This is a genomic window from Marivita geojedonensis, from assembly GCF_002115805.1.
Classification (GTDB): domain Bacteria; phylum Pseudomonadota; class Alphaproteobacteria; order Rhodobacterales; family Rhodobacteraceae; genus Marivita; species Marivita geojedonensis.
The window spans coordinates 1-54,299 of the sequence record NZ_JFKC01000026.1 but is presented as its reverse complement, the minus strand read 5'-3'; the positions used below and the strand labels follow the sequence as shown (position 1 = coordinate 54,299).

Annotated in this window: 59 protein-coding genes and 1 tRNA gene; 21 read left to right on the top strand and 39 right to left on the bottom strand. The window is 60.6% G+C overall.

Annotated features, from left to right (window positions below; translation table 11 throughout):
* A partial coding sequence (locus tag MGEO_RS21775; RefSeq protein ID WP_233139997.1) for a hypothetical protein occupies positions 1-193 on the top strand: 193 nt, incomplete at its 5' end.
* Between the two features lie 168 nt (positions 194-361).
* On the opposite strand, the gene MGEO_RS18310 is transcribed toward MGEO_RS21775, so the two are convergent.
* The 7 genes from MGEO_RS18310 to MGEO_RS18280 form a co-directional block, all read right to left on the bottom strand.
* Positions 362-436 (bottom strand) — tRNA-Gln (locus MGEO_RS18310).
* A gap of 64 nt (positions 437-500) precedes the next feature.
* On the bottom strand, positions 501-1,868 hold the full coding sequence (locus MGEO_RS18305) for a mechanosensitive ion channel family protein (protein ID WP_085641079.1): 1,368 nt from the start codon (positions 1,866-1,868) through the stop codon (positions 501-503).
* A gap of 70 nt (positions 1,869-1,938) precedes the next feature.
* Entirely contained in the window at positions 1,939-2,925 is a 987-nt protein-coding gene (locus MGEO_RS18300; RefSeq protein ID WP_085641077.1) for a GGDEF domain-containing protein, read from the bottom strand.
* A complete protein-coding gene (locus MGEO_RS18295; protein ID WP_085641075.1) occupies positions 2,922-3,521 on the bottom strand; it encodes a heme NO-binding domain-containing protein in 600 nt (199 codons plus the stop codon). Before MGEO_RS18295 ends, MGEO_RS18300 begins: the two co-directional genes overlap by 4 nt.
* Positions 3,522-3,589: 68 nt before the next feature.
* Positions 3,590-5,149: a trimethylamine methyltransferase family protein gene (locus MGEO_RS18290; RefSeq protein ID WP_085641073.1), complete on the bottom strand. Its 1,560-nt coding sequence runs from the start codon at positions 5,147-5,149 to the stop codon at positions 3,590-3,592.
* A 100-nt stretch (positions 5,150-5,249) separates the two neighbouring features.
* Positions 5,250-5,951, bottom strand: a complete 702-nt coding sequence (locus MGEO_RS18285; protein WP_085641071.1) for an HAD family hydrolase — start codon at positions 5,949-5,951, stop codon at positions 5,250-5,252.
* Positions 5,948-6,232 carry a DUF3572 domain-containing protein gene (locus MGEO_RS18280; protein ID WP_085641069.1) on the bottom strand — a complete coding sequence of 95 codons (285 nt, stop codon included), beginning with the start codon at positions 6,230-6,232 and terminating at the stop codon, positions 5,948-5,950. Before MGEO_RS18280 ends, MGEO_RS18285 begins: the two co-directional genes overlap by 4 nt.
* Before the next feature lie 90 nt (positions 6,233-6,322).
* Between MGEO_RS18280 and MGEO_RS18275 the strand changes: the two genes are divergently transcribed.
* Positions 6,323-7,717, top strand: a complete 1,395-nt coding sequence (locus MGEO_RS18275) for a GGDEF domain-containing response regulator (protein WP_085641067.1) — start codon at positions 6,323-6,325, stop codon at positions 7,715-7,717.
* A gap of 3 nt (positions 7,718-7,720) precedes the next feature.
* Here MGEO_RS18275 and MGEO_RS18270 read toward each other — a convergent pair whose 3' ends face one another.
* The 4 genes from MGEO_RS18270 to MGEO_RS18255 form a co-directional block, all read right to left on the bottom strand.
* A complete protein-coding gene (locus MGEO_RS18270) occupies positions 7,721-8,203 on the bottom strand; it encodes a periplasmic heavy metal sensor (protein WP_158091049.1) in 483 nt (160 codons plus the stop codon).
* Between the two features lies 1 nt (position 8,204).
* A complete protein-coding gene (locus MGEO_RS18265; protein WP_085641063.1) occupies positions 8,205-8,546 on the bottom strand; it encodes a hypothetical protein in 342 nt (113 codons plus the stop codon).
* The gene (locus MGEO_RS18260) at positions 8,521-9,120 is read right to left on the bottom strand and encodes a sigma-70 family RNA polymerase sigma factor (protein WP_085641061.1); all 600 of its coding nucleotides are present in this window, start codon (positions 9,118-9,120) and stop codon (positions 8,521-8,523) included. The genes MGEO_RS18265 and MGEO_RS18260 overlap by 26 nt, the downstream gene beginning before the upstream one ends.
* Before the next feature lie 84 nt (positions 9,121-9,204).
* A complete protein-coding gene (locus MGEO_RS18255; RefSeq protein WP_085641059.1) occupies positions 9,205-9,687 on the bottom strand; it encodes an EF-hand domain-containing protein in 483 nt (160 codons plus the stop codon).
* A gap of 235 nt (positions 9,688-9,922) precedes the next feature.
* On the opposite strand from MGEO_RS18255, the gene MGEO_RS18250 reads away from it, so the two are divergent.
* A complete protein-coding gene (locus MGEO_RS18250; protein WP_085641057.1) occupies positions 9,923-10,318 on the top strand; it encodes a DUF983 domain-containing protein in 396 nt (131 codons plus the stop codon).
* A gap of 28 nt (positions 10,319-10,346) precedes the next feature.
* Positions 10,347-11,054, top strand: a complete 708-nt coding sequence (locus MGEO_RS18245; protein WP_085641055.1) for an NUDIX hydrolase — start codon at positions 10,347-10,349, stop codon at positions 11,052-11,054.
* A 3-nt stretch (positions 11,055-11,057) separates the two neighbouring features.
* Here the strand turns inward: MGEO_RS18245 and MGEO_RS18240 are convergent, their stop codons facing one another.
* Both MGEO_RS18240 and MGEO_RS18235 read right to left on the bottom strand, forming a co-directional pair.
* Positions 11,058-11,960, bottom strand: coding sequence for a DMT family transporter (locus MGEO_RS18240; RefSeq protein ID WP_085641053.1), 903 nt, complete (start codon positions 11,958-11,960; stop codon positions 11,058-11,060).
* A gap of 19 nt (positions 11,961-11,979) precedes the next feature.
* Positions 11,980-12,954 carry a fatty acid desaturase gene (locus MGEO_RS18235; RefSeq protein ID WP_233139995.1) on the bottom strand — a complete coding sequence of 325 codons (975 nt, stop codon included), beginning with the start codon at positions 12,952-12,954 and terminating at the stop codon, positions 11,980-11,982.
* 79 nt (positions 12,955-13,033) lie between these two features.
* Between MGEO_RS18235 and MGEO_RS18230 the strand changes: the two genes are divergently transcribed.
* The gene (locus tag MGEO_RS18230) at positions 13,034-13,882 is read left to right on the top strand and encodes a helix-turn-helix domain-containing protein (protein ID WP_233139993.1); all 849 of its coding nucleotides are present in this window, start codon (positions 13,034-13,036) and stop codon (positions 13,880-13,882) included.
* A 3-nt stretch (positions 13,883-13,885) separates the two neighbouring features.
* Here MGEO_RS18230 and MGEO_RS18225 read toward each other — a convergent pair whose 3' ends face one another.
* The 5 genes from MGEO_RS18225 to modA are packed head-to-tail and all read right to left on the bottom strand — an operon-like array spanning position 13,886 to position 18,670.
* On the bottom strand, positions 13,886-15,016 hold the full coding sequence (locus MGEO_RS18225; protein ID WP_085641049.1) for a CaiB/BaiF CoA transferase family protein: 1,131 nt from the start codon (positions 15,014-15,016) through the stop codon (positions 13,886-13,888).
* An 8-nt stretch (positions 15,017-15,024) separates the two neighbouring features.
* A complete protein-coding gene (locus MGEO_RS18220; protein WP_085641047.1) occupies positions 15,025-16,068 on the bottom strand; it encodes an aldo/keto reductase in 1,044 nt (347 codons plus the stop codon).
* Between the two features lie 39 nt (positions 16,069-16,107).
* Positions 16,108-17,205, bottom strand: a complete 1,098-nt coding sequence (gene modC, locus MGEO_RS18215; RefSeq protein ID WP_085641045.1) for a molybdenum ABC transporter ATP-binding protein — start codon at positions 17,203-17,205, stop codon at positions 16,108-16,110.
* A complete protein-coding gene (modB, locus tag MGEO_RS18210) occupies positions 17,202-17,900 on the bottom strand; it encodes a molybdate ABC transporter permease subunit (RefSeq protein ID WP_085641043.1) in 699 nt (232 codons plus the stop codon). Before modB ends, modC begins: the two co-directional genes overlap by 4 nt.
* Positions 17,897-18,670, bottom strand: coding sequence for a molybdate ABC transporter substrate-binding protein (gene modA / locus MGEO_RS18205; RefSeq protein WP_085641042.1), 774 nt, complete (start codon positions 18,668-18,670; stop codon positions 17,897-17,899). Before modA ends, modB begins: the two co-directional genes overlap by 4 nt.
* A gap of 128 nt (positions 18,671-18,798) precedes the next feature.
* Between modA and MGEO_RS18200 the strand changes: the two genes are divergently transcribed.
* The 4 genes from MGEO_RS18200 (at position 18,799) to metG (ending at position 23,048) form a co-directional block, all read left to right on the top strand.
* Positions 18,799-19,482, top strand: coding sequence for an ImuA family protein (locus MGEO_RS18200; protein WP_198948124.1), 684 nt, complete (start codon positions 18,799-18,801; stop codon positions 19,480-19,482).
* A complete protein-coding gene (locus MGEO_RS18195) occupies positions 19,472-19,948 on the top strand; it encodes a hypothetical protein (RefSeq protein WP_085641040.1) in 477 nt (158 codons plus the stop codon). Before MGEO_RS18200 ends, MGEO_RS18195 begins: the two co-directional genes overlap by 11 nt.
* A gap of 90 nt (positions 19,949-20,038) precedes the next feature.
* Complete coding sequence (locus MGEO_RS18190; protein ID WP_085641038.1) at positions 20,039-21,259, top strand: MFS transporter; 1,221 nt, start codon at positions 20,039-20,041, stop codon at positions 21,257-21,259.
* 70 nt (positions 21,260-21,329) lie between these two features.
* A complete protein-coding gene (metG, locus tag MGEO_RS18185) occupies positions 21,330-23,048 on the top strand; it encodes a methionine--tRNA ligase (RefSeq protein WP_085641036.1) in 1,719 nt (572 codons plus the stop codon).
* A gap of 91 nt (positions 23,049-23,139) precedes the next feature.
* On the opposite strand, the gene MGEO_RS18180 is transcribed toward metG, so the two are convergent.
* Entirely contained in the window at positions 23,140-23,574 is a 435-nt protein-coding gene (locus MGEO_RS18180) for an FKBP-type peptidyl-prolyl cis-trans isomerase (protein ID WP_085641034.1), read from the bottom strand.
* A 139-nt stretch (positions 23,575-23,713) separates the two neighbouring features.
* Positions 23,714-24,172, bottom strand: coding sequence for an Lrp/AsnC family transcriptional regulator (locus MGEO_RS18175; protein ID WP_085641032.1), 459 nt, complete (start codon positions 24,170-24,172; stop codon positions 23,714-23,716).
* A gap of 136 nt (positions 24,173-24,308) precedes the next feature.
* Here MGEO_RS18175 and ald point away from each other — a divergent pair, with 136 nt between their 5' ends.
* Positions 24,309-25,430, top strand: a complete 1,122-nt coding sequence (gene ald, locus MGEO_RS18170; RefSeq protein WP_085641030.1) for an alanine dehydrogenase — start codon at positions 24,309-24,311, stop codon at positions 25,428-25,430.
* Between the two features lie 42 nt (positions 25,431-25,472).
* Here ald and MGEO_RS18165 read toward each other — a convergent pair whose 3' ends face one another.
* The 4 genes from MGEO_RS18165 to MGEO_RS18150 form a co-directional block, all read right to left on the bottom strand.
* Complete coding sequence (locus tag MGEO_RS18165) at positions 25,473-26,225, bottom strand: hypothetical protein (RefSeq protein WP_146132421.1); 753 nt, start codon at positions 26,223-26,225, stop codon at positions 25,473-25,475.
* Between the two features lie 470 nt (positions 26,226-26,695).
* The gene (gene mscL / locus MGEO_RS18160; protein ID WP_085641026.1) at positions 26,696-27,121 is read right to left on the bottom strand and encodes a large conductance mechanosensitive channel protein MscL; all 426 of its coding nucleotides are present in this window, start codon (positions 27,119-27,121) and stop codon (positions 26,696-26,698) included.
* A 165-nt stretch (positions 27,122-27,286) separates the two neighbouring features.
* On the bottom strand, positions 27,287-27,736 hold the full coding sequence (locus tag MGEO_RS18155; protein WP_085641085.1) for a YtoQ family protein: 450 nt from the start codon (positions 27,734-27,736) through the stop codon (positions 27,287-27,289).
* A gap of 53 nt (positions 27,737-27,789) precedes the next feature.
* Complete coding sequence (locus MGEO_RS18150; RefSeq protein WP_085641024.1) at positions 27,790-28,422, bottom strand: class I SAM-dependent methyltransferase; 633 nt, start codon at positions 28,420-28,422, stop codon at positions 27,790-27,792.
* Positions 28,423-28,510: 88 nt separating this feature from the next.
* Here MGEO_RS18150 and MGEO_RS18145 point away from each other — a divergent pair, with 88 nt between their 5' ends.
* Positions 28,511-29,404, top strand: a complete 894-nt coding sequence (locus MGEO_RS18145; RefSeq protein WP_085641022.1) for a LysR family transcriptional regulator — start codon at positions 28,511-28,513, stop codon at positions 29,402-29,404.
* Positions 29,405-29,432: 28 nt separating this feature from the next.
* On the opposite strand, the gene pheT is transcribed toward MGEO_RS18145, so the two are convergent.
* Both pheT and pheS read right to left on the bottom strand, forming a co-directional pair.
* Positions 29,433-31,829, bottom strand: a complete 2,397-nt coding sequence (pheT, locus tag MGEO_RS18140) for a phenylalanine--tRNA ligase subunit beta (protein WP_085641020.1) — start codon at positions 31,827-31,829, stop codon at positions 29,433-29,435.
* Between the two features lie 20 nt (positions 31,830-31,849).
* On the bottom strand, positions 31,850-32,920 hold the full coding sequence (gene pheS / locus MGEO_RS18135; RefSeq protein ID WP_085641018.1) for a phenylalanine--tRNA ligase subunit alpha: 1,071 nt from the start codon (positions 32,918-32,920) through the stop codon (positions 31,850-31,852).
* 251 nt (positions 32,921-33,171) lie between these two features.
* Here pheS and MGEO_RS18130 point away from each other — a divergent pair, with 251 nt between their 5' ends.
* The 3 genes from MGEO_RS18130 to MGEO_RS18120 all read left to right on the top strand — a co-directional run bounded on the left by MGEO_RS18130 (position 33,172) and on the right by MGEO_RS18120 (position 35,352).
* The gene (locus MGEO_RS18130; RefSeq protein WP_143746291.1) at positions 33,172-33,675 is read left to right on the top strand and encodes a hypothetical protein; all 504 of its coding nucleotides are present in this window, start codon (positions 33,172-33,174) and stop codon (positions 33,673-33,675) included.
* A 17-nt stretch (positions 33,676-33,692) separates the two neighbouring features.
* Entirely contained in the window at positions 33,693-34,373 is a 681-nt protein-coding gene (locus MGEO_RS18125; protein WP_085641014.1) for an OmpA family protein, read from the top strand.
* Positions 34,374-34,632: 259 nt separating this feature from the next.
* Complete coding sequence (locus tag MGEO_RS18120; protein WP_085641012.1) at positions 34,633-35,352, top strand: hypothetical protein; 720 nt, start codon at positions 34,633-34,635, stop codon at positions 35,350-35,352.
* Here the strand turns inward: MGEO_RS18120 and MGEO_RS18115 are convergent.
* From MGEO_RS18115 to pyk, 8 genes are all read right to left on the bottom strand, one after another.
* A complete protein-coding gene (locus tag MGEO_RS18115) occupies positions 35,304-36,098 on the bottom strand; it encodes a helix-turn-helix domain-containing protein (protein WP_085641011.1) in 795 nt (264 codons plus the stop codon). The genes MGEO_RS18120 and MGEO_RS18115 overlap by 49 nt on opposite strands.
* A gap of 123 nt (positions 36,099-36,221) precedes the next feature.
* Positions 36,222-37,706 (bottom strand): fused MFS/spermidine synthase, encoded by a 1,485-nt coding sequence (locus tag MGEO_RS18110; protein WP_085641009.1) that lies wholly within the window; start codon positions 37,704-37,706, stop codon positions 36,222-36,224.
* A gap of 69 nt (positions 37,707-37,775) precedes the next feature.
* Positions 37,776-38,753 (bottom strand): serine hydrolase domain-containing protein, encoded by a 978-nt coding sequence (locus MGEO_RS18105; RefSeq protein WP_085641083.1) that lies wholly within the window; start codon positions 38,751-38,753, stop codon positions 37,776-37,778.
* Between the two features lie 95 nt (positions 38,754-38,848).
* Positions 38,849-40,648: an NAD(P)/FAD-dependent oxidoreductase gene (locus MGEO_RS18100; protein ID WP_085641007.1), complete on the bottom strand. Its 1,800-nt coding sequence runs from the start codon at positions 40,646-40,648 to the stop codon at positions 38,849-38,851.
* 170 nt (positions 40,649-40,818) lie between these two features.
* Complete coding sequence (gene rplT, locus MGEO_RS18095; RefSeq protein ID WP_085641005.1) at positions 40,819-41,184, bottom strand: 50S ribosomal protein L20; 366 nt, start codon at positions 41,182-41,184, stop codon at positions 40,819-40,821.
* Positions 41,185-41,196: 12 nt separating this feature from the next.
* Entirely contained in the window at positions 41,197-41,397 is a 201-nt protein-coding gene (gene rpmI, locus MGEO_RS18090) for a 50S ribosomal protein L35 (protein ID WP_085641003.1), read from the bottom strand.
* Between the two features lie 125 nt (positions 41,398-41,522).
* Entirely contained in the window at positions 41,523-41,744 is a 222-nt protein-coding gene (locus tag MGEO_RS18085) for a hypothetical protein (protein WP_085641001.1), read from the bottom strand.
* A 33-nt stretch (positions 41,745-41,777) separates the two neighbouring features.
* Entirely contained in the window at positions 41,778-43,223 is a 1,446-nt protein-coding gene (gene pyk, locus MGEO_RS18080) for a pyruvate kinase (protein ID WP_085640999.1), read from the bottom strand.
* Between the two features lie 155 nt (positions 43,224-43,378).
* Between pyk and MGEO_RS18075 the strand changes: the two genes are divergently transcribed.
* Both MGEO_RS18075 and MGEO_RS18070 read left to right on the top strand, forming a co-directional pair.
* Positions 43,379-44,116 (top strand): N-formylglutamate amidohydrolase, encoded by a 738-nt coding sequence (locus MGEO_RS18075; protein WP_085640997.1) that lies wholly within the window; start codon positions 43,379-43,381, stop codon positions 44,114-44,116.
* Between the two features lie 16 nt (positions 44,117-44,132).
* Positions 44,133-44,450 (top strand): DUF1244 domain-containing protein, encoded by a 318-nt coding sequence (locus MGEO_RS18070; RefSeq protein ID WP_085640995.1) that lies wholly within the window; start codon positions 44,133-44,135, stop codon positions 44,448-44,450.
* A 60-nt stretch (positions 44,451-44,510) separates the two neighbouring features.
* On the opposite strand, the gene MGEO_RS18065 is transcribed toward MGEO_RS18070, so the two are convergent.
* From MGEO_RS18065 to MGEO_RS18050, 4 genes are all read right to left on the bottom strand, one after another.
* A complete protein-coding gene (locus tag MGEO_RS18065) occupies positions 44,511-45,083 on the bottom strand; it encodes a cob(I)yrinic acid a,c-diamide adenosyltransferase (RefSeq protein WP_085640993.1) in 573 nt (190 codons plus the stop codon).
* Positions 45,084-45,086: 3 nt separating this feature from the next.
* Positions 45,087-45,287 (bottom strand): twin transmembrane helix small protein, encoded by a 201-nt coding sequence (locus MGEO_RS18060; RefSeq protein ID WP_085640991.1) that lies wholly within the window; start codon positions 45,285-45,287, stop codon positions 45,087-45,089.
* A 70-nt stretch (positions 45,288-45,357) separates the two neighbouring features.
* A complete protein-coding gene (locus tag MGEO_RS18055) occupies positions 45,358-46,185 on the bottom strand; it encodes an SDR family NAD(P)-dependent oxidoreductase (RefSeq protein ID WP_085640989.1) in 828 nt (275 codons plus the stop codon).
* Position 46,186: 1 nt separating this feature from the next.
* Positions 46,187-46,753, bottom strand: a complete 567-nt coding sequence (locus MGEO_RS18050) for an SH3 domain-containing protein (RefSeq protein ID WP_085640988.1) — start codon at positions 46,751-46,753, stop codon at positions 46,187-46,189.
* A 138-nt stretch (positions 46,754-46,891) separates the two neighbouring features.
* Between MGEO_RS18050 and MGEO_RS18045 the strand changes: the two genes are divergently transcribed.
* From MGEO_RS18045 to MGEO_RS18025, 5 genes are all read left to right on the top strand, one after another.
* On the top strand, positions 46,892-49,207 hold the full coding sequence (locus MGEO_RS18045; protein WP_085640986.1) for a DNA topoisomerase IV subunit A: 2,316 nt from the start codon (positions 46,892-46,894) through the stop codon (positions 49,205-49,207).
* Positions 49,101-50,393 carry a DUF898 family protein gene (locus tag MGEO_RS18040; RefSeq protein ID WP_408607528.1) on the top strand — a complete coding sequence of 431 codons (1,293 nt, stop codon included), beginning with the start codon at positions 49,101-49,103 and terminating at the stop codon, positions 50,391-50,393. Before MGEO_RS18045 ends, MGEO_RS18040 begins: the two co-directional genes overlap by 107 nt.
* The gene (locus MGEO_RS18035; RefSeq protein WP_085640984.1) at positions 50,390-51,511 is read left to right on the top strand and encodes a M48 family metallopeptidase; all 1,122 of its coding nucleotides are present in this window, start codon (positions 50,390-50,392) and stop codon (positions 51,509-51,511) included. Before MGEO_RS18040 ends, MGEO_RS18035 begins: the two co-directional genes overlap by 4 nt.
* Positions 51,512-51,679: 168 nt before the next feature.
* Entirely contained in the window at positions 51,680-52,438 is a 759-nt protein-coding gene (locus tag MGEO_RS18030) for an electron transfer flavoprotein subunit beta/FixA family protein (protein WP_085640982.1), read from the top strand.
* Entirely contained in the window at positions 52,438-53,367 is a 930-nt protein-coding gene (locus tag MGEO_RS18025; protein ID WP_085640980.1) for an electron transfer flavoprotein subunit alpha/FixB family protein, read from the top strand. The genes MGEO_RS18030 and MGEO_RS18025 overlap by 1 nt, the downstream gene beginning before the upstream one ends.
* Before the next feature lie 49 nt (positions 53,368-53,416).
* Here MGEO_RS18025 and MGEO_RS18020 read toward each other — a convergent pair whose 3' ends face one another.
* Entirely contained in the window at positions 53,417-54,235 is an 819-nt protein-coding gene (locus MGEO_RS18020) for a DUF6473 family protein (RefSeq protein WP_085640978.1), read from the bottom strand.
* Positions 54,236-54,299 lie beyond the last annotated feature (64 nt).

Sequence of the window (54,299 nt, the reverse complement as noted above, 5' to 3'; positions counted from 1 at the left end):
CCTGACCCTAAACCACATGATGCCCGACCTTGGGTGGCAGTTGGAGAAGGTAAAGTGGGGCGGGAAGGACTACGCCCGAGCGATCTGGCTGAAGCCTGGCTACACCCTCCACCGAGGTCGCGTAAAAGGACCTGATGGTTACGATCACCCCATCGATAAGCAGCCCGGCTACGACATCGATCTACGGGTCTAAGTCAGGCTAACCAAGCGCAGAGCTGTCCTCCTCAGGGATGGCTCTGGGCAAACCCAAAAGGGAGCACACCCGTTATACCCGTTGTACCCGTTCTGCAGGGGCATTTTTAGGGGCATTTCTGGCCAGATTAGGCGACCCAGAGGTGCTAAGTGTCATGTCAGGAAGAACTGGCTGGGGTGGTAGGATTCGAACCTACGGTACGCGGTACCAAAAACCGTTGCCTTACCACTTGGCTACACCCCAACCGTGCGGCGCTACTTACGCCGCTAAGGGGGCGGGATCAAGACCCCGGAAACGGAAAAATTGACTACTCTTCCGGAGCGTCTTTTTTCAACAGATCATCGCCCTGTTTTTCCGCCCGTTCAGACGCGACAATCCGGTCAAGCTCCTTGTCCATTGCCGCGTCCACATCGCCGACCGATGCCGTGGCCGCCGCAACTGCTTCGGCATTCGATGGCACGGGTGTGGTTACTGGTTCCGGGTGTGGCACAAGGGATGCGGCGGACGGGGCTTCGCCAACACCAAGAACGCGCAGGGTCGTTTCCGGCATGATGATTCCCGCATGGTCGAAGGCCGCCATGCACAGGCGCCACGCCTCGCTTCGGGCTTTGAGATAGCTGGTTTCGTGTTGTCTGATCCATCCGGCAACCTGAAGGATCACTGCGCTGTCGCCCAATTGTTCGATCCAGACCGCCGGGGCAGGTTCGTCGATGACGAATGGAAGCGAAGACACGGTCTGCAGCGCAAGCTCCTGCGCGCGGGCGAGATCGGTGTCGTAGGCCACGCCGAGGTCGATGACAAAGCGGCGCTCATCGTTGCGCGTGTAATTGACGATGCGGCTCTTGAAGACCGTCGCATTGGGAATCCGGATGTGATTGCCGTCAAAACTGAGAAGGATCGTAGCGCGGCTTGTCAGGCGTATGACCTTGCCGATATCGCCCTCGATCTCGACCTGATCGTTCGGGCGGAATGGCTGGCGAATCGACAGCATGATCGACGCGATGAAGTTTTCGACAGTGTCCCGAACGGCAAAGCCGATGGCGAGACCGATGATCCCGGCAGCGCCGAGAATGGTCGACAGAAGCGCCGTCGCGCCGAGGATATCGAGCGCGATCACAAGCCCGCCGAGAATGAATATGATGCGGATGACCTGTCGGTAGATGTCCGCGATGAACGCATTCGGCGCGAGCCTGTTCCAAGGGCGCTGCAGCCGGGCAATCAGGAAACCAACCGTTACCACAAGGGCAAAGGCAGCCAATGCAACGCCGGCCAGTGGCAGGTAGTTGATGAACTGCTCGGTCCGGGCGCGGAACCGTTCGATTGCCGGGTCGAGGCGTCGGGCGACGTCGGTGGTTTCCTGCACCTGGTTTTCGATGGTCACCACGCCTTCGACGCGGCCCGCGATTTCGTTGAGGCGATTGACGGCCGGACCGTCGATGGCGGTGCCCCTCAGGGTTACGATGCCGGAACTGACGGTGACGGTGACATCCTCGTAGCCATCGAGTTCGGTCAGGATTTCGCGGATGCGTCGGGCGATGGCGGCGTCCTGCTCATCGCTGTCATCCACCGTGATTGTGCCGGTTGGCTGATCAGTGCTTTGAGCGAGTGCAGGCGATGCACTCCAAAGCAGAAGGCAGAGTGTGAAGCAGGAAATAAAACGAAAGATGAAAGTCATGCCGCAACTCTGCGCAACGCATCAGGACTATTCAAGTGCGATGCCGTTCGCTGCTGACCCGCTGGCGTGATTAAGCATCCAATTCTGAAAGTGATGTGCCCATGTCAGGCGTCCAGACCCGGTGGCATCCGCGCCCTGCCCTTTTGGCCGCGTACAGTGCAATATCGGCGCGGTCTATGATCGTGGCAGGTTCGAGTCCCGAAGCCGAGATCGCGATCCCGATGCTTGCGCCGATCTGCGCGCCCTGCCGTTCGGTCAGGGTCGGGTCCGACACCCCGGAGATCAACGCGTCAGACAGGCCTGCCAATCGCAGGTGATCGGTGAGGCCGGGGCAAATGATGACAAACTCATCCCCACCCATGCGCACAAGCAGATCATTCTGTCGGGTCTGTGCGCGCATGACGTCGGCCACCTGTTTCAAGACAGTATCTCCGGTGGCATGGCCCAGCGTGTCATTGACCGTTTTGAAGCGGTCGAGGTCCATGTGCAGAACCGCGAAATCCGTTTCGGACTGACCAAGACGCATGAGGGCGCCGTCAAGTGCACGACGGTTGTGCAAGCCGGTCAAGCCATCGGTCAACGCTTCGGTTTCGGCCGCGAGCCGCGCGCCGTTCAGCCGCGTATTCAGGTTGAAGGACGCCGCCATCGCGGTTGATTTGGCTTCCTGCAGAAACAGGAGTTCTACCGCAAGATCGCTTGCCGCGAAATCCTTTGCCGTCAGCCCAAAGCGCCGAACCGCTGAAACCACAGCGATCCCGAAGGAAATATCAAGAATGAGCCCCCCTGACCGATCATCCAGAACGAGCGCGCGCAACGCCAGATCCGGTTCAGCCCGAAAGCGCAGACGGATCACCTGATCGGACAATTGCCTGAGCCCCGTCATATCCGAGGGGCGCGAGGGCCGTTGCACTTCAAAGACTTCAAGAAAGCGTTGCCCCACCAGATTGCCGGAACCCAGTTTGGCGATGCTGCGACCGGACTGGGTAATGTGACCTGTCTTGCCGATGCAAATGTGCAGCGGCCGTAGACTGGCAAGCAGTTCCAACGATCCGATCATTGGACCGTTGCCTCGGCCGCGTCGGACAGTGAGAACCCCCGATCCTCTGCGAACCCGGTATCTACGATCGAAACCTCGATCACTTCGGCCTCATCACGCCTTCCCACGTGGGTCAGTACCGCAAGCGTTCCATAGTCGTCGGCCAAGGCCCGCAGCAAGCCGACAAGCACATGGCCAAAGCCAGCGGGTGGACCGACACAATCGATTGTATACTGGTGCAGTATCGGTTCACGGACCCGGATTTGCGGCAGATCCAGCCCCGACACGGCCAGCCTCGTTCGCCCCGGCAGTTCATCAAGAGAATGAAGCAATTCGGGAAAGCTATCCCCGCCGAACCGCATCAACCTGCGGATGGAGGCGTGTTTCTGATGGGTGATCAGATAGGCCCCAATGTCCTCGAGAATGACGTCCTGCGACCGATCCAATTCTTCCGCACAGGCAGAGAGCAGCGCACACAGATGCGCTGGTTCGTATTGCAGCATCGCTTCGAAGGATGGAACATCCACGCCCGACCTCACGATCACGCGAGACCAGTAATCAGACCCGAAACTGTCCGTGACGAAGGCCTGTATCGTCCTGAAGATCAATCCATGCATGAGTCGCGCCCCTGATCCGTGGCGCAGACTGACAGCTCGGCCTTAAGAAACCACAAACACGGACCGGATCAAAAATCGGTCGGTGCTCCGCCTTCCGATTTCCGGCGTTCGACAAAGGCTGCGAGTTCCTCGCGCACCGACTCTTCCATGGGCGGCGCTTCGAAATCCTCCAGGATCGCTTTGTAGACGTGATGTGCCCGTTCTGCCGTCCAGATGCTTCCGGCCGCCTCCCACGCCTCGTAGTTTTTCCAATCCGACAGAAACGGCTGATAAAATGCAGTCGTGTAGCGTTCCTGCGTGTGTTTGGTGCCGAAGAAATGGCCGCTGCTGCCGACCTCCCGGATCGCTTCCAAGCCGAGCCCGTCGTCACTCACGTCACAGATCGCGGGGTCCATGTAGCGGATCAGCTGCTGCAGCACCTCGCAGTCCATGACGAATTTCTCAGGACTGGCGATAAGCCCGCCTTCCAGCCATCCGGCGGCGTGGTACACCATGTTCGTCCCGGATTGGATTGCCGCCCAGAGGCTGTGCTCCGTCTCCCACATCGCCTGCCCGTCCGGCACGTTTGCAGCACAAACGCCCGAGGACCGCATCGGCAGACCATAATATCGCGCCATCTGACCGGTCATCTGCGTGGCCCGCATGTATTCAGGGGTGCCGAAGGCCGGTGCGCCGGACTTCATGTCGACGTTTGACGTGAAGGTGCCTATGGCGCAGGGCGCGCCGGGGCGGATGATCTGCGCCAGCACGATGGCACTCAGCCCTTCGGCCAAGGATTGAGCAACGGCACCTGCCATCGTGACCGGAGCCATGGCCCCGGCAAGGGTGAACGGCGTCACGATGCAGCCCTGATTGCGCGCGGCACAGCGCATCCAGCCGTCCAGCATCGGGTAATCGTGCTTGAGCGGTGAGGTGGAATTGATGTTGGTATACATGCGCGGGCTGGCTTCGAATTCCGCATCGCTCAACTGCGCTGCAATCCGCACCATCTCCATCACGTCCTCAACCCGCTCTTTCCCGAGCGAATAGGCATGCGGCACCTTGTCGGTCAGCGTCAGCTTATCGTAGAGCACATCAAGGTGCCGGATGCTGGCATGCAGATCGACCGGCTCAACCGGATAACCGCCCGCGAAATGGATACAGTTGAAATACTGCGTCAGTTTCAGGAGGTTCTGGCACATCTCGCGCGTCCCGCTGACCTTGCGCCCAATCTCAAGGTCCCAGTAGCTGGGCGGCGAGGACACGTTCCCGAACAGAATGTGGTTGCTGCCCATCGTGATCTGTCGTTCGGGGTTGCGCGGAGTCATCGTGAACGACGATGGTGCCTTTCGCACGTATTCCATGACCATCTCTCGGTCCATACGCACGTTCTCGCCCGAGACCCGGCACCCCGCCTCACCCAGAATCCGGACGGCTTCGGGGTTGAGAAATTCGATACCCAGCTCTTCCAGGATCACCATTGCGGTGTCGTGGATCCGCGCCACACCTTCCTCGGTCAGAGGTTCGGTCGGTCGGTCGATATTGACCGGCAGGATCCACGGCAACTGTTCGATCGCGGCCGTTCCGCGTCTGGTCGCATGACCAGCCCGACCGCCACCGCGCTTCCTGCGTGTAGAAACCTCGTTCATGCGGAACCTCCTGCGTTATCCCGCTACAAAGGCACCGCCGACGCCAGTCTTCCTGTCGGAACACGACCCACCCGGTCGCTTTTGGAACGAGTTGTAGGGATCAGGGTAAACCAAGCCAGCCCGGCAGATGCCCGATATCGGGCAGAACCACATCGGCGTGCGGCTCCAGTTGGTCCGCTTGCGCCATTCCCGTCAGGACAGCAACGGTCCACATGCCAGCGGCACGTCCGGCGATCAGGTCATGTGTGCTGTCGCCGACCATAACTGCCCTGCCGGGTGCGACGCCAACCGCGTTGCAAAACGCGTGCAACTGTCCGGGCGCGGGCTTTGCCCCAAAGCCGCTGTCAGAGCCCGCGATGAAGTGGAAATGCCCGCGCACACCGGCAGCATCAAGATGGGCAAGCGCCGGACGTTCGGCATCGTTTGTTGCGACCCCCAGAAACAAACCCTGCACCGCGAAGCGTTGCAGAAGCGGTGCAAGCGGCACAGCCTCGGCCATCGGGGCATTGGCCGCTTCCTCGTTGATCATCGTGAACAGGTCGGTTCGCGACAGAAATGGAAATTCAGGCGACAGCACATCGACCAGCTCATCCGGCGTGCCAGCAATCACAAAGCTGTCCGCTTCGAATTTCCCCCGATCCACATCGAATCCTATGAGGTTTCCAAGAAACCCGGCCCGTGCCGCATCGCCTTCAGAGAGCTTGGCCAGCAGCCGCACGGCCCATGCTTCCCAGGTCGCAGCAAAGTCGAAAAGAGTTCCGTCCTTGTCGAACAGAAGTGCGCCAATGTCCCGGCGGGTCATGTCCAGTGCACCTGTGCGCCTCCGGGCAATGCCGCACGCGCCTGCATCATCCGGTCATATGGGATGGCCTCACTGTCACAGAATGCAATTACCCACGCGTCGTCCATCATGAGAAAATCCAGCACGGACGCTTGGAATTCCGGGGCTTCCAGTCCCTCACGAAACGCCGCTTCATCGGCACCGGTCGATCCCATGAACACCGGCAAAAGTTCGTCATTCGCCGCCAGCCAGGCAATCGCCCTGAGCGCAAGCTGCTCTGCCGCATCCCGAGAAAGCGCCATTTTTTAATATTTCCCAAACCCTTTCTTAACCAAATAGCGGCAATGAATTGGTGAGCAAAGCCTTAACGCACGCCCAAATGCGGAGTCCTCGTGTCCGGTCATGTCCTGATCATCGATGCTCTTACCAACCGCCGGATCCGCCTGCGCGCGCAACTCGATACGGCGGCATATGAGGTCGAGGTGGCAGATAATCTCCAAGAGGGTCTGAATCGCATCCAGGCCGCCCCGCCTGACGTGTTGATCGTGGCCGACGATCTGCCTGGGCTCCGTCTGCGCCAGATGTGCAAGGTCTTGCGGGCCAATCGGAAAACGCAGCTGACCACGATCATGGTGGCGGTTGCGCACGAAAATCACTCTGCTCGGGTCAGCGCGCTCATCGCAGGCGCGCATGATGTCATCGACCAGCACTCAGATGCTGCAGACCTGAAGGCAAGGCTGCGCAACTTCATGCGGATCAAACATGATGCGGTGGAAACGCGTTCAACCCCGGATGGTCTGGCGCATCGCGGACTTGCCGAAGCAGTATCGGAATTTCGACCGCAGACTACTGTAGCCGTTGTGCAATGCGGCGGACAGGAGACTTGGATCAAGCATAGTGACAACTGGGAGCAGGAAGCCGGGATCAATCTCGTGACCCTTACGCCGGATCAGGTGCGCCGGAGCCCGGACGGAAAGACAGACGTTTTTATTCTTGTCGAACGGGAAACCACCGATACCGCACGAGACCTTCTGAGCGCGCTGCGGGCACATCCCGACAGCCGCAACAGCCGCATCCTGTTTGTCACGGACCGATCCGCAGGCAGCGTGTCCCCGCTTGACCTTGGCGCGCACGATCTGGTGCCACCCGACGTGTCGTCCAAGGAACTGGCATTGCGCATTCAGCGGCTCGCTCGACAGAAACAGGACGCTGACCGCGCCCGCGCAGCAGCGTCGGAGCTGGAAGAAAAAGCCTATACCGATGCGCTGACCAAGCTGAAGAACCGTCAGGCCGCCGACGAATATCTGATCAGAACAGACCGTCTGCTTCGGGACAATCCGCGACCGTTGGCCGTTTTGATCGCGGATGTCGATCACTTCAAGGCAATCAACGACAGCCACGGCCACGCAGCGGGGGACGCCGTTCTCGCACATATCGCCTCGGTTCTCAGCGCAAATCTGAGAACCAGTGATTACATCGCGCGTTTCGGCGGGGAAGAATTCCTGATCGTTCTGCCGGATGCGGGGGCAGGTCAGGCACGCAGCGTCGCGCGGCGGCTGCGCGACGCCGTGGCGCGCAGTTCCTGGGCACTTGACCGGGGAACCCATGTGCGGGTCACTATCAGTATTGGTATCGCGCTGACCTCCCGGTCAGAGCGGAAAACCACCATCGATCTGTGCCGTGCAGCCGATATCGCGCTGTATTCTGCAAAGCGGAATGGCCGAAACCGTATCGAAATGGCCACTGCACGCGATTTCGAAGCCGTGTTGCCACAGAGAACCGGCTGAGCCTCAGCGCTCAATACGGCGTTCCAACCTGTCCAGTCGGTCTTCGATCCGATCCGCGTAGGCCTCACGGGCGCGATCGCTCATGGAGGCAATACGCTGCGCAAGTATCTGACGCCCCATGTCCTCGCGGCGCGCCCGGCGATCAGACTGCTCGGCCATCGCCTGGACAAAGGCGTCCGGGTCAAACGGGGTCGCGCGAAGTGTATCCAGCGTTGCCCGCAGATCGACCAAGACCGCCCCCCGATCCCGGCCCTGCCGCTCAAGCCCGGACATGAACTCGCGCCGCAGTGTCCGGCGGTCTTCCTCGCTCAGTTCTTTTGTAAAGATCGATCCGACATCCGTGCGATCCCGGTCGGCCCGTTTGTCCGGCCCTCCGGTGATCAGAAACCCGACCACGGCACCGGCGATCAGCAGGTTCGCGGCCAGCGACAGGAACAGTGTCAGGCGCATCCAGAACGGTGTCTTCTGTTTTGGTGTCTCGGTCATCTCAGCCATCCACCAGTAAGAGGTCGAACGCCCCGAGGCCTGCGCCCGTTTCGAACGCCGCGCTGTCGAGTGGTGTCAGTCCCAGCATGAGATCATCGGTCAGCGTGCCACCGGCCCAGACCCCGACGCAGGCCGTCATTGCAAGACCTGCCATCGCAGGCCAGCCACCAAGCGTACCGATCACCTGCCGCCAGAGCGGTTGCTTGTTCGTAACCGGCATCTCGGCCATCGCGTCGGAGAGAACCCGTTCCATCAGGCCCTCCGGAAGGTCCGGAACCGCGTGACGCGCGTCCGCAAACGCGGCCTCGAGCAGATCGTCAGTAGGAGGTCTGGACTGTGTCATCTGTATACCCCAAGTCTTTGCGCTGGCCGCTCAGAAGCGCAGTCAGTGCCCGTTTGCCGCGGGCGGTCAGACTTTCAACCGCGCGTGGCCCGATGTCCATGATCTGGGCAATTTCCATGTTGCCCAAACCTTCGATATGACGCAGCACGACCGCCTGTCGCTGCCGATCCGGCAATTGCATCAGCGCATCCTGCAATGCCAAACGACGTGCCTCATCCTGCATCTGTTCCTCGGCTCCCAGACCACCATCTGCAATCTCAAGGTCCTCTGGCAATCCGTCTGGTCGCGCTTTGCGCAGCCGATCGATGCAGAGATTCGCCGTCACCCGGTAAAGCCATGTCCGCACCGACGCGCCGCCCTGTGCGTCCCATCCCGGCGCCTGACGCCACAGCCGCAGCATCGCGTCCTGCGCCACGTCTTCGGCCTCGGCACGGTCATTGAGCATACGGAATGCATGGGCAAAGACCAACGGCGTGTAGGTGCTGGCAAGAGTCCGCGCCGCAGCGGCATCCCCGGCGGCATAAGCCTCAAGCAAAGCCGCCTCGGCAGCAGGATCGGTCTGGCTCTGGGTCATTCCACCGCGCGATTACGATTTCCGGTCCAGTCTATCATCTGCCCCGCGCAATGCACCTGCAACACGCGGGGCAGGTTCACATGATCAGCGGTCGCCGTGGCGCTTGGAGCCCGAATGGCCTCCGCGCTTGCCGCCCTGCTTGCCCATGCGGGCATCCGCGAACTCATCGGCGCTGACGACGCCATCGTCATTGGCGTCCAGCCGCTCGAACATCCGGGCCGGATCGCGACGCGAGGTCATTTCTTCTTCCGAAATCTTTCCGTCCTCGTTCGTGTCGAAACGGGCGATCATCCGTTCTGCCCGTTGCGCAGAGCGCTCCTGACCCATCGCGGCGATTTCCTCGGCTGTCAAAAAGCCGTCCCCGTCTGCGTCCGCCCGTGCAAATGGGGTCGCGCGGTTGGCAAATTCTTCTGCCGACACGCTGCCATCACCGTTTGTGTCGAGCTCTGCGAACATCTCTGTCCGGCGCTCATCACGGGCACCGTTTTCGTGCGCAAATGTCGTGGTCGCGCCTGTTGCGAGAAGCGCTGCGATCACCAATGTCGAAACCTGCTTGTTCATGCTCATGTCGTTTTCCTTTCGATGTCCGGACTACGCCGCCGGATCTTTTCAAACAGTGGGCCAAGTCGAAGCCATGTCGTCTTGGCATCCACTGCGTTTCACGGGGCCAGCCGGGTATTCCGTCGCAAAAAATTCGGATTTGTGTTCACGGTTCCGTGATTTGCGACATCCAGCCGCAAGGACAGTTTGGCGACTGTTCGTCGCTAACACCGCCCGCCATCTTGCACGCGGGAGAGCGAACATGACGACATCACATTCCACGCCGCAGGACGACCGTCCGACGTGGCCGGCAGTACGTAAGGGCTGGCGGCGCAAATGCCCGAATTGTGGCAGCGGCCCGCTTTTGAGCGGGTATCTCAAGGTGCGCGACACATGCCCTGTGTGCCGCGAGGAATTGCACCATCACCGCGCAGATGATGGCCCGGCATATCTGACGATTCTGATCGTCGGGCACCTGATGGCACCGCTTCTGCACATCGTGTTCGTGAATTTCCGCCCCGAACCGCTTGTCCTTTTCACCATCTTCGCGGTTGGCTGCGTCGCGCTGACGCTTTACCTTCTGCCAAGATTGAAAGGGGCGATCGTGGCGTTCCAATGGTCACGCCACATGCACGGGTTTGCAGATTCAGCCGCCTGACCCTTTCGTGGCGACAGGGGGCGCAGGTGTGAGCGACACAACAACGACCGACAAGACTGCGATCCGCGATGCAGCGACAGTGATTGTCCTGCGGGACCGGGATCACAGGCCCAGTGTGCTGATGGGGCAGCGCGGCGCCAAAGCCGCGTTCATGCCGAATAAATTCGTCTTCCCCGGTGGGGCGGTAGATGCAGAGGACGCGCATGTCCCTTTTGCCAAGCCGCTCTCTCCGCTCTGCGCAAGCCGGTTGACCGATGACGCGCCCATCGACCGCGCGCCCGCGCTTGCTGCGGCCGCCATCCGGGAGCTTTGGGAGGAAACCGGGCAAGTGCTTGGACAGCCCGGAACGTGGGGTACGACTCCCCCAAAGGGTTGGGAAGACTTTGCCAGCGGAGGGCACCTTCCGAACGCGGCGCCATTGCAGTTCGTCTTTCGCGCCATCACCCCACCGGGGCGCCCGCGCAGGTTCGACGCACGATTCTTCTTGCTGGATGCCGATGACCTGACGAGCGATCCCGACGATTTCTCGGCCGCATCCGACGAACTTGCCCATCTTCAGTGGATCTCACTCGATGAGGTGCGCGGTTTCGATCTGCCGTTCATAACGGAAGTTGTTCTGGCCGAAGTTGCCGCACGCGCTGCTGATCCAACGCCGCCCGCGTCGGTTCCGTTCTTCCGCAACGATGACGAAGAAAGCCTGTTTCTGAGGCTCTATGGGCGGCCCCTGCCGGACTAGAAGTCAGATCACCAGAATGAAGGTCAGGATCGAGAGCGCGAGAAATCCGATCCCGATCAGTTCGCGGGAGGTCACAGTCTCGCGGAAGAACAGGACCGACGCCAGAAGCGAAAAGATCAGCTCGATCTGACCGACGGCCTGAACATAGGCGGCGGTTTGTAGCGTAAACGCCGTGAACCATCCCAGCGACCCAGCCATCGAGGTCAAACCGACCCAGACGGCCACCCGCCGCGCCCGCCAAACAGCGGTCAGCTGACCGGGTTCACGCCAACGCAGCCAGAGAGCCATACCAATGAATTGTGAGGCCGTCACACAGACCAGCGTCACCCCGGCGCGAAGCAAAGCATCCTCACTGTCGATCTGAAGCGACGCCGCCCGGTATCCAGTGCCAGAGAAGGCAAAAAAGAACCCCGAGGTCAGCCCCAAAACGGTTGCGCGGCTGGACAGGCTCTTCCACACTCCCAGTTCCAGACCGGGCGTCCGCGACAGCAGAAGAACGCCGATCAGACCAATCAGGATCGCACCCCACCCCGCCAGCGAAATTTCGGCTCCGAAGAATGCAACACCGACGATGGCCGTCTGGATCACCTCGGTCTTCTTGAACGTGATGCCGACTGCAAAATTGCGTTGCCGAAACAAGGCAACGACGCAGATCGTGGCGAGGATCTGTGAAATTGCGCCCAACCATGCATAGAACCAGAACCACCCGTCGAGGACAGGCACAGGACTGCCCTGCGCCCAGAGGTAGACCGCCATAACCACAAGGGCAGCTGGAGCGGCGTAGGCGAAACGGGCAAAGGTCGACCCTGCGGTACTCAGCACATCGATGCTGAGCACCTTCTGCAGCATGAACCGCACGGTCTGAAAAAGCGCCGCGGCGACGCTTGCGAGTATCCAAAGCTCCATGCGCCTCTATGGCGTCAGCTCAGCCTTGTTGTCCATCCCGGTAAAGTGGATGCGGTACCGGATCTTTCGCCCGGAACAGAAACCGCCGGGCGATCTCTCCGTAGGTGCCATAGCGGTACCCTTCGTTTGTAGCGAGGTAGTCCTCGCGCCGGTCGCGGTACAACCCCGGCAGCGCGTACCATGGCACGCCGGGATGCGCGTGGTGGACGACATGCAGGTTGTTATGCAGGAAAAGCAGCGCGAAAAGGCCGCGATCCTCAACAATGGCGGTTCGGGCGGAAGACCGGTCATGCGCATGATGTTCAAGATAAGTGCGCAGTTTGAGCAGCGAGAGCGACACATAAACGGACAGCAGCCATGCCCAGATCGGCAGAGTGGCCACTGTGGCCACCCACAGGACGACGATCGCTGCAGCGGGAATGTGCAACACCCATCCAAGAAGAACACGACGATCGCCTGAGCGGATCAATTTCCAATCTGCCTGCATGAAGCTGATCTGACCCAGAACAGGACCGATGAGCAGACGTCCGGCAAGGGTGTTGTTGAAACGGCAAACGGACTGCCGCCATTTCGGCAACCCCGCCCAAACCTTTGGATCGAGGTAATTCGTCTCGGGATCATCATAGGGGTCGGTCAGCGTTTCGTCACAGTGATGTGCAAGATGCGTGTCGCGAAACCGCAGGTAAGGAACGACAAGCGACAGGGCGGGAAAAACCAACAGCGCGTTCAGGAACGGGCTGCGGGTCGGATGCCCATGGAGCGCCTCATGACTCAGGGATGAATGCTGCGCACCGGCGAGCGCCGCGAGAACAATCGCGAGGGGTACTGACCATGCGGCAACCCAAACGGTCGCAAGTCCCCAAAGCCCATAGGTTGCGCCAAGCATCAGAAGCGTCGGCCATTCTGCTGGTCTGCGGAGGTCCGCTGCGCGCGGCAGATGCGCTTTGGTCATATTCTCGTCTTCCGTGGCGTCCGACGCAAAATCTATCGCCAAGACGTCAGGGCAAGAATTTGGGGAATAGTGCACAAAGATCATGTATGGTGATTTTTGTCACCATCCGGTACTTTTTGACATGGACAAACGACTGCGCGCCGATCTGTTTCGCACACGTCTGATCATTGCGATCCGACGGGCCGGCACCAATCAAAGTGCCCTGGCGCGCGAGACGGGTGTTGACCGCTCCACGATCTCACAGCTTCTCAGGGATGACGCAGCCCGCCTCCCGAACGCGCATGTGGTCGGGGCCTGCGCAACGGCCCTTGGTGTGTCCGCCGACTGGTTGCTCGGACTGTCCGAACACCCCGAGAGCGCCACGGATCTGATGGCAAGCGCACTGACCCTGACGGACGCGCCCCGCGCTCTGGTGGATCAGCAGATCTACGATTGGCACCGCGAGGCGGAAGGGTACAAGATCCGGCATGTTCCGGCAGCGCTGCCGGATATGCTCAAGACCAACGACGTCCTGCACTGGGAATACGGGCCGCATCTGGGCCGCACAGCCGCACAGGCAATAACGGCATCTGCCAATCGGCTCGCATGGATGCGCCAGTCCGCATCCGACTATGAAATCGCCATGCCGTCCTTTGAGGTGCAGAGTTTTGCCGATGGCACCGGCTATTATGCCGGACTCCCATTAGAGATCAGGCGCAAACAGATCGAACACTGGCAGGACCTGACCGTGTCGCTTTACCCCCGGATGCGCCTCTACCTTTTCGATGCGCGGCAGCTCTTTTCGGCACCCATCACCGTGTTCGGGCCGCTGCTCTCGGTCATCTATGTCGGGCGCAACTACCTCGCGTTCCGTGACAGCCAGCGGGTCAGGGCTTTTTCCGACCATTTCGACCATCTGGTGCGTGAGGCGCAAATCACCGCGCGCGGTTTCCCGGATCACCTCGAGAAACTGCGCGCGAAGCTTGGCTGAGCCTCACGCTTCGGGCGTGTCAGGCCACCCGCTCCCCTGAGCCAGCGCGGATCGAATGGTCTCCGTATCCGCCCCCCTGTCACGGATCTCAGCCGGGGTTCGGGACGGAAGACCATCAAAGCGCGGCGCTGCCGCAGCCTGAAGCCCATCCGCCGTGTCATGCCATGTCTGTCGAGCGGCATTATGAGGATGTAAAAACGCCTCGCGGGGGCTCAGCACGGGCGCGACGCAGGCATCGGTACCTTCAAAACGTTCGGTCCAATATGCCGAATCCTTCCCCGCGAACAGCCTTTCCAACCGGGCCGACAATCGCGGCCAGGCCGACGCGTCGAATTGGCGTTCTGCGAAATCCGCGTCAGCTGCCAGATCCAGTATTTCGAGGAATTGAGCGTAAAACTTCGGCTCGAGACACTGAACACTCATGTACCGCCCATCTGCGCAGCAATAGGTCCGGGACCAGTGCGCTCCGACAAGCGGATTTTCCACCGCCGACGGGCCATCATCCACGCCGCCGTCAATTGACTGCAACAGGTTCTGCATGTGCGCCGCGCCGTCACAGATCGCGGCATCCACTACGGTCCCCCGTCCCGTGCGTCCGGCGGCAAGCAGCCCTGAGAGCATACCCGCCACAAGGTAAAGCGCACCCCCGCCGATGTCCCCGACAAGGGTCGGCGAAGCGGTTGGGCGTGCATCTCCGGTGGCGGACGACCAAAGCGCTCCCGCAAGCGAGATGTAGTTCAGATCATGCCCCGCCTGATGCGCCATCGGACCGGTCTGCCCCCACCCCGTCATCCGACCATAGACAAGGCGCGGGTTTACGGCATGGCATGCTTCCGGCCCAAGCCCGAGGCGTTCCATGACACCGGGACGAAAGCCCTCGATAAGACCGTCAGCGCCATCGACCAGTTTGAGGAAGTCCTTGCGATCCGCTTCGTTCTTGAGATCAAGCACGATGGACCGCTTGCCGCGGTCCGTCACCGGCCGCTCCCTGAGGCCCGCCACAGGGCCGGAGCGGGGACGATGCACAACGATCACATCGGCCCCCAGATCCGCCAGCATCATCGCGGCAAACGGACCGGGGCCGATGCCTTCGACCTCGAGAATACGGAAACCTGTCAGCGGCGCATCTGTCATCGACTGGCCTAGTAGGGCATCGGATGCAGTTTGTGCGTTGCGTCCAGTGCCGCCATTACGTCGTCGGCCAGCGTCATGTCAGACGCCTTGAGCAGATGCTCAAGCTGTTCCGAAGTTGTCGCACCAAAGATCGAGGAGGCCACGAAAGGCCGCTGTGCGGACCATGCCAGCGCCATCAGGGTCAGATCGAGCCCAGCGTCTTTTGCCACCTTGGCGTAAGCGTCCACCGCCTCGAAGGCGCGGTCAGTCTTGCGGCCCCCAAGGTTGCCGTTGAGAGACATGCGCGATCCCTCCGGTACCGCACCGTTCTGGTACTTGCCGGTCAGCAGGCCCGCCGCCAACGGCGAAAACGGCAAGAGCGACACCTCTTCATTGACCATGAGTTCCGCAAGGTCGGTATCCGCCAGGCGGCACATCAGGGAATACTCGTTCTGTATGCTTTCCATCCGCGGTCCGGCCATGGCCTCGGCCACCCGCAGCCACATCGCCGTGCCCCATGCGCTTTCATTGGACAGGCCAATATGCCGGATGCGCCCCTTTTCGATTTCGCGGCCCAATGCGCCGAGGACATCCGCCATGTTCTGCAAAGTTGCTGCCCGATCCTGTTTCGTGGGATCGAAGGTCCAGTTTTGCCGGAACATATAGGACCCCCGGTTTGGCCAGTGGAGCTGGTACAGATCGATGTGATCCACCTTAAGCCGCTTCAGCGACCCTTCGACTGCTTCGGGAACGGACTCGCTGGTGATGGGCGCACCGTCACGCACGTACTGCATCCCTTCACCCGAGTGTTTGGTGGCGACGATCCATTCGTTGCGACGGCCTGTCTTTGCAAACCAGTTTCCGAGAATTTCCTCGGTCAGACCGATCGTTTCCTTTGCAACGGGATTGACCGGGTACATCTCTGCCGCATCGAGAAAGTTGATCCCGGCATCAAGCGCCATTTCCATCTGCCGATGGGCATCGGCTTCGGGCGTCTGATTTCCGAATGTCATCGTGCCGAGGCACAGCTCCGAAACAACAAGGTCGGTCCTGCCCAGTGTGTTCATCTTCATCGCGCGTTCCTTCACAGTCAGTTGCGCGCAAGGTAGCGGCTACAGCCCGCTCTGCAAGCCGACTGCGATATCCGTCTGCGACACGGCGAGCGATTTCATCACCGCGAAGCAGTCGGTGCCTTCCACGATATTCAGAGCATCCGCACTGCGCCGCGTGATACGGGCCAGCAAACGGTCCTGCCCCGCCTGCACCTGAACGATCACCCCGGGCCCTTCGCCGCGCCGGACAGTCAGCACTTTGACCGGAAGCACGTTCAACGCGGAAATCTGCTCGGGCCGGGTTCGGGCCAGAATCACATCCTGCGCAAGAATACGCACCCGCAGTTGGGTCCCGACAGGCGCTTCGACGGAGGGCAGATAGAGCCGACCGCCGGAGACGGTGAGTTCCGTCAGTCCATCATCAGGATGCGCCGCAACGGTTGCGGACAAAACTGCACCGGCATCGCGAATGCCCAAGAGGCGAACCATATCCGGGTCGGTCAGAACCTCCTCGGGTACGCCGGAGCGGACAACGCGCCCCTCGTCGATCAGCACGATATGGGTGGCAAGGCGGGCCACCTCGGCCATGTTGTGGGTGACATATAGGATCGACAGACCGGTTTCGCGGCGCAGGGTCTCGAGATAGGGCAGGATCTCGGCTTTGCGCGGTCCGTCGAGTGATGCCAGCGGTTCATCCATCAGCAGCATGTCCGGCTCGGACAAGAGCGCCCGTCCAATCGCCACGCGTTGCGCCTCGCCGCCGGACAGGGAATGTGTCCGTCTGTCGAACAAATGCGAAATGCCCAGCAGCTGTCCGACCTCGCCCGGATCGCGCGTACCGCGACCGCTGGCCCGTGCTGCATAGGCCAAATTGTCCCGGACGCTCAGATGCGGGAAGAGGCGACTGTCCTGAAACACATATCCCAACCGCCTTTTGTGAACCGGAACATCGACACCACCCGAGCGGTCAAACAGGACACGCCCCCCCACCGCAATCCGCCCTTGCTCTGGCGTGACCAGCCCGGCGATGGATTTGACAACGGTGGTCTTTCCGCTGCCCGACCGCCCAAACAGGACGGTAACACCGTCTGGCGCTTCGAACTGCGTCTGCAGGTGAAACCCGCCCAGCCCGCGTCGGATATCGACAGACAGACTCATGTTCCCGAAATCCGCCTTGCGACCCGGCGCGACAGCCATTCGGACAAGACCAGCGCGCCGATTGCGATGACGACCGCCACGACAACCAACCGCAGCGCCGCACTTTCTCCGCCCGGGACCTGAAGGAAGGCGTATATCGCCGACGGGACCGTTCTGGTTTCACCGGGGATGTTCGATACGAAGGTGATCGTTGCGCCGAACTCGCCCATCGCCTTTGCGAACGCCAATACGGCACCCGCGATGATCCCCGGAAGGATCAGCGGCAGGGTCACCGTCCGAAACACGGTGAAGCGGTCTGCCCCAAGTGTCGCTGCGGCCTCTTCAAGCTTCGGATCGACCGCCTCGATCGCCAGCCGCATCGCCCGAACCATCAGCGGGAACGCCATGATGGACGCGGCCAGCGCCGCTCCGGTCCACTGAAACGCCAAAGTGATCCCGAACAGGTCATGGAGCACCGATCCGACGGGACCGCGCCGCCCGAAGCTCAGAAGCAATAGGTACCCGGTCACCACCGGCGGCAACACCAAAGGCAGATGCACCAGCCAGTTCAGGACGTCACGCCCAAGGAACCGCCCGCGTGCCAGCGCCAGTGCGCAGAGCAATCCGAAGGGCAGGCTCAGAAGTGTCGCCCAGAACGACACTTTCAGGGACAGCGCCACTGCTTCCCATTCCTCGGGGCCCAGCCAATCCGTCATTCGCCCGGACCCGGCTTCAGAAAACCGTGGCTTTCAAGGACCACTTCTGCGTCCTCACTGGTCAACCATTGAACAAACGCCGCCGCCGTATCGGGTGCGGGGCTGTCGCTGACAACAGCAGCGGGATAGCGGATCGGCGGGTGGGTGTCTTCAGAGAACTGCCCGGCCACCACAACACGCGGTTCCGCCCGCGCGTCGGTCGAATAGACCACTCCCAGCGGCGCCTCTCCGAGCGCCACCAACGCAAGGGCCGCGCGCACGTTGTCGGTGGGAGCGAGGCGGTGCGCAACAGCCTCCCAAAGACCCAACTTCATCAGGGCTGTCTTTGCGTAGATCCCGGCAGGCACCGCTTCGGGCAGCGCAATTGCCAACCGCCCGTCAGCGCCCAGCATCCCTGGAAGATCGGTGCCCGTGGTCACATCCCCAGCGGATTGCACTGACGGGTCATGCGCAATCAGCACCAGCCGGTTCGCCGCGATATCAACCCTGCTGTCCGGCAGGACCCGTCCCGCCTCGGCCAGCCAGTCCATCCATTCGCCATTCGCAGACACGAACACGTCTGCCGGCGCGCCGGCGTCGATCTGACGGGCCAGTGTCGAGCTGCCCGCGAGCACAAGCGTCACCGTCTGCCCGGTCTCCGCCTCCCATCCGGAGGCCAGATCGGCCATCGCATCCCCCAACGAGGCGGCTGCGAATACGGTCAGTTCCGCAGCTTTTGCAGGCACGCAAAGCCACGTCAACAGCACCGTCGCGCGCAGAAGAGGGATCATGAACACCGGTCCATACTATGTGCAACTCTTTGAGGCACCAGACCAATAGCTCTGACCCGAGGCAAGGGAAAGCGCACGGGGTGCGACGAATCTCTTGCGAACAAAAAGTGAACATATAAAATGAGTCCATGCACTCTGCCGCCACTCTGCTGTCACGCCGGCCACACCGCCCTGCGCCCGCTATCACTCTTGGGGATGCCGAAATCGGGCTGCGCCTGGGCCGGGTACATGAACTCTGCGGATCTGCCCGCCGAACGCTGGCTCTGGCGATTGCGGCGCAGACGCAAGGGCCGGTGGTCTGGATCACGCCGCAGGGCGTGTCGGATGTTCTGTGCGCAGATGCCATCGCGGACTGGATCAATCCTGGCCATATCCTCTTTGCGACGGCTCCGAAGCGCGACCTGCTGCTCTGGGCGATGGAAGAGGCGCTGCGCGATGGTCATGCGCCGGTCGTTATTGCCGATCTGCCCGCCCCGCCCGGCATGGTCCCCGTGCGGCGCCTGCATCTGGCGTCCGAAGCCGGATGCGGGGCCGGGGTCTGTCGCCCATTGGCGCTCCTGCTCACCCCGGATCAGGGCGGCGCACCGGGGATAGAAACCCGCTGGGCACTGAACCCCGCCCATCACAAAGGCGCGGGCCACTGGACCCTGAGCCGCCTGCGCGCCCGCATGGCCCCGCCTCGCGATTGGCTTATGACGGTCCGTCCGTCTGATCTCGCCCCCTGTATTTCTGCAGCCGAGACATCAGCCGCTTTACCCGACAATGAGGATTACTCTACCTTAAGCCAAAAGGAGCACCCACATGTCGCTTAGCCAGCTTGCCCCGGTGGCAGACCTCCTTGCCGCGCTTGGTGTGATCCTGTCGCTGGTCTTTCTGGCCTATGAAATGCGCCAAAACCGAAAACAATCCGAGCTCGCCAACTGGCGAGACTTGCTTGAAAGCCTCAGCAACTTCAAAGGCTTGAGCAACAATATCGAATTCTCGGAATTTCTGGAGCGCGCAGAAAAAGACTACGACGCGCTCACGCCAGCCGAAAAACGCGCCTTCGGAATGTATCTCGAACAGGGCATCCACATCATCGGCAACTTCGCAAAGCACAACGACACCATTCCCACAAAGCTTGTCGGGATGGACGGTGCAATCCATAGCCTTTTGCGTGATTTGCTGAACACCAAAGGCGCGCGGGCATGGTGGATCGAAACGAAACCGAAGGGTCGATTCATGCCGCAAACCTACGTCATGGTGGACGAGGTTCTCGACAAATACACACTGAACTGAGCAGACCCAACCGCACCAAAGAACGGAAAACGACCGATCACGTCGGATAAACAGTGGACTTAACCCGCCTATCGGGGTTGTAAAAACCAAATGCGTCTACCCCTCTCCTTCGCCGCCCTGTTTCTGTCGGTTGCCCTCTTGCAGCTTTCCTCCGGAGGCGTTGGACCGCTCGACGCCATTTCCGGAATAACGCTGGGATTCACGACCGCCGAAATCGGGATGCTTGGATCGGCGCATTTCGTCGGCTTCTTCATCGGCTGCTGGTGGGCGCCGCGCCTGATGGGCACGGTCGGCCATGCAAGGGCGTTTTCCGCCTTTACGGTGCTTGGGGCGATCGGTTTGATCGGTCACATGATGCTGCCTGACCCGGTGGCCTGGGCGCTTATGCGCGTGGCGACTGGCATCTGCGTTGCGGGGTGCTACACCGTGATCGAAGCCTGGCTTCAGGCCGAGGTCACAAACGAAACCCGCGGCCGCGCTATGGGGCTTTACCGGATCGCCGATATGGGCGCGTCGCTTGTGGCGCAACTGCTTATCGGCGTGCTGACACCGGCAGCCTATGTCAGCTACAACCTGCTTGCGATCTTCTGCTGCGCCGCCCTGCTTCCGCTGGCCCTGACCACCCGGCCCCAGCCCGAGACCCCCGACGCGCCGCGCCTGCGCCCCATGCTGGCCGTGGCGCGCTCCCCTTTGGCGGCGGCCGGGGTCATCGTGGCCGCGATCTCGTCAGCATCGTTCCGCATGGTGGGTCCGGTCTACGGACAAGGTGTCGGCCTCGCACTCGACCAGATTGCGCTTTTCATGGCGGCTTTCGTTGCGGGGGGCGCCCTGGCGCAGTACCCGGTCGGCTGGTTGGCCGACAAATATGACCGGCGCTGGGTGCTGATCTGGCTGTCGGTCGCGGCAATCGCTTCGTGCGTGATGACCGCCTCTTTGACCGACCTGCCAACATCGGGCGTCTTCATCACGGCGATGATCTTTGGCCTGACAACATTCCCGATCTACTCCGTCGCAGCCGCTCACGCCCATGACTTCGCAAGTTCCAGCGAACGGGTCGAACTCTCTGCCGCACTGATGTTCTGGTACGCCTGCGGCGCGATTGCCGCGCCTTACCTTGCTTCGGTTCTGATGGGACGCTTCGGGCCGCCCGCACTCTTTGCGATGATCGCCGTCGGACACGCGGTCCTCGTGGTCTTCGGCCTGATCCGGATGCGCGCACGTCCCAGCCACCCAAAGACGCCTTATGTCTATGCGCCGCGCACCTCGTTCCTCATCGGGCGCCTGATGAAGTCCAGCCGCGAAAAGGACTGATCCTCTGGCACTTACGGCGATGATCCGCTAAAGCGGCGCAAACCTCAGTGACAAAGCAGGCGCATAGGACATGGCACGGCATCTCATCACGTCGGCAATCCCCTATATCAACGGGATCAAGCACCTCGGAAACCTCGTGGGCAGCCAGTTGCCTGCGGACCTGTATGCGCGGTACCTCCGTGCCCGCGGTCATGAGGTGATGTTCCTGTGCGCCACCGATGAACACGGCACACCGGCCGAGTTGGCCGCAGCAAAGGCCGGCAAGCCGGTGGCGGAGTATTGCGCCGAGATGCACACCGTTCAGGCCGAGATCGCCAAGGGCTTCCGCCTGAGCTTCGACCATTTCGGGCGTTCATCCAGCCCACAGAACCACAAGCTGACCCAGCACCTCGCAGGCCGGCTGGCCGACGCCGGACTGATCCGCGAAGTCAGCGAAAAGCAGGTCTACAGCCATGCCGACAAACGCTTTCTTCCCGACCGCTATATCGAGGGCACCTGCCCGAACTGCGGCTATGACAAAGCGCGCGGCGACCAATGCGAGAACTGCACCAAGCAGCTCGACCCCACCGATCTGATTGAGCCCCGCTCGGCCATTTCCGGTTCGACCGACCTAGAGGTGCGCGAAACAAAGCACCTTTACCTGCGCCAGTCCGACATGCGCGGCAAGCTGCAGGAATGGATCGACAGCAAGACCGACTGGCCGGTGCTGACCACCTCCATCGCAAAGAAATGGCTCAACGACGGCGACGGATTGCAGGACCGGGGCATCACCCGCGATCTGGACTGGGGCATCCCGGTGAAGAAAGGCGAAGAAGACTGGCCCGGGATGGAAGGCAAGGTCTTCTATGTCTGGTTCGATGCGCCCATCGAGTACATTGCCTGCGCAGGTGAGTGGGCCGAAGCCAATGGCAAAACCGATGCCGACTGGGAACGCTGGTGGCGGACCGACAAGGGCGCGGACGACGTGCGCTACACCCAGTTCATGGGCAAGGACAACGTGCCCTTCCACACGCTGAGCTTCCCGGCGACAATCCTCGGGTCGGGCGAAGACTGGAAGCTCGTCGACTATATCAAGTCGTTCAACTACCTGAATTACGATGGTGGCCAGTTCTCGACCTCGCAGGGACGCGGGGTCTTCATGGATCAGGCGCTGGAAATTCTGCCTGCCGATTACTGGCGCTGGTGGCTGCTCAGCCACGCACCCGAAAGCTCGGACAGTGAATTCACCTGGGAGAATTTCCAGGGGTCGGTGAACAAGGACCTCGCGGACGTGCTCGGCAACTTCGCCAGCCGCGTGACCAAGTTCTGTCGCTCAAAATTCAGCGAAGAGGTTCCCGCCGGAGGCACACCCGGCGCACGAGAAGCACAGTTGATCGCAGATCTGGAAAAGGGTCTGCGCGAGTATGAAACCCACATGGACGCCATCGAGGTCCGCAAATCTGCAGCGGCGCTCCGCGCCCTGTGGGTACTGGGCAACGAATATCTGCAGGACGTGGCCCCCTGGACCACCTTCAAGGACGACCCCGACACGGCTGCAATGCAAATCCGTATCGCGCTCAACCTCATCCGCTTCTACGCGGCGATCTCCAGCCCGTTCATCCCGGACGCCTCGGCACAGCTGTTGACGGCGATGCACGCCGAAGACGCTGGCTGGCCAACGGATGTGGCGTCCGCTGTCGCCGCACTGCCGGAGGGGCACAGTTTCTCGGTGCCCGACGTGACGTTCCGCAAGATCAGCGATGAGGAACGCTCCGGCTGGCAGGAGCGCTTTGCCGGGGTCCGCACCTGACGCCTGCTTCTTCGGGCAAAAATACCTCGGGGAGCGCGAGGGGCAGAGCCCCTCGCCTCTGTCTGATCGGCTCTGCCGATCAGACCAAATCTCAGGCCGCTTTGATCTCGACCAGTTCCACGTCGAAGGTAAGGTCCTTGCCTGCCAGCGGGTGGTTCGCATCCAGCGTGACTTCGGTCTCGGTCACTTCGGCGACCATGACGGGAACGACCTGCCCGCTTGGCGTCTGCATCTGAAGCTGCGTGCCCGGCTCGAGCGGAATGTCGGCGGGGATGTCGGCGCGGGGCACGGCCTGCTGGGCGTTGGGGTCACGTTGACCATAGGCCTGATCTGCCGGAACCTGAACAGTCTTGGTGTCGCCCACCGCCATGCCGGGGATCGCCTGATCGAGGCCGGGAATGATCTGGCCTGCGCCCACTGTGAATTCCAAAGGCGCGCGGCCCGCAGAACTGTCGAAGGTCGAACCGTCCGAAAGCGTACCGGTATAGTGAATAGAAACGGTGTCGCCCGTTTTAACCTGGGTCATGAAGTCTCCGTATGTCGGGGGATGAGTGTGGGAGGCCGCATCTCAGGCGGGTTCTCCGGTGTACGCGGAGAGCCTACCGTCTTTGCCGCCGAGGCGCAAACAGACGTCTTCAGCCCACGACCGCCCAGCCACTCACACGCTACACCGGTAGCGCGGTTGTCTTGAACACGGTACGCAGCGCGAACGAACTTTGCATCTGCGCAACACCCGGCAACCGGGTCAGATACTGACGGTGAATGCGGGCGAAATCCTCGGTGTCTTCGGCAACGATCTTGAGGATGTAATCCGCAGTCCCCGCCATCAGATGACACTCGAGAACGTCCGGCACGCGCGCCACCGCTTTTTCGAAAGCTTCCAGCAGATCATCCGCCTGACTGCTGAGTTTGATCTCGACGAAAACAGTGGTCGGCATCCCCAGCTTGCGCGCGTTCAGCAATGCAACGTAATCACGGATGTAACCATCGGCTTCGAGGCGCTGCACCCGCCGATGACACGCCGAGGCCGACAGATGAACCGACTCGGCCAGTTCAGCATTCGAAATGCGGCCCTTCCGCTGCAGTACCCTCAGAATCCGTCGATCGGTATCGTCCAGAGACATGACGCAAGTTCCTTTCGAAATTTGCCCTTTTCTTCGAAGGGTCTTCGTAAAATGGCGTGTCTCCCGCCAAAAATCCATACGAAATTGCAGGCAGAATGGCGCATCCTTCTTTCAGACAGAGTCGGAGGAGACAGTCATGAAAATCGGATGCCCAACCGAGATCAAACCCCAGGAATTCCGCGTCGGCGTCACTCCGAGCGCGGCTCAGGAAGCCATCGCGCATGGCCACACCGTTCTGATCCAGAAAGGTGCTGGCATCGGCGCAGGATTTGACGACGCGGCCTATACCGCCGCTGGCGCGCAGATCATCGATACCGCAGAAGAAGTGTTTGCCACCGCCGACATGATCGTCAAGGTCAAGGAACCCCAGGCGATCGAGCGCAAGATGCTGCGGGAAGGCCAGTTGCTCTTCACCTATCTGCACCTTGCGCCGGACCCGGAGCAGACCCGTGACCTGCTCGCTTCGGGCTGCACCGCCATCGCTTACGAAACCGTGACAGACCGCAATGGCGGCCTGCCCCTTCTGGCCCCGATGTCCGAGGTTGCCGGCAAACTCGCACCGCAGATGGGTGCCTGGACGCTACAAAAAGCCAACGGCGGCCGTGGCGTTCTGATGGGCGGCGTGCCGGGGGTTGGCCCCGCACAGGTCGTCGTGATCGGCGGCGGCGTCGTCGGCACTCATGCAGCCCGCGTAGCTGCTGGCATGGGCGCAGACGTGACAGTGCTGGACCGCTCCTTGCCGCGCATGCGCTATCTTGACGACGTGTTCGGAAGCACCTTCCGCACACGCTACGCCAGCCAGGCGAATATTGCCGAAATGATCACCACCGCCGACATGGTTGTCGGTGCCGTGCTCATCCCCGGCGCTGCTGCACCGAAACTGGTCAGCCGTGCAGACCTTGCCACCATGAAACCGGGATCGGCGCTGGTGGACGTTGCCATCGATCAGGGCGGCTGCTTCGAGACATCGAAGGCCACCACGCATGAGAACCCCATCTACGAGGTCGATGGCATCATGCATTACTGCGTGGCCAACATGCCCGGTGCCGTTGCCCGCACCTCGACCATTGCGCTTGGCAATGCGACGATGCCGTTCATGCTGGCTCTGGCCGACAAGGGTTGGCAAAAGGCCTGCGCCGAAGATCCGCACCTGCTGGCGGGCCTTAACGTCCACGCGGGCAAGTTGACCTATGACGCGGTTGGCGCTGCTCTGGGCCTTGATGTGATCGAACCTCAGGCTGCACTGAAAGCTGCCTGATCGAAAACCACTTCTGGGCGGTGCCCCTTGTCGGGGCGCCGCTTACCTTTTTCGCTCCTCTTTCACGGTATGAACGGCAGAGAGTGCCGCGTGAAAAGGCGCAAGCTCCACATCCGACAGAGCGGGCAGTTTCAGGTCCGTATGTTCCGTGAGTACGCCGTCCTCAGCGACTGACACGACCCGGACACAGGGCGCATCTTCCTCCTGCCGTTGCGTATGAGTTCTGGCGATCGCCACCACAACCTCGCCGTATCCCGGTTTCCTGGCATGGTCCTTGTCCAACTCACGTCGAAACCAGCACAAAAACGTGTTGCAGATGGACGAACGGTCTTCGCGTTTCAGCGTGCAGCCGAACGCTCCATGATACACGCAGCTGCCTTGAACGCTCTCATCCGGCAGCGCAGCAAGGTAGTACGAGATCACGTCTTTGGCACGTGCCGAGGGGTGCCGCCAGCGGAACCGGTCAATGGTCCTCGCTGACAGAAACGCGTGATGGGTCCCGCCGGGAAGGCAGCAATCCCCACGGCAGGCAATGCAGGCGGCGTTCAGGACAGAGGGTTCCTCGGCCTCGTCTGCTGCGCGTTGGGCGTAGTCCGGGTCATCCTTTGGCGGCAGCGGCTCAGATCCTTCGGGCGTTTCAGTGAAACTGTTGTCAACGACCTGCCGGAGATGCGTCTCGAATGAGGCGCGCCTGTCTGCGGGCAGAGGGACAAGAGGACGATCCACAAATGGGACCAACCCGGTCACCGCCTCTGAAGCAGGTGTTTCCAAGCGAGACAGCACTGCATCCAACAAGGGGGCAGTCCGCCGCTGTGTCACTTCAAGCCACCGGGCTTCGCGAGCTTGCCGCAACTGGTTCAGCTCGGGGCGCTCAAGTTGCCGGCGCGTCAGACATGCACTGCGCCCGCAGAAATCGAAGCCCAGCTCGTCCTCTTCAAGAAAAGGCTGGCGGCAGGCTTGGCAGAGTTGCGGATTTTGCCGAGGCGGTCTGGCTGGAAACACCTTGTTTGCCCTCCTTCGACACGCCGCGTCTCGAAAACCCGGCGGCCTGAACGGGACGACCGCCACCGTACCCAAGCATCGGTGACTGCGATTTTTCTGTCAATGCGCGTTCGTGGGAAGAAATATGCGAGCAAGAAAAGCGCCCGCTCGGATGCGCATGTCATACCAGAATGGGTTGGCACATCGTCGGCTCGGGGTAGATCTTTCGCCGCAACCACATGGCAACAGAGCGTCCCACTCAAGGGACGCTCTGTGTGTTCGGCTTATCCCTTTTTCAGGGCGTCACGGATTTCCAGCAGGACATCCAGTTCGGACGGCCCAGCCGGTTCTTCTGCTGCCGGTTCTTCCGGTTGCTCGGCGGCTGCCTTGATCCGGTTGACCATCTTGACCAGCAGGAACACGACGAACGCAATGATCAGGAAGTTGATCACCGCCATGATGAAGTTCCCGATCGCGAAGACAGGAGCACCGGCTTCCTGCGCGGCGGCAAGCGACGCATGTTCGCTGCCGTCAAGGGTGTAGAACCAACCCGAGAAATCAATCCCGCCCGTAAAAAGCGCGATAATCGGGTTGATCAGGTCACCGACAAGCGACGTCACAATTGCCGTAAACGCCGCACCTATGATGATCCCCACGGCCATGTCCATGACATTGCCTTTGGCGATGAAGTCCTTGAATTCTTGAATCATTACGCTGTTCCCTCGTGTTGGCCGCCCGCGGCGCGAAAGGCCGTGGCTGCATTTTTGATAGCATTGCCACGGTCTTTGTCACGCGCCGCGAAACAATCCACGGGGAAATTGCAAAAGCTTGCCGCAAATTTGCAGCATCTGAAATTCACCTTTTACCGGCAGAGGTTAACCCGGCAAGGATCCGGTGAGCACATAGCGCAGAATCTGCGCCACTTCCTGCGGTGTGCGTGTCATCGCAAGTGCGGCAGCATCCACCTCCTTGAGGGCATGATCATGTTCCGGCTGTTGCAGGATGATCAGAGACTTGCCCAGGGCGCTCGCGTAGCCCGCGTCAAAGGCCGCATTCCACTGCTTGTACTTCTCTCCGAACCGGACGACCACGACATCCGCACCAGCGATGCCCTTTCGCGTCCGGATCGCGTTGACCATCGCGCCCTTATGGTCGTGCCAGTACTTGTTGTCTTCCGATCCCAGAATTGCGACTCCGCAATCATCGCTGGCGGCGTGATCGGTCACCGGGCTGTCAAAGGTGACATCCAGCCCTTCGCAGGCCTCGATGATCTGCTCGCGCCAGTCGGTGTGGATTTCTCCGGACAGGTATACTTTCAAGCCCATGTGCTCCTCCTCTGTTGGCAAAGAGGGGTAGCCCAGATTTCCGCCAAGTCCAATCATCCGTCTTTCCGTGCGACCAGATAGCGGCGTGGATCCTTGGTCGGTCCCTGCCCGGTTTCGATGATGGTAAAGCCAGCCGCGGTAATCGCCGCATCCAGATCGCGGGCTTTCATGCTGGCAACATACGGGGCTTTGCCTATCGCCTGCATGACCGGCACCACCACACGCATCATCACCGTGAGCCAACTGAAACCTTCGGGCAGGCAAAACGTCTTGGAAATGAACAGCCCACCGGGTTTCGTGCGCCGCGCAACCTCGGCCAGCGTCTGGTCGAGGTCTTCGATCAAATGCAGCAGATTGAACGCTGTGACCACATCGAAAGGCCCAACAGGCGCGTGCTGTGCGTCGGCCTGGGCGAACTCTACATTGGCAATATTCTGCGCCGCCGCTTTCTCGCGCCCTTTTTCAAGCATGGCGCCGGAAATGTCGGTGGCAACGATCTTGTGAACCTGCGGCGACAATTCGAGCGCAGTCGATCCTGTTCCGCAACCCAGTTCGAGCACGTGGTCTTCGACGTGAAGATAATGCCGGGTCCGGTCCAATGTGTACGCGTAGGACACCTGGTCCTTGATTGGGCTGTTCGCGTATTTGTCTGCAACGCGATCCCAGAATTTCGCTGTTGGGTACATGGGGTGGCTCCTGAATTTGGTGAGACCATACCCATGCGCATTTCAACTATAAATTGCCGAAATTCGCAGGGGCGTTATACGTATTTGCATGGATATAACACGCCGCTTTGACTGGTCTCATATCAATGCGTTTCTTGCGACAGCCGAGACCGGCTCTCTGTCTGCCGCTGCGCGCAAGCTCGGACTGACACAGCCCACGCTCAGCCGTCAGGTCGCGGCGCTTGAAGAGTCGCTTTCGGTCATGCTTTTCGAACGGGTGGGCCGATCGCTGGAACTGACGGAAGCGGGTATGCGGTTGCTGGAACATGCAAGGGGCATGGGCGAGGCGGCAGACCGGATTGCCCTGGCGGCCAGTGGTCAGGCGCAGGACATCGAAGGCCGCGTGCGGATTACGGCAAGCGATGTGATGACCGCGCATGTGCTTCCACCTGCGCTCCATCGCCTCCGCGAGATCGCTCCAAAGGTCGAAATCGACCTTGTGGCCACCAACGACATCCGCGACATCCTGCGTCGGGAAGCAGACATTGCCATCCGCCATGTCCGCCCGGAACAGCCCGACCTGATCGCCCGGCTTCTGCAGACCGCGACGGCAAAGTTCTATGGCTCAAAAGCGTATCTCGATCGGCGTGGTCGCCCAAAGACAATGGAGGAACTGGCCCAGCACGATTTCATCAGCTTCGGCGATCTCGACCGGATGATCGGGTTTCTCAAGGGAATGGACCTGCACCTGACCCACGCAAATTTCCGGATCGGATCGGAAAACGGGCTGGTCGCCTGGGCCTTGGCAAAAGAAGGGTTCGGTCTGTCGGTGATGTCAGACGAAGTGGGCGAGGCCACCCCCGGAATGGAGGTGGTCATGCCCGAGTTGAAACCGGTGGAGTTTCCCGTCTGGCTGGTGACCCATCGGGAATTGCACACCAGCCGACGCATCCGTGTGGTCTATGACCTGCTGGCCGACTTCCTTTCGAAACCAACGCGGTAGCGGACTACCGCGTTGACCGAACGATGCCTCAGCCGCGCAGAATGCCGCCCGTCGCCTTGCCGACTTTTTCGACGATCTTCTTGCCGACGGCTTCGATATCCGCTTCCTTCAGCGTTGTTCCCGTAGGTTGAAGCCGAACGGTGATGGCCAGGGATTTCTTGCCTTCGCCCAGCGATCCGCCAATGAACTCGTCGAACACGCGAACATCTTCGATCAGCGCCTTGTCGGCACCAGCAGCGGCATTCACCAGGTCCAGCGCGGCAACGTCGGCGTCGACCACAAAGGCAAAATCCCGTTCCACCGCCTGAAGGTCGTTCAACACCAGAGCCGGGCGGGTCGCTCCGGACTTGCGCGGCAGCGGAATCTCTTCCGGGAACAGCGTGAAGCCGACAACCGATCCCTTCACGTCCATCGCCTTGATCACCTTGGGGTGCAGTTCACCAAAGACGCCCAGCACCTTCTTGGGGCCGAGGCAGATCATGCCATGACGGCCCGGATGCCACCAGTTGCTTGCCCCACGCATGATCTGCGCCTTGGCGGGCGCGCCCATCGCCGCAAGAACGGCTTCGGCATCGGCCTTGGCGTCGAACACATCGACCGGGCGGGAGGCTCCGTGAACGTCCTTGGCGCCCGTCTTACCCACGAGAATGCCGGACAGCATGAGATGCTGTTCCTCAGGCTCACCACCGTGGAAGGCGTGGCCAAGTTCGAACAGGGCAAGATCCATGAAGCCGCGTGCCTGATTGCGCGCAGCGGCCTGCAAGAGACCGGGCAGCAGGGCCGGCCGCATATGGCTCATTTCCGAGCTGATCGGATTTGCCAGCATGGTGGCGTCATCGCCACCCGCGAAGAGTTCCGCCGCAGCCTTGTCGATGAAGCTGTAGGTTACACATTCGTTGTAGCCAAGCGCTGCCGCCGTCCGGCGCGCGGCGCGTTCGCGGCGCTGCATCGGGGACAGGATCGGCTTGGGCACTCCGGGATCCATCCGGCGCATCGGCTTGCCCTGAAGCTTGGTCAGAGAGGCGATGCGAGCGACTTCTTCGACCAGATCGGCCTCCCCCAGGACGTCAGGGCGCCAGGACGGGACATGCGCCATGTTGCCTTCGAGGCGGAAGCCAAGGGCAGTCAGGGTCTGACGCTGCTCGGCCTCGGGGATCTCCATGCCCACCAGCGAAATCACGCGTGCGGGATCAAGCTTATAGGCGCGGGAAGTGTCGGGCACAGCACCGGCCTGGATAAGCTCGGACGCCTCACCACCTGCATGATCGACGATCATGCGCACGGCCAGTTCCAGACCTTCGGGGGTGAAGGCCGGGTCGACACCACGTTCAAAGCGGTAGCGGGCGTCGGAGTTGATCTTGAGCGCGCGGCCCGTGTAGGCGATCTGGATCGGGTCCCAATAGGCGCTTTCGACAAAGACATCTGTGGTCTCGTCGGTGCAGCCCGTTTCCTCACCGCCCATGATGCCGGCGATGCTTTCAGGACCGTTTGCGTCGGAGATCACCATCTGGCCGGGCTGGAACGTGTAGGTCTTGCCGTCTAGGGCCAGCAATTCCTCACCACCGTTGGCACGGTGTACGCGCAGATCGCCTGTCACCTTGGCCATGTCGAACACGTGCAAGGGGCGGTTGCGGTCGTAGGTGAAGAAGTTGGTCACATCGACAAGGAAGTTGATCGGGCGCAGGCCGATGGCGCGCAGGGCGTCCTGCAGCCATTGCGGGCTGGGGCCGTTTTTCACACCGCGAATGATGCGCCCACAGAAGAGCGGACAGCCGTCCAGCGTGTCCTCGTCGATCACCACCTTGGTGTCGGCGGTGAAGCTGGCGGGGACCGGATCGACGGCTTTGGTCTTGAGCGTGCCCAGACCACGGGCCGCCAGATCGCGGGCGATGCCCTGCACCCCCAGCGCGTCGGGGCGGTTGGGGGTGATGGCGATTTCGATCACCGGGTCGACCTTGACGGGGTCGTTCTGGGCCAGCCAGTCGATGAATTTCTGACCGACCTCGCCCGAGGGCAGTTCGATGATGCCGTCATGTTCGTCGCTGAGTTCCAACTCGCGTTCCGAGGCCATCATGCCGTGGCTTTCGACACCGCGGATGTTGCCGACGCTGAGCGTGACGTCGATGCCCGGCACGTAGTCGCCCGGTTTCGCCAGAACGACGGTGATGCCCGCACGCGCGTTCGGCGCGCCGCAGACGATCTGTTTGTCGCCTTCATCGGTCTCAACCGTGCAGACACGCAGCCGGTCGGCATCGGGGTGCTGTTCGGCGTGTTTCACCTTGGCCAGCGTAAAGGTCTTGAGCTTGTCCGCCGGGTTCTCGACGCCTTCGACCTCGAGGCCCAGATCGGTCAGGGCATAGGTGATCTCGTCCACGGTCGCGGTGGTGTCGAGGTGCTTTTTTAGCCAGGAGAGGGTGAATTTCATCGTATCGTCTTCCTGTAAGGTCAGCTGAGGCCAGCGTGCAGCGTCGGCACGTCAAGCGCCGCAAAGCCGTAATGGCGCAGCCAGCGGAGGTCTGAATCGAAGAAGGCGCGCAGGTCGGGGATGCCGTATTTCAGCATCGCGATGCGGTCGATGCCCATGCCGAAGGCAAAGCCCTGCCATTCGTTCGGATCGACACCGGCGTTTTGCAGAACCTTCGGGTGCACCATGCCAGAGCCGAGGATTTCGAGCCAGTCGTCGCCTTCGCCCACCTTGAGCGTGCCGCCTTCCCAGGAACAGCGGATGTCGACCTCGGCCGAGGGTTCGGTGAAGGGGAAGTGCGAGGCGCGGAAGCGAAGTTCGACATCATCGACTTCGAAATAGGCCTTCACGAATTCTTCCAGAACCCATTTCAGGTTCGCCATGCTGATGTCCTTGTCGATGGCGAGGCCCTCGACCTGGTGGAACATCGGTGTGTGGGTCTGGTCGTAGTCGGCGCGGTAGACGCGGCCCGGTGCGATCACGCGGATCGGCGCGCCGTGTTTTTCCATCGACCGGATCTGCACCGGCGAGGTGTGGGTGCGCAGCACATGGGGCGGGCGATTGTCGCCCTCGGCGCGGTGCATGTAGAACGTGTCCATCTCGGCCCGCGCGGGGTGGTGGCCGGGGATGTTCAGCGCGTCGAAGTTGTACCAGTCGGTGTCGATCTGCGGGCCTTCGGCGACCGAGAAGCCCATATCGGCGAAGATCGCGGTGACCTCTTCGGTGACCTGGCTGATCGGGTGGATCGTTCCGGTGCGACGGCCCCGACCGGGAAGCGTCACATCGAGCCGTTCACCGCGCAGGCGTTCATCCAGCGCCGCATCCTCAAGCGCCACCTTCTTGGCCGACAGCGCCGAGTTGATCTCATCCTTCAGCGCATTCAGTGCCGGACCAGCGGTTTGCCGTTCCTCGGGGCTCATTTTGCCCAGTTCGCGCATCTTGAGGCTGATCTCGCCTTTCTTGCCGACCGCCTGCACACGCAGGTCTTCCAGCGCCGCTTCGTCGCCCGCTGCTGCAATCAGCCCAAGATATTTGTCGCGCAGATCGTCCATGTCACCCTCCGGCTCGTATCGTGCTTTCCCTAGCCGCGACCGTGCAGGGACGCAAGGCAGCCCAAAAGGCAAGCCGCAATCTTTCGGTCTGACGTGCAAAAGCTACAGGTTTGCCGAAATGCTACGCATGGGTAAACCGCAGGGACATATATGTTGACCCCCACACCAAATTCAGCAGTAATACACCCTATACTTGTCAAGATGTTGGGCGATTAAACGCTCACGCTGCTGCTAAACTCTGGGGGAAGAGCATGTCATTACGAGTGGTTAAAGAACATCTGCCGTGGGTTGCACCGACGGTGGCCATTGTCCTTGCGGCAACGGGCGTTATCGAATTCGGGCCGAAAAGCTCGGAAGAGGTTACAAAACAAACGGTTTTCGAAGAAACCGAAGTATCAAGGAATATCACACAGAACCCGGTCGCGCTTGGCGAACAGACCGTGGGGATTGCTCCGTTGGTGTCATCCGGTGCCGCCGCAGTGCAGGCTGCTGTCGTGCAGTCCCAGCGCCTTCCGGAGGTCGCCACCCCGGCCCCCGTGCAACCTGCGGTCGTCATACCAGCGCCGACACCCAAGGCACCCGAGACAACGCCACAACCCGTGTCGATCTCGCCAGAGCCGACGGTTGACCCAACAAACAATCCTGTTGCGTTTTTTGGCGCGGCACAGCAAAGCTCGCGCAGGACAATTCCTGCGTCGAAGACCTGCGGACGCTGGCCAGCGAAGCCAGGATTTACTTCCCGAGCGGAGGTCTGACCGCCGAGGAGTCCGGCATGGCGCAGGCGCGCCTGATCGGTCTGGTGGCACAGGATTGCCCGAACGTTGAGATCATCGTCCAAGGCCATTCCGACCCGTCCGGTGACCCGTCGGCAAACCTGCGGCTGAGCCAGAAGCGCGCGGACGAAGTGCTGCGGCGCATCGGGGCGGCGGGCATCGATGTGACCCGCTTCCGTTCCGTTGGTCTCGGCAGTCAGGAACCGTCGCGCATCAGTGGCAGCCAATCCTCTGCCTACTATGATCGCCGGGTCGAGTTCGAAATCCGTGAGATCAGAGGCAATGCCGCAGCCTCTGGATTGCATCGCACGCTCTCCCCTGCTGCTTCTGCCTGCGCAGCACAGCTTCAGGCTGCGGTTGCCCAGACCAAGCTTTTCTACTCGCCCCGCTCTATCACCGCACCATCGGACGGGATGCCGGCAGTTGTTCAGTTGGCCTCTCAGGCCAGTGCCTGCCCGGACGCCCGGCTCCGGGTGATCGGGCAGTTCTCGGATGAGCCAGGTTCGGGCGAAACCCCGGCAACGGCGCGACTGCGGGCGGTCGCTCTCATGAGTTCTTTGGTGGGTGCCGGGTTTGACCCCGAGCAGATCATCATCGCAGCACATTCAACACCGCAGATCCTCGCCGGTCAGCCCGGACTGAGCGAGCGGCGCGTGGATTTCGATGTGATCCTCGAATGACGTACCGGTAACGCAATCTACCGATTGATTGGGGGGCGATCTTTGCGGATCGCCCCTTTTCTTTATAAGCGCAAATGTGACGGATGACGGGTCCATGGCGGCTGAACAGGACACAGAGCGGCGAAATAACGGCAAATTATGTCAATATTTTGCCATCTGACGTTGATTTATACATTTAAAGACAACCTTAAGGCTTGGTGTTGCCCTTGAAATGGGGTGGGTTGGTGAGGCTCACGTTTACCATTCAAGGAGTATACCTGTGGCCAAACCAGCAATTCTGAACATCGCCAAGTTCTTTGGCAGGTGTATGCAGGCGCTTGAAGCGCGCGGTATCACCGTTGAAGAATCCTCCGATTTCGAGACTTGCGAAGCGCGCATGTCCGCAATCGGTAAGCAGAGCATTACTCCAATGCTGTCCAGCGCCCATCACGATCTCTCAAAGGATCACGCCGTCTGGCTGATGCTCCGCAAAGATGGGGAAGACATCGGCGGCGTGGCGGCACGGCACGACACACTCAGATCGGAAACACTGTCCGAATACTGGGCCCGAAGCTATGGTCGGCTTTACAAGGGAAAAGGCCGCCTTCGTCCCGTCCCCGAAGTGCATCGCGCCTGTGATGAATTGTCCGGTCAGGTCGTCTACATGGGCGAATTCTTCATCACAAAAGAGATGCGCGGGTCCCGACACCTGCTGTCGCTCTACACCCACATCCTGTTCAGCTATTGTCAGCTTCGATGGGATCCCGACTGGCTCTACGCCTTTGTCCGCGCCGATGATGCGCGCAAAGGCTATGCCACCGAGTATGGGTTCACCCGCCAATACCCCGGCGCCCATCTGTGGGACATTCTTCCTGAAGGCCGCGCGATTGGCGAATACCTTGTCGCCATTTCATCGCGGGAGTTCCGGGATATGGCGACGTATTTCGATCATCACCCCTCTTCCCTTCTGGGAGCGGATTCGCTCAGAAGGGTGGAATAGTTCAGAACAAAAAGCGCACCATCGTCATTCCGGACGGGCAGCATGAGGCGGACAAAGCTGACCTCGACGGCTTCTTTCGTCTCGGGAAATGGGACGATCCGCTTGAGCGGGGTGATCATTCCAACCCCGGAATGAGCGACGGTGCGAATGTGACCGTTGAGTTCCTGAAGATCGGATTTGCTCAGGGTTTCAAGGAAGCGTTCAAGCCGGGCGTTTTCAGCAGAACCGAGCGTGGTCGCCGAAAGTCCCAACGCTCCCACATGGTGAATTTTCGGGATCGCGCTCAGGGCCTGCGCTGCGCTGACCAGATCGAAATGCGGGGAAATCTGACTGCTTCGGGCCAGATCGCCATCGGTCTCTTTCCACCACGAAATGATCGAGTCGAGAGTCGGCCGATCACCGATTTTGTCCAGTGAACGCTCTGTCGCTTTGAACACCGCCGACAAAAGGCGCGCCGACTGACGATCCACTTCCATCACGGGCAGCGCCTCGAATTCCTCCTGAAGGTGTTGCTGCCGATCCCGGAAAAGCGCTTCGACCGGAACGCCAAGCGCGTCGGCAAGTCTGACCGGTGTCGCCATGTTCGGCAGGCTGTCACCCTGCATCATAACGGTGACGGCATCGTCTTCCTTGTAACCGGCACGCCGTGACAACTCGGCCTCTGACAAGTTCTGCGACTTCAGGATGCCCCTGAGGTTCGCTTTGAAAGTATTCAACACGTCACGTTCGGTTACAGCTACTGGCATGCGTCCTTCCGAGGCAGGGCGTTCATTCCGTTTGATCATATTCGTAAAGGTGCAGAAGATTTATGTATAGCACGAATTGCACCCATAAGATGATACCCAAGCGCGCCGGTCGCGCAAGACGTCCTAATCCCGCGGCCCGACCAATCGATCTATCGGGGCGTAGTCATCGGTCAACAGGGTTCCGGATGAGGCCAGCCTGTCCACGAAGGCCGGTCCCAGCGCGGCAAACCTGGTGCGTTCGGGTGCTGGCACGGAAAAGCTGTCCGTGGTGGTCTCCGTCCAGCCAGCAGCGATCACCATGACGATGCGTTCACTCTCTTCCGGACGCCGCGCCTCGGTCCAGACTTCCACCACGGGAAACACATCCCGAAGCGTGGCGACCAGACTTCCAACCGCGTGCATACGGTCGGAATAGTCGATCACGTTCATCAGATAGCTGCCGTTTTCGGTCAGGCGCGTCCGGATGAGTTCAAAGAATTCGCGTGTAACCAAATGCTGGGGAACGGCTGTGTCGGTGAAGGCATCACCGATGATCACGTCATATTGCGTCTGGTCGGTCAGCAGCGCGCGGCGGGCATCAATATGCTTGACCGTGGCACTTGCGGGGTCAAACCAGAAGTCCCGTTGGGCCAGCGCAGTGACGTCCGGATCAATCTCAGCAACGGTAGTCTTCGTGCGCCCGCGCGCCGCAAAGGCGCGCGGCAGCGCATAGTTTCCGCCACCGATCAGGAAACTGGATGGATCAGCCACCGGAGCACGCAGGCGCGTCAGGGCGTCCAACATCGCGGCATGATCCGTAAACATGATCTCCGGCGCGTTTACTGCTGAAATGCCGTGAACGAGGTGATCAATCACCATTGCGCGGGTTGGCTGGGACGGATCGGCCGAGACATCGACGGTCTGCAGACAGAAATACCGGCTTTCGACGGTACAGGGCCCCGAGGACATCGCCGTGCCGAACGCCAAGGCGGCAAGACCAAGCAGGGTCGCGCCCTGCACAGTGCGCAGCCGTCTGGCAAGGATGAAACAGAGTGCTGCACCAATCGCATAAACAACAGTCACGGTTGCAAGGGTACGCAGGCTGCCCAACCACGAAATGAAAACAAACCCGGCCAGAAGGGTGCCCAGAATGGCGCCGATGGCCCCCGAGGCGAACATTGCGCCCAATGCCTGCCCCTGCCGGGCTGGCCCCGACAGGGAGACCTGCGTGAGCAAAGGCGCCGGAATACCGGCAAAAAGAGATGGCAGAAAGAATGCTGCAAGCGTGAGGCCGGTAATGCCCCAGACGGGTTGTGGAAAGGCCGTCAGAACGGGACCGGCCGCGGCACGCAGGGCAACGCTGGCCAGCGCTGTCGTCACGGCAGCAGCGACCAACGCCCATCCTGTTGCGGCCAGCGGACTGATGCCGGACCGGTCGGCCAGGCGTCCACCCCACCAGTGGCCTGCCGAAAACCCTGCGAGAACCACCGCAATTACCGACGTCCACGTATAGAGCGACATTCCAACATAGGGTGCGAGCATACGCCCGGCGACGATCTCAACCACCATCGAGGCCGCAGAAACCGTCGCCTGCAACGCGACGAGCAACCAGAGAGGCACAGAAGTCATGGTGTCTCCGCAAGACTGAGGATGCGCCCATGTTGCGCGTGGTTTGATCGAAGGCAAGTGGCGTTCGTCTCAGCCCAGCGCCAGCACCGGCCCATCCAACAGGCGCATCAGATCGCCGAAATAGCCACCGGACCGCGCCGGTTGGGTCGGATCGGACGTGATGGCTACGGCAAGATTGCGCCCGGCATGGGCAGCAATGATCTGGCCCCCATATCCCCGCGCAAGTGTGTAGCCCGAGGGTGACAGGAACCAGCCGTAGCCATAGGAAAGGCCTGACCAAGGGGAGCGCGCATAAGGTTGGACTGACGCATCAACCCAGGTTTCCGGGATCACCTGCGCGCCATCGTACAGCCCGCCATCACGCATCAGTTTCGCAATCTTAAGCATTGCCGTGGGGCGCAAAGCCATCTCGTTCCCGCCCATGTAGTAGCCCTGAGGATCGCGCGTCCAAGGCGGGATCTCTATGCCCAAGGGGCGACCCAGCCGTTCGCGCGCCTGCGCCAGCAGGCTTTGCCCCGTGGCTTCTGCCAATGCCGCGCCAAGGATATGGGTCGATCCGGTGGAATACAGCATCTGACCGCCCGGTTCGGCCACCATTGGCCGGGTCAGCGCATCTGCCAGCCAGTTGCGGGAACTGACCCAAGCGCCATAGTTGGGGCCCGAAGTGCGTTCGAGACCAGCGCGCAGCGTGACGAGGTCTTCCAAGGTGATCTCTCCCGCCCCCGGCGTGGCGTTTGCAGGAAGGATGCTCGGTGCGGTCTCCGCCAGCGTTGCCGCGACCGATGGAACGTCACCACGATCTATGGCTGCGCCCAGCAAGAGCGCAACGATGCTCTTGGAGCAGGATTTGATGTTGGTCAGCCGATCAAGCCCCGGACCTCGCGGAGCCTCTGCGAAAACCGTATCTTCTCCGCGAAGAACCTGAATCGAATGAAGTTGCGGTAAAGCAGAAATAGCGCCTTGAAGAATGTTGGATTGCGCCCGCGCCAGGAACGGTGCGGTCAGCGCGGCGGCGGTCGTCGTCACAAAGGTTCGGCGGTTGAACATGGTGTTGTGTGTAATGCCGTGCCGCCATCTGTCCAGTTTGGCGCTTTCACGACTGCGTGCATTGGGGCGGGCCGAAAGACCCGCCCCAAGCTGGATCATGACGTGTGGTATACCTCCTGCAACCCATAGACCGGGGTCGGGATACCCTCCATGCGGGCTTTGATCTGGAGTGAAAGGAACTGCGAATAGTGCCGCGACTGATGCAGGTTTCCGCCGTGGAACCAAAGGTTCTCCTGTTGCGTCGGTTTCCACATATTGCGCTGCTCGCCTTCCCACGGACCGGGGTCTTTGGTCGTGTCAGAACCAAGCCCCCAGACCTTGCCGACCTTGTCGGCCATCTCCTGCCCCATCAGGTCGGCCACCCAACCGTTCATGGAATTGTAGCCGGTCGCCAACACGATCAGATCGGCCTCGAGCTTTTCACCAGTATCGAGAATAAGCCCGTCTTCGACGATCTCGGTCACCTGCCCGCGCTTGAGCTTGATCTCACCGTCGATGATGAGCTGGCTCGCGCCCACGTCGATATAATAGCCAGACCCGCGCCGCAGGTACTTCATGAAGAGGCCCGAGTCGTCGTCGCCCCAATCGAGCCAGAAACCCGCTTTCTCGAGTCCCTCGTAGAATTCCTTGTCCTGCTCTTTCATCGCGGCATAGGCCGGGATCTGGAATTCATGCAGGATCGCATAGGGCAAGGACGCAAAGATCAGATCCGCCTTCTCGGTGGTCATTCCCGCGTTGACGGCCCGTTCGGAGTAAAGATCACCCAGCCCGATCTCCATCAGAGTGTCAGACCGCACGATATGAGTGGAGGACCGCTGCACCATCGTTACGTCTGCATCGTGTTCCCACAAGGCCGCGCAGATGTCGTGGGCCGAATTGTTGGACCCGACGACAACGCATTTCTTGCCCGTGTACCGATCCGGTCCGGGGTGCTGCGACGAATGATGGATGTCGCCCTTGAATTTGTGCATGCCGGGGAAGTCGGGAATACGCGCCTTGCCGGACATGCCCGTCGCCATCACAAGTTGCTTGGGGCGCAGCGTGACCTCTTCGCCATCCCGGTCCACCACAACGGTCCATTCCTTCTTGGCCTCGTCATACGTCGCGGACTTGGCCGTGGTGCGGGTCCAGTAATTCAGCTCCATCACCTTGGTGTACATCTCAAGCCAATCACCGATCTTGTCCTTCGGTGCAAAGACTGGCCAGTTCTCGGGGAACTTGATGTAAGGCAGATGGTCGTACCAGACCGGGTCATGCAGGCAGAGCGACTTGTAGCGGTTGCGCCAGCTGTCTCCGGGTCGTTCGTTACGTTCGACGATGATGGTCGGCACGCCCAGTTGCCGGAGCCGCGCGCCAAGGGCGATGCCGCCCTGCCCTCCGCCGATGATCAGGCAATAGGGTTGCTGGGTATATCCCAGTTCCTTTGCTTCCTTCTCGCGTTCTTCCTTCCATGTCGTGCGGTTCTTACCCGCACCGTGCTTTGCGCCAAGCGGCCGGTCGAACCCCTTTGGCTCTTCGTGGCCCTTGAGCTCCACCATCGTTGTCAGAAGCGTCCAGATCTTCCCGTCGCGCAGACGGATGAGGCCGTAGCCGCGGGCCACCTCAGTTTCGAAGGTGATCCATGCGGTGACGATGCCACCGTCCTCGGTGACGACCTCGCCTTCCGCCACCGCCCAATTGTGCGGCTTGGTCGTGGACAGCTGGTGCTTCAGCATGTCTTCGACCTGATCCTTGCCTTCGACGGTTTTGATGTTCCAGGTGAAGGTCACGAGATCGCGCCAGTAGCAATCCTCCGCGAACATGTCGCGTGCACGCGCGATGTCGCCGTCTTCCAGTGCTTTCCCGAATTCGTCGAGAAACGCCTGCGTGGTGTCAGTCAATGTTGAGTCGAGCATAATTCCTCCCAGAGCTTATTTTTATGCTCTGAGAGTGCCAACAGCTCGGATTTCACGCTAGGGAAACTTTCGTCCTGCTTTGCGACCGGCGGATTTCCGGATCGTTGCGTCTGAAACGAAAAAGCCCCGCTGAATCAGCGGGGCTTTTCGAATTCGGTTTTCCGGGTCGCTTACGCGGCCAGAGCGCCTTTTGCCTGTGCGACAATCGCGCCAAAGGCTTCGGGTTCGTGCACGGCCAGATCGGCCAGCACTTTACGGTCCACTTCGATTCCGGCCAGGTTCAGGCCGTTGATGAAACGGGAATATGTCAGCGCTTCGTCATGCAGACGCACAGCCGCGTTGATCCGCTGGATCCACAGCGCGCGGAAATTGCGCTTGCGATTCTTGCGGTCGCGTGTGGCGTACTGGTTCGCCTTATCGACGGCCTGACGTGCAACCTTGAAGGTGTTCTTGCGGCGGCCATAGTAACCTTTGGCGGCCTTGATGACCTTCTTGTGACGGGCGTGGGTGGTGGTTCCGCCTTTTACTCGGGACATGTCAATTCCTCCTTAGCGCGCGTAGGGCATCATCGGCTTGATGATACCTTCATCAGCCTTCGACAGCGTGGTGGTTCCGCGCGCATCGCGGATGAACTTGTTGGTGCGCTTGATCATGCCGTGGCGTTTGCCTGCCTGACCTGCTTTGATGCGGCCCTTGGCCGTCACCTTGAACCGCTTTTTGCAGCTCGACTTCGTCTTCATCTTCGGCATTTCCGTCTCCTATCGTCAGATCGGTGAACGCACGACTCGGTATGCCATTTCGACCGGCCGCACGGGTAGAGCGCGCCGTATAGGCGGGGACGCTCCGTGATGCAAGAGGCTTTGAGCCGGAGGCGTCAGGTAAAGCTGCTGATCACCTTGGCGATGACTTTCGGGATCGACTCGATCGGATAGCCGCCCGTTTTGTTGCTGATCGCCCAGACCACCATGGCCCCGGCGATCATAAGAGTGATCGTCGCAATCCGCGGGCGTTCGCCCTTCGAGATAGACGACACAACCGCCGGGATGGACAACACCCCAAGAGCAAGCCCGATAACAAATAACGTGTCAGGATCCATAACCTGTCCCTACTTTTTACTCTGCGGGAAAGGTTACTCCGGATCAGTATTGTAGATCAAACGTTCGTCGCACGGTGCCACACGAAGAATGTTCGTTGTACCCGGCGTGTTGAACGGCACACCTGCAGTCACAAGGATCTGATCGTTCTCATCAGCATATCCACCGGACCGGGCCGCACGGGCCGCGTTCACGACCGCCTGCTTGAAGCGCTCAAGATCACCGGTGATCACGCATTTCGTACCCCAGGTCAGCGACAGACGACGCGCCGTCCCCACAGAGCTGGTCATCGCGATGATCGGAACGCGCGGGCGTTCGCGCGCGGTCAGAAGCGCGGTTGTCCCCGAAGAGGTAAAGCAGCAGATCGCCTTGATATCCGTGGTTTCCGCGATTTCACGCGCAGCGGCGACGATCCCATCGGCAACAGTTGCACGTTTTGCGGCGCGGGACGCCTCGATGATCTCGGTATAGGTGGGGTCGCTTTCGACCTCTTCCGCCACGTTGTTCATCGTGGTCACAGCCTCAATCGGGTAATCGCCCGCTGCCGATTCCGCAGAGAGCATGATCGCGTCCGAGCCTTCGTAGATCGCGGTTGCCACATCGGACACCTCCGCACGGGTCGGCATCGGTGACTCGATCATCGACTCCAGCATCTGGGTCGCCACAATCACCGGCTTGGCCGCAGCGCGGCAGCGGCGGATCAGGCGTTTCTGGATCGGTGGCACATTCTGCACCGGCAGTTCGACACCCAGATCACCGCGCGCCACCATGATGCCGTCAGAGACTTCGAGAATTTCATCAAACGCCTTGACCGCTGCGGGCTTCTCGATCTTGGACAGGATCGCAGCCCGCCCCTTGCAGAGTTCACGTGCCTCGATCACGTCCTGAGCCCGCTGAACGAAGCTGAGGGCAAGCCAGTCGACACCGATATCCGCCACGAATTCCAGGTCCTCACGGTCCTTTTCGGACAGCGCCGCCAAAGGAAGAACCACGTCGGGCACGTTGACACCCTTGCGGTTAGAAATCGTCCCACCCGTCACCACGACACAATCCGCGAAGTCGGACCCGCATTTCTCGACTTTCAAACGGATCTTGCCGTCGTTCACGAGCAAGTGTGCGCCAGGTTCAAGAGCCGCGAAAATCTCGGGGTGCGGGAGCGTCACCCGCGAAGCCGTTCCTTCCTCCTCGGCCAGATCCAGCCGGAACGAAGCGCCCTCGACAAGATCTTCTGCGCCATTGGCGAACACACCGACGCGAAGCTTCGGCCCCTGAAGGTCGGCCAGAATACCGATCGTGCTGTTGAGGTCCTTCTCGACCTGCCGGATGATGGCATGCCGCTCGGCGATTTCGGCATGGCTGCCATGGCTCATGTTCAAGCGAAAGACATCCGCCCCGGCCTCGTGCAGCGCGCGGATCATCTCATAGCTGCTGGAAGCCGGCCCAAGGGTGGCCACGATTTTCACATTCCGCAAACGTCTCATTCGGAAACCTGTCCTTCAACTTAACTTGGGCGAACTTGCTGTTCGCGGGCATCAGTGCGGCGCTTATGTTACCGCTAACTTTAGGTGCGGGTTATTGCCCATTTCCATTTCCTGCGCAACTCCACTATCTGATGCGTCCGGGAGATCACACACCTATGACGTACCTACCCTATTTCATTCATGGCGAGAACCGCGAGTCGCGTTGGCTGATCACCTGCGACCATGCAACCAACACCGTGCCTCCGGACCTCGGCGGCAATTTGGGGCTTCCCGAAGCCGACATGACCCGGCACATCGCCTACGACCCGGGTGCAGCGGGTGTGACCCGCGCCATTGCGGACGCGCTTGGCGCACCGGCCATCCTGTCAAACTTCTCCCGTCTGGTCATTGATCCGAACCGGGGGGAAGATGATCCCACGCTGCTGATGCGGCTTTACGACGGCTCAGTGATCCCTGGAAACCGGAACGCGGATGCCACCGAAAAAGAACGCAGACTGAACGCTTATTACCGTCCTTACCATGAGGCGCTGAATGCGCTGGCCTCACGCCGTGAGGACACGGTGATCGTTGCGGTGCATTCGTTCACTCGGCAACTCAAGTCGAGACCCAGCCGGCCTTGGCACATTGGCATCCTGCACGCCTATGATCGCCGCCTCTCGGACCCGCTCATCGCAGCGCTGGAAGCCGAACCCGATCTCGTCGTAGGGCGCAATGAACCCTATCCGGGGCATCTGCCCGGTGACGCAATAGATCGGCATGCCTTGCATCACGGGCGGCTGAACACACTTATTGAACTAAGAAACGACCTTATTGAGACCGATGCGGCTCAGACCGCATGGGGTACGCGACTGGCGCCGATGCTGGAAGCGGCACTGGCTCAGACAAAAGAGTGATCCGGAGGACGCAAGAATGGACGAACAGACGAAACTCGAAATCGAAGCCGCCGCATTCCGCCGCCTTCGCCAGCACCTGATCGAGGATCGGCCCGACGCGCAAAACATCGACATGATGAACCTGGCCGGGTTTTGCCGCAACTGTTTGAGCCGGTGGTATCAGGAAGCCGCGAACGAGCGCGGCATCGAAATGGACAAGGAACAGGCGCGCGAGGTCTTCTACGGAATGCCGATGTCCGAATGGAAGGCGCGCTATCAGACCGAAGCGACCGACGCCCAGAAAGCAGCGTTCGAAGTAGCCTTCAAGGACAACGTCACTGACAAGCAGGGCTGACGTGGAAACATGCCAATTCCCGGAAGACCGGGAATTGGCGCGGCATGCTTCGGGCCTGACCTAGCGGTTCGCGCCCGGCACCCACAATACATCTGCTGTGCCATTGTCGTTCGCCACCCGCGCGGCAACAAAGAACCAGTCGCTCAGACGGTTAAGGTACTTCACCGCCGCGGGGTTTACGCTTTCCATCGTCGCAAGCTCCACGGTCAAGCGTTCGGCTCTGCGCGCCACGGTGCGGCACTGATGCAAATACGCAGAGAGTGCTGATCCTCCGGGCAGAATGAAGCTGCGCAGCGGCTTGAGACCCGAATTCATCTCGTCGATTTCGGCTTCCAGCCGATCCACCTGCGAACTGACAATGCGCAGCGGGGGATATTCGGCATCGGCATCTTTCTCCATGTCCGGACGACAGAGGTCAGCGCCGAGGTCAAACAGATCGTTCTGGATCAGCGACAGACGGGTGTCGGTGACTCCCTCTGCATGCAACCGTGCCAAACCCACGACGGAGTTCAATTCGTCCGTCGTGCCATAGGCCGTGACGCGCATCGAATGTTTGGCAACGCGCGCACCATTGCCCAGTGCGGTTTCCCCGTCATCCCCGGTCTTGGTGTAGATCTTGTTCAGGACAACCATGGCTTATTCTCCCCGCATCCAAACGAAGAGCAGGATCAGCAGAACCGCGACGAACTGTGCAATGATCCGCAGGCGCATCGCCTTGTTGGCGTATTTCTTGTTGAATTCGCCGCCTTTGGCGAAACTGCCGATGCCAAACAGCAGGACGGCCACAACTGCCAGACAGGCAATGGCAGCAATAATGAAAAGTGGGTCTTGCATCATGGCGGGCTGACTTCCTTCGCTTCGTGTACTGGCGGATGTAGCCGTATCGCGGCGTAAGGCGAATGAAAAGTCAGCCTTTGGACAAAAGCCAGTCCAGCGCCCGGGTCGGCAGAATACGGCGCGCGATGGCCATGACGTGTGTCGGTGTCGTTACCCCATAGCGGGCTTTGGGCCGGTTCGCCGCCAGGGCCCGTACCACGACATCGGTCACCGCAGACGCAGGCCACTGCGCCTTGGCGCTGCCGCCTTTGTGCAACTGATCAAGGAGCGACCTTTCATACTGCTCCCGCCGTGCCGAGGACGTCCAGTCGACCCATTTCTCGAACTGACGAATGGCATTCTTACGGAATGCTGTCTCAATCGGTCCCGGTTCGATCAGAACAACATGAATACCGGCCTCGGCCATCTCCATCCGCAGGACATCGGCGTACCCTTCCAGAGCAAACTTCGTCGCCACATAGGGGCCGCGCCATTTCATCCCGACCAGCCCCAAGACAGACGAATTGAACAGTATCCGACCACCGCCCTGACGCCGCATGGCAGGGAAAAGATGCAGATTAAGCTCATGCCATCCAAGAAAGTTGGCTTCGAACTGCGCCCGCATCCCTGCGGCAGGTATGTCTTCGATCGGCCCGGGCAACGCATATGCGCCATTGTGAAAAACAGCGTCAAGCGTGCCGCCGGTCTGACCCATCACCTCCGCAACGCAGGACTCAATACTCTTGGGGTCTTCGTAGTCGAGCCGGGGCGCCAAGAACCCTTCGTCCTGCCGTGCGCGGCAATCCTCTTCTGACCGGCAGGACGCGAAAACCGTCCATCCCTGCGATTTGAGTCTTCGGGCACAGTCGAGACCGATGCCTGAAGAACAGCCGGTGATCAGGATGGTCTTCGCGGTCACGTCAGTTGGCAGCCGTCACAAGCCAATCCGCCATCCAGCCTTCATCACCGGTGAGCGTATCACGCAGATGAAGCCAGCCATTGCCCTCGTCCTTGAGCACCTCGACCATGTCGTTGCGGTAGAGTTTTCCAACAACAGCAAAATTGGTGCCCGGACCGCCACGCAGATTGACGGTGTCGCCATCGACAAATCGCAGATCGGGTTCCGATTGAGCAACAGGTTCCGGGAGGATTTCCGCTTCGGCAGGAGCCGCAACCGTCTCTGTTTCCAGTGGCAGATCGGGCGACTCAGACGGAGTCAGTTTGACAAGTGCCAGACCGGCCACGCTTTCGTCGGGGGCGGACTCCACAACGGCACGCGCCGGGGCACGCGTGGGCGCGATATCGGTCAGGCTCGGCTCGGACGTGTCTGCGCGGGCGACCAGTGCCGGTTTTTCCTTGGGCGCAGCCGGCTTGGGTTCAGCGAAAACCACAAGCGAATTGGTACCCGGCTCAAAATCTGATCCGCCCGACAATTCATAAAAACCGACGCCCAAAAACGCGAACGCCACAAGAATGTACTTGTTCATCACAATCCCCCAGAGCGGCCGAAACACGCAACCGCCGCAAGACAATACTGCGATTCTCGCCCTGGGCCGAAGGGGAAACGCAAAAAATATTCCCTCAATTGCTTTACGGCCTCAGAGGGGGTGAGTATCACATCATCTATGGCCAATGACGTCGATGACCCCAAGATGACCCCCCGCGACTTCGCGGAACCGCTGCGTCGAGCGATCGGCGAACGGTATCTGACCTATGCGCTTTCGACGATCATGCACCGTGCGTTGCCCGATGCGCGGGACGGATTGAAACCCGTGCATCGCCGTATCCTGTATGCAATGCGCGAACTGCGTCTGAATTCCACCGGGGGCTTCAGAAAGTCGGCGAAGATTTCCGGCGACGTGATGGGGAACTATCACCCGCATGGCGACGCAGCGATCTATGACGCCATGGCGCGCCTCGCGCAGGACTTCAACGTACGTTACCCGCTGGTCGATGGTCAGGGCAATTTCGGCAACATTGACGGGGACAATCCCGCCGCCGCCCGTTACACCGAAGCCCGTCTGACCAATGTCGCCGAAGCGCTTCTCGAAGGGCTGAACGAGAACGCCGTCGATTATCGCGCCAATTATGACGGGACGTTGGAAGAACCGGTCGTCCTGCCTGCCCAGTTTCCGAACCTTCTTGCAAACGGCGCGTCGGGCATCGCGGTGGGCATGGCGACCAACATCCCGCCGCACAACATTGCGGAACTGATCGACGCCTGCCTGCATCTGATCAAGGTGCCGGACGCCCGGGACGACACGCTTCTGAACTACGTACCGGGACCGGATTTCCCGACCGGTGGCGTGATCGTTGAGCCGCGCGAGAACATCGCGCAGGCCTATCGCACCGGTCGTGGGTCCATGCGCCTGCGGTGCAAGTGGGAAGTCGAGGATCTGGGCCGCGGTCAGTGGCAGATCATCGTGACCGAGATTCCCTATCAGGTGCAGAAATCCAAATTGGTCGAACGTCTTGCCGAACTGATCCAGACCAAGAAAGTGCCCATCCTCGCGGATATCCGCGACGAAAGCGCCGATGACATCCGCATGGTTCTGGAACCACGATCCAAGAACGTGGACCCGGATGTGCTGATGAACATGCTGTTCCGAAACTCGGACCTGGAAGTTCGCTTCAGCCTGAACATGAACGTGCTGATTGACGGACTGACCCCCAAAGTCTGTTCGATGAAGGAAGTTCTGCGGGCCTTCCTCGATTTCCGGCGCGAGGTTCTGATCCGCCGCAGCCAGCACCGGATGGACAAGATCGATCACAGGCTCGAGGTGCTGGAGGGCCTGATCGTTGCCTTCCTGAACCTTGACCGTGTGATCGACATCATCCGCTATGACGACGACCCAAAAGCCGCTCTCATGCGCGAAGACTGGGGCAAAGATCACCCCCGCGCCCTCAACGAGGCGGAATATGTGTCACCGCTTATGGTGGCGAGTGATGATGAACTTGGCCTGACCGAAATCCAGACCGAAGCGATCCTGAACATGCGCCTGCGCAGCCTGCGCAAGCTGGAGGAGATGGAGCTTGTGGCCGAGCGCGACCGCCTGATGGAGGAACGTGCCGGTCTCGAGGACCTGCTTGAAAGCGGTGAATTGCAATGGGATGCGATTGCCGAGCAGTTGAAAGAGGTCAAAAAGGCCTTTGGCAAGAATTATGAAGGCGGCGCGCGCCGCACGCTGATCGAAGAGGCGGCGGAAGTGGAAGAGGTTCCGCTGGAAGCCATGATCGAGCGTGAACCCATTACGGTTGTGTGCAGCCAGATGGGCTGGATCCGGGCCATGACCGGGCATATCGACCTCAGCCGCGAGTTGAAGTTCAAAGACGGCGATGGGCCTCGTTTCATCTTCCATGCCGAAACCACGGATCGCCTGCTGGTCTTTGGCTCCAACGGTCGGTTCTACACGCTTTCAGCCGCAAATCTTCCGGGTGGGCGCGGCATGGGGGAACCTGTGCGCCTGATGGTTGATTTGCCGAACGAAGCCGCCATCGTCGATTTGTTCATTCACCACCCCGACCGAAAGCTGCTGGTTGCCTCCAGTGCGGGCGATGGCTTCATCGTGCCCGAGAACGACGTCGTGGCGCAGACACGGGCGGGCAAACAGGTGCTCAACGTCAAAGGAGACGTGCGCGCCAAGGTGTGCAAACCTGTAGTTGGTGACTCGGTGGCCGTTGTTGGTGAAAACCGTAAGGTGCTGGTCTTTGCATTGGACGAGCTACCTGAAATGGGACGCGGGAAAGGCGTGCGGCTGCAAAAGTACAAGGACGGGGGCCTGTCGGATGCAACCACCTTCACCTTGGGAGAAGGCCTCACCTGGCGCGACCCGGCTGGGCGCACCAGAACAGAGACAGAGCTCGCCGAGTGGACCGGAAAGCGCGCCGGAACCGGGCGCATGGCCCCCCGCGGCTTCCCGAGAGACAACACATTTACCTGACCCGCACACACTGACAACAGAAGTTGTCGGCAGCAGGAGCGCGCTGTTCTGGCTCGCCCTCAAGACCGGCGTCCTGACAGTTCTGACGCTTGGCTTCTATCGCTTCTGGATGCGCACACGGCTGCGGCGCTGGTACTGGTCCTCAATCCGTCCCGGCGGGCACCCGTTGGAATATGTGGGCGACCCGATCGAAAAGCTGTTGGGGTTTCTGTTCGCCGTGGTGGTGATGGCCTTCTATATCGGGATCGTGAATCTGATCCTGATGTTCGCCAGTTTTTCGCTGTTTCAGGACAATTTCGCAGCCTATGCGGTCAGCTTGGTCGGGGTCATCCCGCTCTGGTTTTTCGCGCAGTATCGCGCCCGGCGATACATTCTGGCCCGGACACGCTGGCGGGGCTTGCGGTTTGGGTTGGAACCGGGGGCATGGGGTTACGCGTGGCGCGCAGTCCTGCACTGGGCAGTCACAATCCTGAGCCTTGGGCTTCTGATGCCACGCATGACCTTCTGGCTGGAGAAATACAAGGTCGACCGAACCTTCTTCGGCACCGCCCGCATGGCGCAGGGTGGGACGTGGACCATGCTCTATGCATCCATGAAACCCATGTTCCTCGCTCTGGCGATTGCCCTGGCGGGCGGGGCTGCGCTTTTGGCCGAAAGTGTCCCTCTCGCCATAGGCCTGTTGATCGTTGCCGGGCTGGTTGGGTTCTACGGCTTGGTCCACTACCGCGTCGATGCGCTGCGCCGATTGACAGAAACGAAAACGATCAATGGCGTACGGCTCACGCTGTCGCCAAGTGCGTTTCGTGTCATGATGATCTACGTTCTGGGCACAATGCTTGCGGCGGTGGCCGTGTTCATCCCAATGGTCGTGCTGGGACTGCTTCTGTTACTCGTGCAATCGGCCGACGTGCTGTCCGAGATGGGTCTGGAAGACATGGTGGCGCCGATTGCCGGGCTGGGCCGCATCGCGATCATCGCACTCAGCGTCATGGCCTATTTCACCATCTTCCTGCTCTGGTCCGCACTGACGAATGTCTTTGTGACCCTGCCTGTCATACGACACTATTTTTCGAGCCTCACATTGTCGCCCGAAGAGGCCATTGCCGAAATCTGGCAGCGCCCGCGGGATGAATTCAAGGAAGCTGAAGGCTTTGCGGATGCTCTCGACGTGGGGGCTTCACTATGACCGTGCTCCGTGTCGGCCGCGCGCCAGAACCGTTTTCTGCCTCCGGTACGTATTTTGACGGCAGTCGCGCCATGCCAGTGCCAATCAGCCTGACAATCGATGAAGACAACCAGTGCCTCGTCGGGAGTGTCGGGTCCGGAGAACCTCTGAAGTGGCCACTTGCCGACGTTCGTGAACTCGCGGATCAGGCCGGTCAGGATCATATGGTGATCCAGCTGACACACGACCCCGTGCAGCGCATCTTCCTTCCCGATCACGACCTCGCTCCTCGGCTGCCAAACCGGACAAAGCGCGCGAAAGTCACAAAGCGAGGACCGTTGATCGTCTGGGCCATCGCTGCGGTCGCCTCAGTGGCCCTGATCATCTTTGTGCTTGTTCCGACGATGGCGAACCAGCTGGCGCGCTTCATCCCGCCCGAAGGCGAACGCGCATTGGGCGAGGTCACGTTCGAACAAATCCGCACGGCGCTCGACCAGACCGGACTGAACCCCGTACCGGTGTGTGACAACCGCGATGGTCTTGCAGCCCTCTCCAAGATGGAAGATCGCCTTCAGGCCGCCTTGCCCGAACCTCACCCGCTGACGGTGTCAGTGCTGGACCACGACATGATCAACGCCTTTGCCCTTCCAGGGAACTACGTCGTGTTCTTCCGTGGGCTCATCGACGAGGCGCAGACGCCTGAAGAGATATCGGCGGTGTTTGCACATGAAATCGGTCATGTGGTCAGCCGCGATCCGACACGCCACGCGCTGCGCTCGGCAGGATCGCTGGGTGTTCTGGGGCTTCTATTTGGCGACTTCGCCGGTGGAGCAGCTGTTCTGTTTCTCGCAGAGCGTCTGATCGAAGCGCAATATTCGCAGGAAGCCGAAGCCGACGCCGATGTCTTTGCACACGCGGTGCTCCGCGATGCCGGCATTGCCCCGTCGTCGCTCGCAACGATGTTCGAACGGTTTCGCGAACTGGGCGGGGATGCCGGCCCCTTCGTTGCTCATTTCCTGAGCCACCCCGCGTTGGGAGACCGCATTCAGGCCGCGCGCGACGCCACACCCAAGGGATTCGAAGCAGTTCCGATCCTGACTGCGCAGGAATGGCGCGCGCTGCAAAACATTTGCGATTGATGCCGCATCACAGCATCGGACTTGCCATTTCCTGAAAAACGCGACGTCCGATGGCGCTAACGTGACGATTTTGCCCTGTTTCCCCTGCCCAGTGTTGGGTATCCCTTGCCCGGAACGAAACGTCAGAATCGCAGATTTTGCTGCGATCCCAACGAGAGGAACGCGCCCATGAAGGTCCTGGTACCTGTCAAACGCGTGATCGATTACAACGTGAAAGTTCGCGTCAAAGCGGACGGTTCGGGTGTCGATCTCGCCAACGTGAAGATGTCGATGAACCCCTTTGACGAGATCGCCGTGGAAGAGGCAATCCGTCTTAAAGAGGCAGGCAAGGCAGATGAGATCGTTGCCGTCAGCATCGGCGTCAAGCAGAGCCAGGAAACGCTCCGTACCGCGCTCGCCATGGGTGCCGACCGCGCGATCCTCGTCGTGGCAGCCGATGACGTTCACACCGATATCGAACCGCTGGCCGTCGCGAAAATCCTTGCCGCCATCGTCAAGGAAGAAGAGCCCGGCCTCGTTCTCTGCGGCAAGCAGGCAATCGACAATGACATGAACGCCACCGGCCAGATGCTGTCCGCCCTGCTGGGCTGGAGCCAGGCAATGTATGCCAACAACATCGACATCGACGGTGACAGCGCGGTTGTGACCCGCGAAGTCGATGGCGGTCTTCAGACCGTCAAGGTCAAGATGCCCGCGATCATCTCGACCGACCTGCGACTGAACGAACCGCGCTACGCATCGCTGCCGAACATCATGAAGGCCAAGAAGAAGCCTCTCGATGAAAAGACAGCCGCTGATTACGGCGTAGACGTGACGCCACGCCTTGAGATCGTGAAAACATCTGAACCCGAAGAGCGGGCGGCAGGCATCAAGGTGGGTTCGGTCGACGAACTGGTTGCGAAACTCAAAGAAGTGGGAGCTGTGTAATGGCCGTTCTTCTGATTGCCGAAATCTCCGACGGCGCGCTGGCGATGGACGCCACCGCGAAGGCCGTGACAGCAGCCAAGTCACTCGGCGATGTGACCGTTCTGGCCGCTGGCGCGAGCGCCAAGGCTGCAGCTGACGAAGCGGCCACCATCGATGGCGTTTCCAAAGTTCTGCTGGCTGAAGACGCTCTGTACGGTCATCGTCTGGCCGAGCCTGTCGCGGCCCTGATTGCATCGCTGGCCGGTGATTACAGCCACATCGTTGCACCCGCAACGACCGACGCCAAGAACATCCTGCCCCGCGTTGCGGCGCTTCTGGATGTCATGGTTCTGACCGATGTGACCGCCGTTGCGGACGCCGATACGTTCGAGCGTCCGATCTACGCTGGCAACGCGATCCAGACCGTCAAGTCCTCGGACGTCACCAAGGTGATTTCCTTCCGGACGTCGACATTTGACGCGGCAGCGACCGGTGGGTCCGCTTCCGTCGAGGCCATCGCTGCGGGTGAAAACCCCGGCCTGTCCGAATGGGTTGAGGACAAGGTCGCAGAGAGCGATCGCCCCGAACTCACGTCGGCGGGCGTCGTTGTCTCCGGTGGCCGCGGCGTCGGTTCGGAAGAAGACTTTGCGATGATCGAGAAACTGGCCGACACCTTGGGCGCCGCTGTCGGCGCATCGCGCGCAGCGGTTGACTCGGGCTTTGCACCGAACGATTGGCAGGTAGGCCAGACCGGCAAGGTCGTTGCCCCCGATCTTTACATCGCTGTCGGTATCTCGGGCGCCATCCAGCACCTTGCAGGCATGAAAGACAGCAAGATCATTGTTGCCATCAACAAAGATGAAGAAGCGCCGATCTTCCAGGTCGCGGATTTCGGACTGGTCGCCGACCTCTTCGAGGCCGTCCCGGAGCTGACAGAAAAGCTCGGCTGATCGCCTTCACAGATCTTGGAACGGCGCGCCACACCGGCGCGCCGTTTTTTCATTGCAGAACCGGAATCACGGCCTGCGCGACCCGATCCGCCACCTGCCGATGCGCGACGGGTCCGGACAGATGCTCTGCCCGTGCATGTTCAAGCGGCGGGACCAAAAGCTCCTCGTCCCCGGCCCGCCACATCTCGGGAACCACGTCCAGCAATCCGGACACAAGTGGCGTCAGAGCAGCCACCGTATTCCGCGTCAGGAACGGCTCCTCCGAAAGCGCCGTTGATGTCCCGTCACGCAAAGGCTCGGGCGCGAACCACAGCAGGAAGGACTGACCATTCATGTGACTGATCAGTTTGCGCACCCGCGCCTGCCAGGCGCAGCGCACCTCTTCGGCCACCAGTTCAAACCGTTCAGCACAAATCGACTGCAACCGCGACAGCAGATGACGCGTGAAATGCACTTCAGTGAAGTCCATCTCCGGATAGAGCGATATCAACGCCTGTGATGCTTTCAGGAAGCGGTCGTTCCGCCGGGGATGCACGGAATAGAAGCGGTTCGACGTGTTATGGCTGCATGCCAGTTGAATGACCGCTGCTTGTGCGTTGGACGCCGTCACAAGGGCTCCGGGGTCATTCAGATACGCATCAATTCCGGCATTTTCGATACCAAGGTTCACCACCGGGCAGGAAAGCTGATCCTCAAGCAGATCGGGCCACGGACGCAGAAGATAACGTCCGTAAACCTCGCTCCCGCCAAGGCAGGCAACATATTCAGACCGAAGCGCTTTTCGCGGCCCTCTGAACCATAATCGAGAACCATTATAACGACACGGCGCATAATCGATCGACGGATCGCGCCTTGAGGAAATATCCATATCCCCACCCTTTCATTTCACCCGAGGATGAAACTGCGGCGATTCGGTTCTCAAATCGCTAGGG

What these genes read in the sequence shown, in the direction of transcription:
- MGEO_RS18305 (WP_085641079.1), bottom strand. Translation starts at nt 1,868, where the DNA reads ATGACTTTCATCTTTCGTTTTATTTCCTGCTTCACACTCTGCCTTCTG.
- MGEO_RS18300 (WP_085641077.1), bottom strand. Translation starts at nt 2,925, where the DNA reads ATGATCGGATCGTTGGAACTGCTTGCCAGTCTACGGCCGCTGCACATT.
- MGEO_RS18295 (WP_085641075.1), bottom strand. Translation starts at nt 3,521, where the DNA reads ATGCATGGATTGATCTTCAGGACGATACAGGCCTTCGTCACGGACAGT.
- MGEO_RS18290 (WP_085641073.1), bottom strand. Translation starts at nt 5,149, where the DNA reads ATGAACGAGGTTTCTACACGCAGGAAGCGCGGTGGCGGTCGGGCTGGT.
- MGEO_RS18285 (WP_085641071.1), bottom strand. Translation starts at nt 5,951, where the DNA reads ATGACCCGCCGGGACATTGGCGCACTTCTGTTCGACAAGGACGGAACT.
- MGEO_RS18280 (WP_085641069.1), bottom strand. Translation starts at nt 6,232, where the DNA reads ATGGCGCTTTCTCGGGATGCGGCAGAGCAGCTTGCGCTCAGGGCGATT.
- MGEO_RS18270 (WP_158091049.1), bottom strand. Translation starts at nt 8,203, where the DNA reads ATGACCGAGACACCAAAACAGAAGACACCGTTCTGGATGCGCCTGACA.
- MGEO_RS18265 (WP_085641063.1), bottom strand. Translation starts at nt 8,546, where the DNA reads ATGACACAGTCCAGACCTCCTACTGACGATCTGCTCGAGGCCGCGTTT.
- MGEO_RS18260 (WP_085641061.1), bottom strand. Translation starts at nt 9,120, where the DNA reads ATGACCCAGAGCCAGACCGATCCTGCTGCCGAGGCGGCTTTGCTTGAG.
- MGEO_RS18255 (WP_085641059.1), bottom strand. Translation starts at nt 9,687, where the DNA reads ATGAGCATGAACAAGCAGGTTTCGACATTGGTGATCGCAGCGCTTCTC.
- MGEO_RS18250 (WP_085641057.1), top strand. Translation starts at nt 9,923, where the DNA reads ATGACGACATCACATTCCACGCCGCAGGACGACCGTCCGACGTGGCCG.
- MGEO_RS18240 (WP_085641053.1), bottom strand. Translation starts at nt 11,960, where the DNA reads ATGGAGCTTTGGATACTCGCAAGCGTCGCCGCGGCGCTTTTTCAGACC.
- MGEO_RS18230 (WP_233139993.1), top strand. Translation starts at nt 13,034, where the DNA reads ATGGACAAACGACTGCGCGCCGATCTGTTTCGCACACGTCTGATCATT.
- MGEO_RS18225 (WP_085641049.1), bottom strand. Translation starts at nt 15,016, where the DNA reads ATGACAGATGCGCCGCTGACAGGTTTCCGTATTCTCGAGGTCGAAGGC.
- MGEO_RS18220 (WP_085641047.1), bottom strand. Translation starts at nt 16,068, where the DNA reads ATGAAGATGAACACACTGGGCAGGACCGACCTTGTTGTTTCGGAGCTG.
- modC (WP_085641045.1), bottom strand. Translation starts at nt 17,205, where the DNA reads ATGAGTCTGTCTGTCGATATCCGACGCGGGCTGGGCGGGTTTCACCTG.
- modB (WP_085641043.1), bottom strand. Translation starts at nt 17,900, where the DNA reads ATGACGGATTGGCTGGGCCCCGAGGAATGGGAAGCAGTGGCGCTGTCC.
- modA (WP_085641042.1), bottom strand. Translation starts at nt 18,670, where the DNA reads ATGATCCCTCTTCTGCGCGCGACGGTGCTGTTGACGTGGCTTTGCGTG.
- MGEO_RS18200 (WP_198948124.1), top strand. Translation starts at nt 18,799, where the DNA reads ATGCACTCTGCCGCCACTCTGCTGTCACGCCGGCCACACCGCCCTGCG.
- MGEO_RS18195 (WP_085641040.1), top strand. Translation starts at nt 19,472, where the DNA reads ATGTCGCTTAGCCAGCTTGCCCCGGTGGCAGACCTCCTTGCCGCGCTT.
- MGEO_RS18190 (WP_085641038.1), top strand. Translation starts at nt 20,039, where the DNA reads ATGCGTCTACCCCTCTCCTTCGCCGCCCTGTTTCTGTCGGTTGCCCTC.
- metG (WP_085641036.1), top strand. Translation starts at nt 21,330, where the DNA reads ATGGCACGGCATCTCATCACGTCGGCAATCCCCTATATCAACGGGATC.
- MGEO_RS18180 (WP_085641034.1), bottom strand. Translation starts at nt 23,574, where the DNA reads ATGACCCAGGTTAAAACGGGCGACACCGTTTCTATTCACTATACCGGT.
- MGEO_RS18175 (WP_085641032.1), bottom strand. Translation starts at nt 24,172, where the DNA reads ATGTCTCTGGACGATACCGATCGACGGATTCTGAGGGTACTGCAGCGG.
- ald (WP_085641030.1), top strand. Translation starts at nt 24,309, where the DNA reads ATGAAAATCGGATGCCCAACCGAGATCAAACCCCAGGAATTCCGCGTC.
- mscL (WP_085641026.1), bottom strand. Translation starts at nt 27,121, where the DNA reads ATGATTCAAGAATTCAAGGACTTCATCGCCAAAGGCAATGTCATGGAC.
- MGEO_RS18155 (WP_085641085.1), bottom strand. Translation starts at nt 27,736, where the DNA reads ATGGGCTTGAAAGTATACCTGTCCGGAGAAATCCACACCGACTGGCGC.
- MGEO_RS18150 (WP_085641024.1), bottom strand. Translation starts at nt 28,422, where the DNA reads ATGTACCCAACAGCGAAATTCTGGGATCGCGTTGCAGACAAATACGCG.
- MGEO_RS18145 (WP_085641022.1), top strand. Translation starts at nt 28,511, where the DNA reads ATGGATATAACACGCCGCTTTGACTGGTCTCATATCAATGCGTTTCTT.
- pheT (WP_085641020.1), bottom strand. Translation starts at nt 31,829, where the DNA reads ATGAAATTCACCCTCTCCTGGCTAAAAAAGCACCTCGACACCACCGCG.
- pheS (WP_085641018.1), bottom strand. Translation starts at nt 32,920, where the DNA reads ATGGACGATCTGCGCGACAAATATCTTGGGCTGATTGCAGCAGCGGGC.
- MGEO_RS18130 (WP_143746291.1), top strand. Translation starts at nt 33,172, where the DNA reads ATGTCATTACGAGTGGTTAAAGAACATCTGCCGTGGGTTGCACCGACG.
- MGEO_RS18125 (WP_085641014.1), top strand. Translation starts at nt 33,693, where the DNA reads ATGGCGCAGGCGCGCCTGATCGGTCTGGTGGCACAGGATTGCCCGAAC.
- MGEO_RS18115 (WP_085641011.1), bottom strand. Translation starts at nt 36,098, where the DNA reads ATGCCAGTAGCTGTAACCGAACGTGACGTGTTGAATACTTTCAAAGCG.
- MGEO_RS18110 (WP_085641009.1), bottom strand. Translation starts at nt 37,706, where the DNA reads ATGACTTCTGTGCCTCTCTGGTTGCTCGTCGCGTTGCAGGCGACGGTT.
- MGEO_RS18105 (WP_085641083.1), bottom strand. Translation starts at nt 38,753, where the DNA reads ATGTTCAACCGCCGAACCTTTGTGACGACGACCGCCGCCGCGCTGACC.
- MGEO_RS18100 (WP_085641007.1), bottom strand. Translation starts at nt 40,648, where the DNA reads ATGCTCGACTCAACATTGACTGACACCACGCAGGCGTTTCTCGACGAA.
- rplT (WP_085641005.1), bottom strand. Translation starts at nt 41,184, where the DNA reads ATGTCCCGAGTAAAAGGCGGAACCACCACCCACGCCCGTCACAAGAAG.
- rpmI (WP_085641003.1), bottom strand. Translation starts at nt 41,397, where the DNA reads ATGCCGAAGATGAAGACGAAGTCGAGCTGCAAAAAGCGGTTCAAGGTG.
- MGEO_RS18085 (WP_085641001.1), bottom strand. Translation starts at nt 41,744, where the DNA reads ATGGATCCTGACACGTTATTTGTTATCGGGCTTGCTCTTGGGGTGTTG.
- pyk (WP_085640999.1), bottom strand. Translation starts at nt 43,223, where the DNA reads ATGAGACGTTTGCGGAATGTGAAAATCGTGGCCACCCTTGGGCCGGCT.
- MGEO_RS18075 (WP_085640997.1), top strand. Translation starts at nt 43,379, where the DNA reads ATGACGTACCTACCCTATTTCATTCATGGCGAGAACCGCGAGTCGCGT.
- MGEO_RS18070 (WP_085640995.1), top strand. Translation starts at nt 44,133, where the DNA reads ATGGACGAACAGACGAAACTCGAAATCGAAGCCGCCGCATTCCGCCGC.
- MGEO_RS18065 (WP_085640993.1), bottom strand. Translation starts at nt 45,083, where the DNA reads ATGGTTGTCCTGAACAAGATCTACACCAAGACCGGGGATGACGGGGAA.
- MGEO_RS18060 (WP_085640991.1), bottom strand. Translation starts at nt 45,287, where the DNA reads ATGATGCAAGACCCACTTTTCATTATTGCTGCCATTGCCTGTCTGGCA.
- MGEO_RS18050 (WP_085640988.1), bottom strand. Translation starts at nt 46,753, where the DNA reads ATGAACAAGTACATTCTTGTGGCGTTCGCGTTTTTGGGCGTCGGTTTT.
- MGEO_RS18045 (WP_085640986.1), top strand. Translation starts at nt 46,892, where the DNA reads ATGGCCAATGACGTCGATGACCCCAAGATGACCCCCCGCGACTTCGCG.
- MGEO_RS18035 (WP_085640984.1), top strand. Translation starts at nt 50,390, where the DNA reads ATGACCGTGCTCCGTGTCGGCCGCGCGCCAGAACCGTTTTCTGCCTCC.
- MGEO_RS18030 (WP_085640982.1), top strand. Translation starts at nt 51,680, where the DNA reads ATGAAGGTCCTGGTACCTGTCAAACGCGTGATCGATTACAACGTGAAA.
- MGEO_RS18025 (WP_085640980.1), top strand. Translation starts at nt 52,438, where the DNA reads ATGGCCGTTCTTCTGATTGCCGAAATCTCCGACGGCGCGCTGGCGATG.
- MGEO_RS18020 (WP_085640978.1), bottom strand. Translation starts at nt 54,235, where the DNA reads ATGGATATTTCCTCAAGGCGCGATCCGTCGATCGATTATGCGCCGTGT.